Below are 57,150 nucleotides of genomic sequence, written 5' to 3'. Positions count from 1 at the left end.
CGCGCCCGAGGCCGAGCCCCAGGTCGCGACCTCGGACGCGACCGGCTTCGCCGTCGTCGGGGTCACCTGGTCCGGGGACGTCAGCGAGGACTCCCTGGTGGTCGAGGTGCGCACCAGCATCGACCCCGAGGCCCCGGCCGACGGAGACGCCGGCTGGGACGCGTGGCAGGCGGTGGAGGCCGAGCCGTCGCCCGACGGCACCCTGGACGGCACCGAACCGCTCGTCGTCGGCGACGTCGCCCGCGTCCAGGCGCGCGTCTCCGGCACCGAGCCGGTCCGCGACCTGAAGCTCACCGTCGTCGACCCGGGCACCTCCCCGGCCGACGACGACGTGCCCACCCCGCCGGAGGGCACGTCGCCCGGCGGGGCGTCCGTCGCCGCGGCGAGCGCGGTGACCACCCGCCCGTCGATCAACTCGCGCCGGGCGTGGGGCGCCGACGAGTCCATCATGACGTGGACGCCGCGACAGGGCTCGATCCGCGGGGCCGCCATCCACCACACCGCGGGCACGAACAACTACTCGCGGGACGACGTGCCGCGCATCATCCGCGGGATCTACGCCTACCACGCCCAGACGCGCGACTGGGGAGACATCGGGTACAACTTCCTGGTCGACAAGTTCGGCCGCGTGTGGGAAGGCCGCTCGGGCGGCGTCACCCGGCAGACCATCGGCGGGCACGCCATCGGCTACAACACCAACTCGACCGGTATCTCCGTGCTCGGCAACTACGAGACCACCACCGTCTCGAACTCCGCCGTGAGCGCCGTCGTCGGCCTCGCCGCCTGGAAGCTCTCGCTGCACGGCGTCCCCGCCAGCGGCACGACGACGATCAACGGCACACGGGAGCAGCGCATCTTCGGGCACCGCGACGTCGCGTCGACGGCGTGCCCCGGGCGCACCCTCTACGCGAAGATGAGCGAGATACGCCGCCGGGCGACCGCCGCGCAGGAGCGGGCGGCCGCCGAGCAGGCCCAGGGCAGCATCGCCGACGGCACCTTCGTCCAGAACCCCGGCGGCAAGGTCGCCCTCGTGGAGAACGGGCGCAAGCACCTCGCGTACTGCTCCGTCGTGCAGGACTACGGCGAACGGTGCGGCAGCGTGCGGAAGGTCAACAGCTCGACCTGGAGCGGACTCGTCAAGAGCAGCCGGCTGCAACGCACCGTCCGCAGCGACGGCCGTCTGTTCTGGGTCGGTCGCGGGACCAAGCGCGAGGTGTTCGACACCGCCTCGCTCCGCCGTGCCGGCAAGTCCTCGCCGAGCGTGTCGCTGCACCCGGACGCGCTGAGCAGGCTGCCCTACGGCAACCCGATCGTGCGCCCCGGCGTGATCGTCACGAACCGCAGCAACGGCAACGACCGGCTGATCATCAACGGGCGCAAGCACAGCGGGCGGGTCGGCAACTACCTGCAGCGGAACACCCCGCTCGGCAACCTCGACCGCGGCTACCTGGACAGCTCGAGCATGGCCCGGCTGCCACGCGTCACCAAGACGACCGGCGTCGTCGAGGGCAAGGGTGGCCGTTCGTACCTCCTGACCACGCGCGGCCTGGCCCGGACCGACGGGACCGGCGGCTTCCGGTCGTCGACGAAGAGCCAGGACTGGCGCAAGGCCCTCAAGGCCGAGGTCCCCCAGGCCGGGGGCTGGACCCGCGTCGTCGCCGTGCGGCAGAACGGCAAGGGCCAGATCTACATCCTGCGCGACGGCGTCCTGCGTCCCGTGTCGAAGGCCCGAGCCCGTCAGGTCAACGGCGGCAGCATGCCGAGGGTCCACGTGATCCTCAAGGTCACCCGGAAGCAGTTCCCGGTGGGCTCGCAGCTCTGACCGTCACAGTTCCTCTACGGCATCGGTCCCGGGAGACCGCAGCACCGACGCCGTAGGCATCTATGCTCACCTATCGTGAACCACACGCCTGCCCGCCACGTCGCTCCCCGGGACGAGCCGTCCCGCGGGCCGGCGCACGCCCGGACGCTGCGGCGGCACTCGCTGACGCGCGTCGTCGGGATGGTGGCGACCGCGGCCGTCGCCTTCGCGGGTGTCGGAGCCGCGACGGCCGCCGTCAAGCTCACCGGGAACATCCAGACCGTCGACGCCGACGCCGCGCTGGGGACCGACCGCCCCGAGGTCGTCGCGCCCGAGGACCCGTCCGCGGGAGCGCCGCTCAACATCTTGCTGCTCGGCTCCGACTCCCGCGGCGGTGCGAACGCGAAGGCCGCCGACGACGGCACCGAGGGCGCCCGGTCCGACACCACGATGATCATGCACATCTCGGCCGACCGCGCTCGCGTCGAGCTGATGTCCATCCCGCGCGACACGACGATCGACGTCCCCGCGTGCCCCACGTCGTCGGGCGGCGAGACGGCACCGTTGTACGGGACGAAGTTCAACGCGGCCTTCGCCCAGGGTGTGCTGACCGGCGGCGACGTCGAGTCGGGCGCGCTGTGCACGATGAAGACGATCGAGACCGTCTCCGACGTCCGCATGGACGGGTTCATCGTCGTGGACTTCGCCGGGTTCGAGAAGATGATCGAGGCGCTCGACGGGGTCGAGATGTGCATCCCGAACGACATCTCCTCCAAGAAGGCGGACAACCTCGTGCTCTCCGCGGGCATGCAGACGCTCGACGGCGAGACGGCGCTGAAGTACGCCCGTGCCCGCACCGGCGAGGGGCTGGGCGACGGCTCCGACATCGGCCGGATCGGCCGTCAGCAGGAGCTCATGGCGGCGCTCGCGCGGACCGTCCTCGGCCAGAACCTGCTCACCGACTCGCCGAAGCTCCTGCAGTTCCTCGGAGCCGTGACGGGCTCGCTGACGATGAGCAGCAACCTCGGTTCGATCCAGGGACTCGCCGGGCTGGCGTACAGCGCCCGTGGCCTGCGACCTGACACGATCGCCTTCATGACGGTCCCGTGGCAGTACGACCCGTCGAACCCCAACAACGTGGTGCTCACGGACGAGGCGACGACGGTGTTCGACAACCTCAGGCACGACCGTCCGCTGAGCGACGTGATCGCCGAGGAGAAGTCCTCGGACGACGGCGCCGACGGGGACGGCACGACGAGCGAGGGCGGCTCGGCGGGCGGCTCGGAGGACGACGCCGCGACCGAGGGCGGCGCGGAGGAAGACACGACGGAGGGGTCCACGGCCGACGCGTCCGACGAGGCGGCAGCCGACGGCGGCGAGGACGCCGCCACGGACACGGAGCCCGAGCCGAAGCCCACCGAGACCCGTGAGGCGGGCGCGGAGGCCTTCACCGGCGCCGACGTCACCTCGGTCTGCGGGTGATCGCATGACGGACGAGCGACGCATCCCCCCGAGCTTCACGCCCACCGGCGGCCACAGCTCCCGTCCCCAGCAGACCGGTGACGCCATCTCCGTCGGCGGCTCGGCGTCCGGCGGGCCGCGCGCCGGCGGTCGTGTCGGGCGCCGGGACGACGCCGTGCCCCTGGAGTCACGCGAGCCCCGCGTCCGGCGGCAGTCGTCCCGCGAGATCCCGGTGACGCCGAAGGCACCGCAGCGGCGGTCCGCGGCACCGGCCCGGCAGCCGCAGTCGTACGCCCCCGCCGTCGGCAGCTCACGGCCGAGGGTCTCGCGGGCGGCACAGCCGCCCGCTGCCCAGCCGCCCGCCGGAGCGTCGGGGACCCGCGTCATGCCGGCCGGGACGCGCCAGGCCTCACCCGCCGCACGGCCCGCCCCGGCACGGGGCGACGGCGGTGGACCCACCGGCCGCGGGCCGGCACGCCCGGACCAGAAGGGCCCGGGCGGGTTCCGCGTGCGCAAGGGACGGGTCGCCGGGCTCGCGTTCCTGCTCGTCCTGGTGCTGCTCCTGGCCTGGCCGATCGGGCTGATCGTCTGGGCCGACGGGCAGATCCAGCACACCGACGCCCTGTCGGACGCCGAGGGGACGCCGGGTACGACGTACCTGCTCGCCGGGTCCGACGCCCGCGGGTCCGGCGGGGTGAACGACGACACGTCCGGGGCGCGCACCGACACGATCATGGTGCTACACAAGCCCCGGAGCGGCCCGACCGCGCTCATCTCCATCCCGCGCGACACCTACGTCGAGATCCCCGGCGAGGGCATGAGCAAGGTGAACGCCGCCTACGCGTGGGGCGGCGCGCCCCTGCTGGTCCAGACCGTCGAGGGTCTCACCGGGCTCACGATGGACCACTACGCCGAGGTGGGTTTCGGCAGCCTCGAGGAGATCGTGGACGCCGTGGGTGGCGTCGAGCTGTGCCTCGACTACGACGTCGACGACCCGAAGTCGGAGCTCGTCTGGGAGGCGGGGTGCCACCAGGCCGACGGCGCGACCGCGCTCGCGTTCTCCCGCATGCGCTACTCGGACCCCCAGGGCGACATCGGGCGGGCCGAGCGCCAGCAGCAGGTGATCGCCGGCATCGCCGACACCGCCGTCCAGCCGAGCGTGCTGCTCAACCCGATCGACCAGGTGCAGCTCGTCGGCGCCGGGACGGACGCTCTGCTCGTGGACCAGAAGACCGGCCTGATCGACCTCGGCCGGCTGGCACTCGCCTTCAAGGGCGCGACCGGGCCGCAGGGCGTCACGGGCACGCCGCCCATCGCCGACCCCGGCTACAACCCGGGCAACGGCGTCGGCTCGACGGTCCTCCTCGCCGACGACGTCGACACCTTCTGGGCCGACCTCCGGGACGGCAACCTGGAGCCCGGCTCGACGGTCGGCGGCCTCTGACCCGAGCCGCCTCTCCCCGCCGAGGTAGTGCGACCCTCGCCGAGGTAGTAGCACTCTGCTCGAGGTAGTGCGCCGGCCGCCGAGGTAGTGCCGCTCGCCCCGAGGTAGTAGCGCGCGGCGCGAGGTAGTGCCCGACGGCGTGGAGTAGCGCCGGGCGGGAACGCTCAAGCCGGGTGTCGGGTCCCGTGCACGGTCGTCAGTCCCGAAGTGGAGGGCGCCCTGCGCCCGTGAACGCGACCGTGTACGGGGCCCGACACCCGGCGGAACCCCCACCGCGCCACTACCTCGACCCGCGAGGTACTACCTCGCGCAACCCGGTACTACCTCGCGCAACGCAGCGCTACCTCGCGCAACCCCGCACTACCTCGGCACGAGCGTTACTACCTCGCGGTGGTGCGGCGGGTCTCGCGCAGGCGCTCGCCCTTGGCGTGCGCGACGTCGCGGAGCTCGGCCTGGAACGCGACCATCCGCTCCCGCAGCGCCAGCGACTCCGGGTCGGTGCCCGCCCCGAGGATCTGCGCCGCGAGCAGACCCGCGTTGCGGGCGCCGCCGATCGACACCGTGGCGACCGGCACGCCCGCCGGCATCTGCACGATCGACAGCAGGGAGTCCATCCCGTCCAGGTGCTTGAGCGGCACGGGGACCCCGATCACCGGCAGGGGCGTGACGGCAGCCAGCATCCCCGGCAGGTGCGCCGCTCCCCCGGCACCGGCGACGATCACGCGCAGCCCGCGGTCGGCGGCCGCCCGGCCGTAGTCGATCATCTCGGTCGGCATCCGGTGCGCGGAGACGACGTCCACCTCGCACGGCACACCGAGCTCGTCCAGCGCCTCGGCCGCGGCCTGCATGACGGGCCAGTCGGAGTCCGACCCCATGACGATCCCGACGACGGGCTTGTTCTCGCTCATCAGCTCTCCTCGATCTCCTCGCCGCGCAGCAGGGCGGCGGCGCCACGCGCCCGACGGCGGACCTCGTCCAGGTCGTCACCGCTCACGTTGACGTGGCCCAGCTTGCGGCCCGGGCGGATGCCCTTGCCGTACAGGTTGACCCGTGCCTCCGGGAACCGCGCGCCGACCTGCGGCAGCGCGTCCGTGAGGTTGTCGAGGGCGGATCCGAGCACGTTCGCCATGACGGTCCACCGGGCGGTCGGGGTGGTGGCGCCGAGCGGCAGGTCGAGCACCGCTCGCAGATGCTGCTCGAACTGGCTGGTCGTGGCGCCGTCGATGGTCCAGTGCCCCGAGTTGTGCGGACGCATGGCGAGCTCGTTGACGAGCACCTCGCTGCGGCCGCCCTCTCCGGGGACCTCGAACATCTCCACGGCGAGCACACCGGTGACGTCGAGCCCTTCGGCCACCTGGACCGCCACCTGGCGAGCACGCTCGGCGAGCTCCGGGTCGAGCCCGGGGGCGGGGGCGACCACCTCGGCGCAGACGCCGTCGCGCTGGATCGACTCCACGACGGGCCACGTCCGCACCTCGCCGGACGGCCGCCGCGCGACGAGCACCGCCAGCTCGCGGGTGAAGGGCACCTTCTCCTCGACGAGGAGCTCGGGGCCGCCCGCGACGTGGGCGGCGACCCAGTCGTCGACCTCGGCGGCTGCGGTCACCACGCGCACACCCTTGCCGTCGTAGCCACCGCGGGCGGTCTTGACCACGGCCTCGCCGCCCGGGGCCTCCCCGAGGAAGGCCTCCAGCGCGGAACGCGCCGCCGGCGGTTCGGTGGGCAGCGCCGCCCAGCGCGGGCACGGCACTCCCAGGTCGGTGAGCCGACGTCGCATCACGATCTTGTCCTGCGCCTGCACCAGGGCACCAGGCCCCGGACGCACCGGCGTGCCGCCGTCGACCAGGTCGGCGAGCAGCGCGTTCGGGACGTGCTCGTGCTCGAAGGTCAGCACGTCCGCCGGCGGCCGCCCGTCCGCGGGAGCCACGAGTTCACGGATCGCTGCCTCGTCGGACGCGGCACCCACCGGGGCGTCGACGACCACCTGTGCCGCGGCCGTCGCGGGGTCCTCGACGAGCACCCGCAGGTGCACGCCGAGCTCCGCGGCGGGCGGGGCCATCATGCGAGCGAGCTGGCCGCCACCGACGACGGCGACCACGGGCGGGACGGGAGCACTGGCGGGGGATGTCACGGACGTCGAGGATACCGGCCGGCCGATAAGGTGGCCCGCATGTCTCGCGCCCCGGCCGCAGCCGCCCCCGGCCCGCAGCGGTGGCCCGCACGCGCGGTGCTCGAGCTGTGGGCGCGGCGCATCGAGCTGCTGCGGTTCGGCTCGGTGGGTGCGCTCGCCTTCGTCGTGGACCTGGCCGTGTTCAACCTGATGCTGCACGGGCCGGTCGACGTGCTCGCGCACAAGCCGATCACCGTGCGGATCATCGCGGCGGCCGTCGCGACCCTGGTGGCCTGGGTCGGCAACCGGTACTGGACGTTCGCCGACCGTCGGACCCGGCGACGCGGTCGTGAGCTGCTGGAGTTCGCCGCGGTGAACGTCGGCGGTCTCGCGATCTCGGCCGGCTGCCTCGCGGTGTCCCGCTACGTGCTGGGCCTGGACTCGGCGCTGGCGGACAACGTCGCGGCGAACGGCGTCGGCCTGGTGCTGAGCACGATCTTCCGGTACGTGATGTACCGCACGGTGGTCTTCCGGGGAACGGACTGACCCACCGTCCGCTGCGCTCCGGGTCAGCCCTCGTGTCGTTGCTCGGCCGACCCTGCACTCCGCGCCCGGCGCGCCCTCGTCCCTCGGCCCCACCGTCCGCTGCGCTCCGGGTCAGCCCTCGTGTCGTTGCTCGGCCGACCCTGCACTCCGCGCCCGGCGCGCCCTCGTCCCTCGGCCCCACCGTCCGCTGCGCTCCGGGTCAGCCTTCGTGGTGGTGGAGCCAGCCGCGGCGGCGTCCGCGCGACGAGATCGTCGTCCCGGGCGGGAGCACGACGCTCGGGTCGAGCGTGCGCGGCACGCCCGCGAGGAAGATGCGGAACACCGGCGGGCGGCGCTGCGCCAGCTCGAGTCGACCGCCGTCGGCGGCGACCAGGTCGCGGGCCAGCGCGAGCCCGAGGCCCGTGCTGCCGCCCGTCGTCGTGCCGCGCTCGAAGATCCGCGGGGCGATGTCGTCCGGCACGCCGGGGCCCTCGTCGGAGACCTCGAGCGCCACGGCACCCTTGGGGCCCGACGGCTTGGAGCGCACGGTCGTGGTGCCGGCGCCGTACTTCAGCGAGTTCTCCAGCAGCGTGGCGATCACCTGCGCGAGCGCCCCGGGGGTCGCCAGGACCCGGTGCTCGCCCGGGACGTCGACGACCAGCACGCGCCCGGCCGTCCGGAACGTCTCGGCCCACTCCTCCTCCTGCTGGCGGACGACGTCGATCACCGTCACCGCCTCGGTGGTGCCGCCCTGCGACCGCCGCGACGTGGAGAGCAGGTCGTCCACCACGGTGACCAGCCGCTCCACCTGCTCGAGGGAGACCCGGGCCTCCTCGACGACGTCGTCGTCGTCGCTGGTCAGCATGATCTCCTCCAGCCGCATCGTCAGGGCGGTCAGCGGCGTGCGCAGCTGGTGGGACGCGTCCTGCGCGAACTGCCGCTCCGACGCCAGGCGGCCGGCCAGCCGGTCGGCGCTGCGCGCGAGCTCGGCCGCCACGAGGTCGATCTCCTCGACTCCGGACGGCTCGAGGCTCGGACGCACCTGACCGGAGCCCAGCTGCTCGGCGGACGCCGCGAGGTACACGAGCGGCGCGGAGAGACGGTTCGCCTGCCACACCGCCATGGCCACGCCGGCCGCGATCGCCACGACGCCGGCGACCACCACCAGCGCGACGGTCTGCGCGGCCTTGATGTAGGCGCCCCACGCGGAGACCTCGATCGAGACCGACGCACGCTCGTCGGTGGTCTGCGCCGCCTTGAAGATCGTCGGTTCGCGCAGCTCGTCACCATACTCGAGCAGCTCGCCGTCGGGCAGGCTGACGGTCACACGCGCCGGGAGGTCGCCGGAGCGGCCCTCGGCCGCGCGCAGGAGCTGCTCCTCGCTGGGGCTCTCCCCCTGCGCCTGGACCCGATCGACGGTGCGGACGAACGCGTCGAGCCGGTCCGAGACGCGGCGCTCCTCGTTCGCGACGACGTACTGTGCCCCGAAGAAGCCCAGCGGCACGCCGAGCAGGACCACTGCGACGGCGACCGCGGAGATCGTCGCCAGCAGGACGCGACGGCGCACCGGACGTCAGGCCTGCTGACCGAGCTCGAACCGGAAGCCGAGGCCCCGGACCGTGGAGACGTAGCGCGGGGAGTTCGCGTCGTCGCCGAGCTTGCGGCGCAGCCAGGAGACGTGCATGTCGAGCGTCTTGGTCGACCCGACCGGGTCCGAGCCCCAGACGTCGCGCATCAGGGTGTCGCGCACGACGACGGAGCCCGCGTTGCCGACCAGCACCCGCAGCAGGTCGAACTCCTTGGTGGTCAGGTGCAGCTCCCGCTCGCCCTGGAAGGCGCGGTGCGCGGCGACGTCGACGCGCACGTCCTGGGCGCGCAGCTCCTCGTCCTCGGCCGTCTCGCCGTGGGTGCGGCGCAGCAGCGCCCGGACCCGCGCGAGCAGCTCGGCCAGCCGGAACGGCTTGGTCACGTAGTCGTCGGCGCCGGCGTCCAGACCCACCACGAGGTCGACCTCGTCGGCGCGGGCGGTGAGCACCAGGATCGGCGTGCTGAGCCCGCGACCGCGGATCTCACGAGCGACGTCGAGCCCGTCGATGTCCGGCAGGCCGAGGTCCAGGACGACGATGTCCGCGTCCCCGGCGTTGTCGATGGCTCCTTGACCAGTTCCTTGCACGACGACGTCGTAACCCTCACGCGTGAGAGCCCGCGCCAAAGGCTCGGCAATCGCCGGGTCGTCCTCGGCCAGCAGTACGTGGGTCATTCCCTCATGCTAGCGGCAATATGCCTGGTCCCGGCACGTCGCGACACGGCCGTCCGATCATCCTGAGGTGGCATGTCGACCGGCCGGCGAGTCCCACCACGGGCTGACGCGCAGGAGCCCTCGACCTGCCTAGGGTGGCGAGCATGGGCTGGTCAGCACGCGTGAGCACGTGGTTCGAGCGCCACCGCTTCATCGTGGACGCCACCGGCACGGCGTTCTTCGCGCTCTTCGTCGCCGGCACGGCCGCGGCATGGGACGGCTCCGGCACCCGGACCGTCCCCGTGACCCTGTGGTCCCTGGCCACCATCGCCCCGCTGGCCTGGCGGCGCACCCATCCGGTGGCGTCGGCGGTCGCCGTCTACGCCGTGGCCCTCGCGCACCTGCTCACCGGGCATCCCCTGCTGCTCCCCGGGGACATCGCCGTCCTCGCCGCGCTGTGGGCCGTCACCGTGTACGGCCCGGGCTGGGCGCACGTCACGGCGATCATCTCGACGATCGTGGGGTCGTTCCTCATCGGTCCGGTCGTGGCGCTGCAGGCGCAGAGCACGGCGCTCCTCTCCCAGCTCGTCGGCGTCAGCATGTTCTGCGCCGTGATCGGCCTCGCCGTCTGGGCGCTCGCGCTCGTGCGCCGCCAACGCCGCGTCACCCTCGACGCGTTGCGCGACCGTGCCGAGCGTCTCGAGCTCGAGCGCGACCAGCAGACCCAGATCGCCACCGCCGCGGAGCGCGCACGCATCGCGCGGGAGATGCACGACATCGTGGCGCACTCCCTGTCGATCATCGTGGCCCAGGCCGACGGCGGCCGGTACGCCGCGGCCAACGACCCCGGGGCCGCCGTGCGTTCCCTCGGCGTCATCTCCGAGACCGGCCGGGCGGCGCTCGCCGACATGCGCCGGCTGCTCGGGGTCCTGCGGGAGGACGACGGCGCGTCCGGCCCCTCGGCCGCCTGGCAGGAAGGCGGCGGGGTCACGGCCGGCCACGGCACGCGCCCCACGGCGCCCGGGCAGGCACGGCGCGCGGACGGCAGCGCCACCGGCGACGGCGCGGCCCGGGCGGGCGACGCCTCCGCCGCCCCGGTGCTGCCCGGGCGGGGGACGTCGTCGGGCACCGCGCCCCTCGCCCCGCAACCCGACGACGCCGACCTGACGACCCTCGTGGCGCAGGCGCGCGACGCCGGCACGCGCGTCTCGCTCGTGCGCGTCGGTGTCGCGCGACGCCTGCCGCCCGGAGCGGGACTGACGTTGCACCGCGTCACGCAGGAGGCGCTGAGCAACGTGCGCAAGCACGCGGGACCCGACCCGCGCGTCACCGTGGTGCTGCGCTGGGAGGCCGAGTCCGTCACGGTCGAGGTCTCCGACGACGGTCGGGGCGCGGCGGCCGGTGACGGCGAGGCCGGGTACGGGCTGCTCGGCATGCGCGAGCGCGCCGCGATGTTCGGCGGCTCGGTGACGGCCGGCCCGCGCCCCGGCGGCGGCTGGCGGGTACGGTTCACGATGCCCGTGCCCGCCGCGACACCGCCGACGACCTCCGCGTCCGCGGGACCGGCCGCGTCCCCCGCACCGCCGGAACGTCTCGGCACCCCTGACGACAAGGAGCCCGCATGAGCGACGTCGTGAAGGTCGCGCTCGTCGACGACCAGCAGCTCGTGCGCGCCGGCTTCCGGATGGTCATCGACTCCCAGCCCGACCTCACCGTGGCGGTCGAGGCCTCCGACGGCGCGCAGGCCCTGCGCCTCCTCGCCGACCACCCCGTCGACGTCGTCCTCATGGACGTGCGCATGCCCACCATGGACGGCCTCACGGCGACCGGGCGGCTGACCGCACGACCGGACGCACCACGCGTCGTCGTGCTGACGACCTTCGACCTCGACGAGTACGTCCTCGAGGCGATCCGGGCCGGGGCCTCCGGGTTCCTGCTCAAGGACGCCCCGCCCGAGGAGATGCTCGCCGCGATCCGCACGGTGCACCGCGGCGACGCCGTCATCGCGCCGTCGTCCACGCGCCGGCTGCTGGAGCACCTCGTCACCGCCCTGCCGACGACGACGGACGGTCCGGCGCACCAGGCGCTCGGCGAGCTCACCGAGCGCGAGCGCGAGGTGCTCGTCCTCATGGCGCGCGGACGGTCCAACACCGAGATCGCCGCCGAGCTGTTCGTGGCCGAGGCCACGGTCAAGACGCACGTGGGCCGGGTCCTGGCCAAGCTCGACGCCCGCGACCGCGTGCAGGCCGTGGTCACCGCCTACGAGACCGGGCTGGTGCGACCCGGTTCCTAGGCTCCGGGTTCGACTCCACCCTGGTGACGGTCCCACTACCCTGGGGCGGTGCTCCCCGACGCCTCCACCTCCCCCGGGACCACGCAGGACGCGGCCGAGGACCGGTGGCAGCGACGGCTCGCCGTCCCCGTGCTCGTCGCGGCGCTGGCGTCGGTCCCCGCCGTGTGGCTCACGCTCCTGGCAGAGCCGTACGCGACGGTCGGCACCGCCGTCAGCCTCCTGACCGGCGCGGTGCTCCTGGGCGAGACGGTCGTGCTGTTCGTCGTCTCGGACGACAAGCGCCGGTGGGTGCGCAGGAACAGGTGGCTGGTGATCGTGACGGCCGCGATCGTGGTCTCCGTGGTGCTCGCCGTCGGGCCCACGCAGCTTCTGCGCCTGGTGCGCGCCGTCGGGGCGCTGCGGGTCCTGCGCGCACGTCACATCGTCCGCGCGGGTCGGCGGCTGATGGGCAACGCCTCCTTGGACTCGCGCTGGGAACGCGTGGCGACGGGGACGGTGGTGGCCGTCGTCGCGGCATTCGTCGCCGTCGTGCTGGCAGACCCCACCTCACGCAGCCGCCTCCTGCTCGAAGACCTGATCGGCGCACCCGCCTCCGTGTGGGCCGTGGTCGTCGCTGGTGCGCTCCTGGCCGGTGCGGTGTTCGTGCTGACCAGGTACCGGCCGCGACGCGACGACCCGCGGGTCGAGCAGGAGACCTCGACCCGACCCTGAGTCCGCCGACCTGTCAGACTCCGGCGCGCGCATACCGCGACCACGTTCTGACAGGTCCGAGGACTACCAGCCGAGGTGACGGCGGGCGATCGCCACCACACGTCCCGGCTCGTGACGTGCCGCCATCGCCGGGAGCCGGATCCGGACCTGACCGACGGCGTCGAGCATCCCGAACTGGTCGTCCGTCGACGCGAGCCGCTGCTGCACGACGGCGGCCATCAGCCCCACGGCGGTCCGCCACGACCGCTGCCATGCCGCCGCGTCGACGGCGGCACGGGCGACCGTGTGCACGGGCAGCCCCTCCCGCGTGGTGACGTGCTCGTCGCACAACCGACGCGACTCGTGGACGACGAGCCAGCGGTAACGGTCAGGGGCCGATCCCCGGTCCACGACCAGATGGACGGGTTCACGGTGCCAGCCCTGCAGGCGGTGCAGCTCCAGGGCCGTCCACGCCCCGAGCACGCTGGTGGTGGGCGCCCCAAGGACCGCCGCCCATCTGCGCGCGGGTCGGGTGAGCGGTCCCCGGTGCGCCACCACGACGGTGCCGCTGAGAGCCCGCCAGCGCAGGGCGCGCAGATGGCACGCCACGTGGTCGTGCCGCACGCCAAGCCGGGAGAGCTGTGCACGACTCAGCACCATGTGCTGGCGCCGGAGCAGGTCCATCAGGCCCGGTACGGCCGTGTACACGCTCGTGGTTCCTGTCATGCCGCCGCACGGTGCCCCATCTCGGTGGGCCCGGCGTGGCGTCGGCCGACCGCTGTGGACGAGCGCCGGCGTCGGGCCCCTGGGGGTGCTCTTCCCCCCGCGAGCTGTCAGACCCACGACCCGGAACACCCGCGGCACGTTCTGACAGCTCAAGCGAACCCGGAGCTGTCAGACCCACGACGTCGTCAACCGGCGCGGCGTCCTGACAGGTCTCGGGGTCCCCCCTCAGGGAGCTCTCAGGGTCGGTGTCATACCTGGGTATGACCTGGACGCCGCCACGACCAGCCCGGGGACCGACGACGGCCCGCCGTCCGCTCCGTAGCGTCGGTGGTGTCATCGAGCTCCCGTCCGGGAGCCGCCGGAGCAAGACCCGTGGAGACACCTCGTGGACACCACCGTGTTCGTCCCCGTCACAGACACCGACACCCCCGACACCGGCCGGCTCGCCGTCCGGGCGCGCGGGCTGACCAAGACCTACGGCTCCGGCGAGGCGCAGGTGCGCGCCCTCGACGGCGTCGACGTCGACTTCGCCGAGGGACGGTTCACCGCCATCATGGGGCCCTCCGGGTCCGGCAAGTCCACGCTGATGCACCTGCTGGCCGGCCTCGACAGCGCGACGGCCGGGCAGGCGTTCTTGGGCAGCACAGAGATCACCGGCCTCGGCGACAAGGCGCTCACCCGCCTGCGCCGGGACCGGGTGGGCTTCGTGTTCCAGCAGTTCAACCTGCTGCCGATGTTCACGGCGCGTGACAACATCACGCTGCCGCTCGAGCTCGCCGGAGCAAAGGCAGACCGCGAGTGGTTCGACACGCTGGTGCGCACCCTCGGCCTCGATCAGCGGCTCGAGCACCGTCCGAGCGAGCTCTCGGGCGGTCAGCAGCAGCGCGTCGCCATCGCCCGCGCGCTCATCGCCCAGCCGGAGGTCGTCTTCGCCGACGAGCCGACCGGCAACCTGGACTCCCGCTCCGGCGCCGAGGTGCTCAGCTTCCTGCGCCGCTCCGTGCGCGAGCTGGGCCGCACCATCATCATGGTGACGCACGACCCGGCCGCCGCCGCCTACGCCGACCGCGTCGTCCTCATCGCCGACGGTCGCATCGCCGGCGAGATCACCGACCCCACGCCCGAGGCCGTCCTCGCCGGCCTCGACGCCCTGCGGTCGCTCGAGGGCCCCGTGGCCGACGACGCCGCGCAGGCGGGTGCCTGATGCTGCGGATCACCCTGGCCCAGATGCGCCGCAGCTCCGGCCGGCTCGCGGCCGCCGGCATCGCCATCGTCATCGGCACCGCGTTCGTCGCCGCGACGCTGCTGGCGGGCGACGTCGTCACCCGCACGACCTACGACTCGATCGCCGCCCGGTACGCCGACGCCGACCTGGTGGTCGGCGCCACGATCGAGGACCCGGTCACGGACGTCGCCGCCCTCGGCGAGGTCGACGGCGTGGACTCCGTGGCCCCGATGAGCGCCTCCTACGCCGAGCTGTCCGCCGGGGCGCGGTCCGTCTTCCAGACCATCATCCCCACCGCCGACGACCGGCTCATGCCGATGGTCGCGACGGTCGGGTCGATGCCGACGCAGGACGACGAGATCGCGCTCCCGCAGGACGTCGCCGAACGCCTCGGCGTCGAGACCGGCGAGCGCATCAACCTGAACCGCAGCGTGCCCGCCGAGGACGGCAGCTGGGAGCAGGTGACCGTCCGACCGGTCGTCGTCGGGATCCTCGACGACCCCTACGGCGCGTACTCGCAGACGGGTGGTGCCGCCGTCGTCGACGCCGACACCTTCGCGACCTGGCGCGCCGAGGAGAACGGTGGCGAGGTGGGAGCCGAGGAGGTCGCGGTCGCCGTCTCGCCCGGAGCCGACGTCGCCGCCGTCCAGGCGGCGCTGGCCACCGCGGTGGGTGGCACGACCGACCCCGAAGACGCCCGCTGGGTGGTGCCGACCGACGAACGGGCCGCCACCGTGGCAGCGAGCCTGACCGGCGGCCAGGACCTGGTGTTCCTCATCTTTGTGCTGACCTTCGCCGCGATCGCCCTCGTCGTGGCCGGTCTGGTCATCGCCAACACCTTCCAGGTGCTGGTCGCCCAGCGTGCCCGCACCCTGGCTCTGCTGCGGTGCGTCGGGGCGAACAAGGCGCAGGTGGGCCGCGGCGTGCTCACCGAGGCCGCGATCCTGGGTGCCGTCGCGTCGGTGGCCGGGGTGCTGCTCGGCACGGCGCTCGGGCAGGGTGCCCTCTGGGTCGCCGGCGCGATGGACCTCCCGGTGCCGCTGCCCGACAGCATCACGCTGACCTGGCAGGTCGTGGTGATCCCGGTGCTCGTCGGCACGCTCGTCACCGTGGGTGCGGCGCTCGTCCCCGCCCGGGTCGCGACGCGCGTCGCTCCGCTGGCGGCGCTGCGTCCCGCCGACGCGCCCTCCGCCTCGCGCCGGGCGGGCCGCGTGCGCCTCGTGCTGTCGATGCTGACCGCCGTGCTCGGCTTCGCGCTGCTCGGCCTGGGCGCGGCACTCGGCACGGTGGCGCAGGAGCCCACGTTCGGTGTCCTGGCCGGGATCGCCGGCGGTGCGCTGTCGTTCGTCGGTGTGGCGGTCGGTGCCGTCTTCTGGCTGCCGAAGGTCGCGGCGCTCGCCGGCCGGCTGGTCGGGGCCTCGGGCCCGACGGCGCGGCTCGCCAGCGCCAACACGTTGCGCAACCCGCGGCGCACGGCGACGACGAGCACCGCCCTGCTCATCGGTGTGACCCTCGTGGCGATGATGTCGACCGGCGCGGCCAGCGCCCGGACCTCGCTGACGTCGGCGCTCGACGAGCAGTTCCCGGTGGACGTCGAGGTGTCCAGCTCGACCTACGACGAGGAGGGCGCCCGGACGGCCCTGTCGGACGGCCTGCGTGCCGACGTCTCGAGCGTGGCCGACGTCGCGGCGATCACCGACCTGACCGACGTGTCGCTGGGCGTGCCGGACATCGTCGACCCAGACGGCGAGCCCGTGTCGGTGGACTTCACGGCGCTCGACCCGGGCGCCGCCCGGGAGGTGCTGAACGCGCCCGACCACATCGACGGCCTGGCGCCCGGCACCGCCCTGCTGGGCTATACCAACGCCGAGTCGCTGGAGCTCGCCGACGGCGACCGGCTGACGCTCACCGGTGCCGACGGCACCGCGACGTTCAGCGTCGCGGTGAACGAGGTGGAGCCCTACGTCAACTACCTCGCTGCCGACGACCTGCCCCAGGTGCAGGCAGGCACGGTGGTCACCGACATGTACGTGGCCCTCGCGGACTCGGCGGACGCCGCCGGCACCGTCGCGACCATCCAGGACGTCGTCTCGGACTCCGGCGAGTCGGCCCAGGTCACGGGGATCGCGGTGCAGCGCGCCATGTACGACGAGGTGATCGACACGGTGCTGGCGATCGTCCTCGGCCTGCTGGCCGTGGCCGTGGTCATCGCGCTGATCGGCGTGGCGAACACCCTGTCGCTCTCCGTGATCGAGCGGCGCAAGGAGTCCGCGACGCTGCGCGCGATCGGCCTGTCGAAGTCCCAGCTGCGCGGGATGCTGGCGATCGAGGGCCTGCTCATCGCGGGTGTCGGCGCGGTGCTCGGCATCGTGCTGGGGCTGGTGTACGGGTGGGGCGGATCAGCGGCTGCGCTGGGGATCATGGGTGACGTCACCCTCACGGTCCCCTGGCTCGACGTGACGCTGGTGCTGGTGGTCGCCCTGGCGGCCGGCCTGGTCGCCTCGGTGGCCCCGGCGCGCACGGCGCTCAAGGCCTCCCCCGTGGAGGCGCTCGCCGCGGACTGACCCGGCTCCGCGCCGAACCCGGCCGCCTGCGTCGTCCACACCCTGTGGACGACGCGGGCGGTCGTGTGCCCGAAGGCGGCACGCTGGTGCCATGTCCGTCCGCCTCACGCTGCACCCCGGCGAGGACGTCGAGCTGCCCGACGGCGCCCGGCTCGGCGACCTCCGCGTCCCGCTGGCCCGGCTGGTCCGCCGCCCCGAGCTGGGGCACGCGCCGCTGACCGCCGACACCACCCCCGTCGGCGACGACGCCGTCGTCGGGCACCGTCCCCTGCTGCCCGGGGCGACCCTCCGCGTCACCGGTCCGGGATCGTCGGCCCCGCCGTCCCCGGACGTCGCCGCGCTGCGCAGTCCCTGGCTCGTCACGCCCACCACCGGTACGGACGCCGGCGAGACGATACCCCTGGCACCCGGGTCTCCCGTCACCCTCGGCCGCGGTGGGAGGCGGGTGACCCTGCGCGTCGACTCCCGCGACCGCGTGCGGGTGCACCCTGACCGCCGTGCCCTGCGGCGCCTGCCCACGGGTCCGCCGCACAGCGCGCTGGTGCGCACGGACGCCGGCCGCGAGCGCCGTCGTCGGCTGGGACCCACGCGGCGTCGCTGGCGGGCCGGCGTGCTCCTCGAGGTGGCCAGCACCCGGTACGAGCTGCTCCGTTCCGGCGACGTCACCGCCTGGCTCGCCCCCGCGCCACCGGAGCGCTCCACCGCCCTGCCGCTCAACCCGGCGATGCTCCTCACCGGGCTGGTCCCCGTCCTCGGCTCGATCACGCTGGCGGTGATGCTCCGGCAGCCGCTGTACGCGCTGTTCTCGCTGGTCGCTGTGGTCGCACTCGTCCCGCAGGTGGTGGCCGCCGTCCGCCGTCGACGCGCACAGGACCAGCCCACGGCGCCCGGGGCGTCTCCGGTCGGCACGGCCCCGGGCCGCACCGCCGCCCGGGTCGCCGCCGTGCACCAGGCGTCGGACGTCGCCTGGCGCCGCGCGCTCGACGCTCTCGCCGCACGGGCCCGCGACGCCGATCACCGGGATCCTGCGCGAGCCGGCCGCACCCCCGCCGACCTGCTGCCGGACGGCGCTCTCGTGGTGCGCGGCGAGGTCGGCGCCGACCGCGCGGCCGCCCGCGCCGTCGTCGTCGATCTCGCCGCGGCCGGGGCCACGGTGCAGGTGACCGGGCAGGGGCACGAGGCCTGGGCGTGGTGCCGATGGCTCGCGGACGCCGACGGTCCCCGCGCGGGTGGGGATCCGGCCGGTGAGGCCCGGGTGCTGGTGGTCGACACCCCGGACCACGCGGCCCACCGTGCCGCGGACGAGGCGGCCCGACGGGGCGACCTCGTCGTGCTGTGCCTGCCGCACGGACCCGACGGCCGGGAGGTGCCCGCCCCGTCCTGGTGCCGGGCGTCGCTGCGGGTCGGGGCGGACGGCCGGGCCCACCGGACGGCTCTCGACGGCACCGACACCACCGGCCCCGGCGTCGGGGTCACGTCCGCCTGCGCCGAACGCACCGCCCGCCGCCTGGCCGGGCTGCGTGGCCTGCGGCGCTCGCCGGCCGACCTCGACACGGCGACGACCGCGGCACCGGCACTGCTCCCGCCGCCGGAGCCCGGCGGTGCGGACGTGACCGACCCCGGCCTGCCCGACGTCGTGCCGCTCGCCGGCCTGCTGGACGGCCTCGACCCCGCTCGGCGCTGGGCCGCGGCCACCGGGTGGCGGGTGCCGCTCGGTGTCGACGGCTCCGGCACCACGGTCACGCTGGACCTGGTCGCCGACGGGCCGCACCTGCTGGTCGCCGGGACCACGGGCGCCGGCAAGTCCGAGCTGCTGCAGTCGCTCGTGCTCGGGCTGGCGCTGAGCCGGTCCCCTGCCGACCTCGCACTGGCGCTGGTGGACTTCAAGGGCGGGGCCTCGTTCGGTCGCTGCGCCGACCTGCCCCACGTCGTCGGTCAGGTGACCGACCTGGAGCCGGGGCTCGCCGGCCGGGCTCTCGCGGGGCTGCGTGCGGAGCTGCACCGCCGGGAGCGCGTCCTGGCAGGATGCCGGGCAGCCTCGCTCGACGACGCGCCGCCCGGCACGCTGCCCCGCCTCGTGGTGGTCATCGACGAGTTCCGCGCGCTCGCCGACGACCTGCCGGACTTCCTGCCCGGGCTGCTGCGGATCGCCGCCCAGGGACGGTCCTTGGGGGTCCACCTCGTGCTCGCGACGCAGCGTCCCTCCGGGGCAGTCAGCACCGACGTCCGCGCGAACGTCTCGGCCAGGATCGCGCTGCGGGTCGTGGACGCGGCAGACTCGCACGACGTCGTGGACCATGCGGCGGCGGCCCGCATCCCCGTCGGCGCACCGGGGCGCGCGGTGCTCCGCATCGGCGCCGGCACGCCCGTCGCGCTCCAGTGCGCGCACGCGGGGACGTCGCCCGACGACGACGGCCCGGCCGTCCGTCGGGCGCCCACCTGGCGGCGGCCCGCCCCGGACGTCGGTGCGCACGACGGCGCGGTGTCCGCCGCCGCGCCGGGACCGCGCGACCGGACCGGTGACGAGCGGCCGACCAACCGTCGCGAGGATCCCGTGGACACCGCCGTGGAGGTCGCCCGCCGGGCCGCCGCACGGCTGGGCCACCGCCCCGGTCCCCCGCCCTGGCTGCCTGCGCTGCCGACCCGCGTCGCCGAGGCAGACCTGGACGGCGCGCCGGCGGTGGACGAGTCCCCCGAGGCGCTCCCGCTGGCGCTCGCGGACGACCCGGACGCCCAGCGGCGCCTCGTCGTGCACTGGCGGCCCACGGCCGGGCACCTCGCTGTCCTGGGACCCACCAGGTCCGGCCGCACCACGGCCCTGCTGTCCCTCGCCACCGCCGCGCTGACCCGCGGCTGGCACGTCCACGCGCTCGTCCCCCCGGCGTCGGGGCGGGCCTTCGCGGCCCTGGCGCACCATCCGGGCCTCGGGACCGTCACCGGACCCGACGACCCACGCCGCGCACGCCGGCTCCTCCGGCTGCTGGACCGACCGCCGGCCCTGGACGGCGGCGCGGCCCGCACCCTCGTCGTCGTGGACGGCGTGGAGGAGCTCCGCGCGGCGCTCGCGGGGCCGGGTGCCTGGGACCCGCTGGTCGGCGCGCTCGCCGCCGGGCACGCGGCCTTCGCCCTCACGGCCGACACGGCCTCGGTCGGTGGCGTCGCGGCACGCGTCGGCCCGCGACTGGTGCTGCTCGGCGCCGACCAGCACTCGGACGTGATGCTGGGAGCGCCGGGGGCGCTGGCCGGCAGCGGCGGGCCGGCGGGGCGCGCGGCCTGGCTCCCGGCGGGCGAGCCCCTGCTCTGCCAGGTGCTCGCGCCGCGTGCGGGCGGACCGGAAGTCCTCGACCACGAGCACCCCGGCGCACCGTCGCGCCAGCCGCCGGCCCGGGTCCGGGCGCTGCCGGCACGGCTGACGTGGGACGACCTCGGGCGGGCCGCCGCCGATCCGGGCGGGCCCCCGGCGGGCCCGCCGGGCGACGGGAACGTCCTGGTCGGAGTGGGGGGCGACGCCGCGGGACCGGTCGCGCTGGACGTCAGCGGCGGGGCGCTCGTCGTGGGTCCCCGCGGCGCGGGCCGGTCCACGGTGCTGCGGACCGTCGTCCGCCGGCTCGCGGCGGAGGGCCGGCTCGCCGCCGTCGTCTCACGGGACGCCGTGCTGCGTACCGAGGCCGGCGGGCACCGGGCGTCGCCGCCCTCCCCGGCAGCGTTCCGGCGGCTGGTCGAGGAGCTGACCTCGGCCGGCCACGGCTCCTCTCCGGACGACAGCGGTGGTGGCACTTCCTGCGTCGTCGTCGACGACCTCGACGCGCTCGCCCAGACCTGCCCCGTGGAGGTCGAACGCCTGGGCACGCTGGTCGAGGAGAGCGGGCTCGTGCTCGTGGCGTCGGCCACGACGCAGAACGCCCTGATGGCGCACCGGGGTCCGTTGGCCGAGCTGCGGGCGTTGCGCACCGGTGTCGTGCTCGCACCGGGTGGTCGGGAGGCCGACGAGGTTTTCGGCACGCCGCTCACCGACGTCGCCGACCCCGGACCTGCGCGGCCTGGACGCGGGGCGCTGCTGACGGCGGGCACCGCCGCCCCGCTGCAGGCCGCCGGGCCCTGAGCGCCCCGCCCGTCGGTGTCAGTCGGCGGTGTGCTCGAGCACCGAGCGCGTCATGAGGCCCAGGAGGGTGCCAGCGGCGAGGACCAGCAGTGCGATGCCGCCCGCGACCGCCGCCGGTGAGCCGCTGGTCAGCAGCGAGACGCCGAGGATGCCCTGGAAGATCTGCCAGCCGGCGACCGGGGACCGCCCTCGGCGTCGTCCGCGCCACAGTGCGCGGCCGCTGCCGACGAGGAGCGCGGCCAGACCGAGGAAGAACAGCACCACGAAGACGCTGACGCCGGTGCTGCCGGAACGGCCACCCACCAGCTCGACGACCACGGCCCCCGCGAAGATGACCATGGCCACCGCCTCGAGCCCGACGGCCACGAGGACCGCGACCAGCGCACCGCCGGGGCGGGTGCCCGGCGGCGGGAGCGGACCGGTCTCGGGGGGAGGAGCGGCAGGACCTGGCATGACACGCCAGGATACGGCCCGCGGGAAAGTTTGTGCAGTGTGATGAAACCCTCAGGGTTCACGGGACAGAAATCTGGCCGTAACCCCTTGTGCCGGCCTTCACGAGGTGTGATTCTGGACAGAGATTCCGCCCCCCCTGAACGATCCGAACCGGAGACGGCTGCCTTGCGGCATGCCCAGTTGGCCGTGCGCCGTCCGGAGCGGATCCACGACCATTGAGGAGATGACATGGACTGGCGCCACAAGGCAGCCTGCCTCGACGAGGACCCCGAGCTCTTCTTCCCCATCGGCAACACCGGCCCGGCCCTCATGCAGATCGAAGAGGCCAAGGCTGTCTGCCGTCGCTGCGACGTCGTCGACAACTGCCTCAAGTGGGCCATGGAGTCCGGGCAGGACGCCGGCGTCTGGGGCGGCATGAGCGAGGACGAGCGCCGCGCCCTCAAGCGTCGCACCGCCCGCGCCCGCCGCGCCGGCTGACGCCACCGCGCACACGCAGAAGGGCTCCCCCGCTCCTGGGCGGGGGAGCCCTTCTGCGTGTGCTCAGCGCTGCGCGTCGCCCCGCAGGTGAACCTGCAGGACGACCTGCGTCCCGCCGCCCTCGCGCGGGAGCCAGTCGATCGTGCCGCGCAGCTCGTTGACGACGAGCGTCTTGACGATCTGCGACCCGAGCCCGCTGCGGGACGCCCGACCGAGCTCGTCGATCCCGTCCCGCATCCCGACGCCGTCGTCCGCCACGACCACGCGCAGCGACGAGTCCTCGCGCTCGACGTCGATCGAGACCGTGCCGGACTCCTGGCCCGGGAAGCCGTGCTCGACGGCGTTGGTCACCAGCTCCGTGAGCACCAGGGCGAGCGGGGTGGCGTCCTGGGCCGGCACGAGCCCGAACGAGCCGCTCTGACGGGTGCTGATCTGGGCGCGTGTCGAGGCGACGTCGGCCGCGAGACGCAGCGCGCGCTTGAGCATGTCGTCGAGCTCGACGCTCTCGTCGAGCGTCTGGGACAGGGACTCGTGCACCAGCGAGATGGTGGCGACGCGCCGCATCGCCTCCTCGAGCGCCGCCCGCGCCTCCGGGACCTCCATGCGCCGGGCCTGCAGCCGCAGCAGCGCCGCCACCGTGGCCAGGTTGTTCTTGACGCGGTGGTGGATCTCACGGATCGTCGCGTCCTTGGTCATCAGCTCGCGCTCGCGCCGGCGCAGCTCGGAGACGTCGCGGCACAGCAGGACCGCGCCGATGCGCTGGCCGCGGTCGGTGAGCGGCAGGGCACGCAGCGACAGCGCGGCCCGGCCCGCCTCGATGTCCGTGCGCCACGGCGCCCGGCCCATGACCACCAGTGGCAGCGACTCGTCGACGGTGCTCTGCTGCTCGGCGATCCCGGCGGTCACCTCGACCAGGGACTGGCCGACCAGCGGACCGATGACGCCCAGCCGGTGGAAGCACGACAGCGCGTTGGGGCTGGCGTAGAGGACCTCACCCTCGGAGTTGAGCCTGATGAGTCCGTCGCCGACGCGCGGGGCGCCGCGCCGTGGCCCGGTCGCCGCGTTCGGCGAGGGGTACTCGCCGCGGCCGATCATGGCCAGCAGGTCGTCCGCGGACTCGATGTAGTTGAGCTCCAGACGGCTGGGTGTGCGCCCCGAACCGAGGTTGGTCTGCCGGGCGACCACGGCGATCGCGCGCCCGTCGTGCACCACGGGCACGGCCTCCTCGCGCACCGCGTAGGCGCCGAACCAGCGTGGCTCGCGGGAGCGCTGCGCACGGCCCTCGCTCATCGCGGCGGCGAGCTGCGGGCGCTGGCCCTCGGGGGCGAACGAGCCGACGACGTCGTCGTAGTGCACGGTGGCCCCGGTGCTGGGGCGGCACTGCGCGACGGCGACGAACCGGCCGTCGGCCGTGGGCAGCCACAGGACGAGGTCGGCGAAGGCGAGGTCGGAGACGATCTGCCAGTCACCGACCAGCAGGTGGAGCCACTCGAGGTCCCCCTCGGCCAGCTCGGCGTGCTCGGCGATCAGATCACTCATGGCGGACACGCCCACCAGCGTACGGGGCACTCCCCCGTGGGGAGCACGCCGGTAGGGTGGGCAGCGTGCACCTGACCGTGGAGCAGATCTACCCGGCGGACGTCTCTGCCGTGGCCGCCATGCTCAGCGACGCGGAGTTCGTGCGGTGGCGTGGCCGACGGCGGGACGCCGGCGCGGCCTCCCACGTCGACGTGAGCGGGGACCCGGCCTCCGGGTTCACGGTGTCCCTGCGGCGCACCCTTCCGACGGACCTCATCCCGGCCCAGGTCCGGCAGCTCGTCGGCGACCACCTCGAGGTGCGCCAGGCGGAGGCGTGGGAGCCGGTGCGCGACGGGCGCCACGTGGGCACCGTCGCGGTCGAGATCGCGGGCGCCCCGGTCCGGATGACCGGCTCGCTCCGGCTCGAGCCGACGGCCGACGGCAGCACCCGCCAGGTCTACGACGGCGAGGTGCGGGCGAACCTCCCCCTCTTCGCCGCGACCGTCGAGGAGGCCGCGGCGGGTGCCGTCCGGCGCACCCTCGAGGCCGAGGAGCGCGCCGGCCGGGAGTGGCTCGAAGGCTCCTGAGCCTGGCCGCCAGCGCGCGAGCACGCCCCCTGCACTCCCCCTGCACGCCGCGGAGGGTGATCACGGTTTGATCACGGGAGCGCTCCCACCACGGCCCTGACCTGCGACGACGCTCGAACGCGACATCACCGTCCGGCATCGATGACTCCGGGGGACTTGACGTAGCACGCTGGCGAGGGAAGCATCATCCCCGGTCGTGGAAGCGCTACCACGTCATGATGCGTCGGCGCTTCCTGAAGCGTCCTACGCATGATTCGAACCAGACAAGGGAGTCACCGTGCTCAGCAGCACCCGCCCCCGCCGGAGCCGTCGCGTCGCAGCGGCCACTGCCGGCATCGCGTCCCTCGCACTCCTCCTCGGCGCCTGCTCGGGCGACACCGAGGAGCCGGGCACCACCGACGGCGACGACGGCGAGATGACCGACGAGGAGATCACCCTCACGGTCGCCACGTTCAACAACTTCGGCTACACCGACGAGCTCCTCGCCCAGTACTCCGAGGAGCACCCCAACGTCACCATCGAGCACGTCACGGCCGCCGAGTCGGGTGACGCCCGCACGAACCTGACCACCAAGCTCGCCGCCGGCGGCGAGGGCCTGGCCGACATCGAGGCCATCGAGGTCGACTGGCTGCCGGAGCTCATGCAGTACCCCGACCTCTTCGCCGACCTCCCCACGATCGACGGCCGGTGGGTGGACTGGAAGGTCCAGCAGGCCACCACGCCGGACGGCAAGCTCATCGGGTACGGCACCGACATCGGCCCCGAGGCCATCTGCTACCGCTCCGACCTCCTCGAGGCGGCGGGGCTGCCCTCCGAGCGTGAAGAGGTCGCCGAGTGGATCGGTGGCGACGACGCCACCTGGGACACCTACTTCGCCGCCGGCAAGGAGTACGTCGACGAGACGGGCAACGCCTGGTTCGACTCCGCCCAGGCGACGTTCCAGGGCATGGTCAACCAGCTCGACGCGGCCTACGAGGACCCGGCCACCGGTGAGCCCAAGGACCTGGCGAGCAACACCGAGGTCAAGGGCCTCTACGACCAGGTTCTCGCTGCCGCGGCCGAGGACGAGCTGTCCGCCGGTCTCGAGCAGTGGGGCGACGACTGGGCCGCCGGCTTCCAGAACGACGCCTTCGCCACGATGCTCTGCCCGGCCTGGATGACCGGTCCGATCGAGCAGAACGCGGGCAACGTCGAGGGCTGGGACATCGCCGACGTCTTCCCCGGTGGCGGTGGCAACTGGGGCGGCTCGTTCCTCACCGTGCCGGCTTCCGGCGCCAACACCGAGGCCGCCACGGAGCTCGCCGACTGGCTGACCTCGCCCGAGGTCCAGACCCAGGCCTTCGAGGAGGCGGGCACCTTCCCGTCGCAGATCGAGGCGCAGGAGTCCGAGGCCGTCCAGACGTTCACGAACGACTTCATGAGCGGCGCCCCGGCCGGCGAGATCTTCTCCACGCGTGCCCAGGCCATCGACGGTGCGCCGTTCAAGGGCGCGAACTACTTCGCGATCCACGCCGAGGTCCAGAACGCGATCAACCGCGTCGACCTCAACGGCGAGGACCCGGAGACCTCGTGGGAGACGGCGGTCACGGACGCCGCGAACGTCATCCAGTGACCTCACCCACCTGGATGTGAGGCGCACACCGCCCCGCTCCACCCTGTGAGACACCGTGTCGGGCCGGTCGCCATCCCCGGCGACCGGCCCGACACGTGCCCAGCCCCGCCCCACGGAGAGACGTACAGGAACTGCTCATGGCCATCTTGTCCCCCAGCAAGCCCGCGCACGCGCGCGGCGAACCGGAACGTCCGCCGCGACGGGTCGGCCTCTCCCAGCGGCTCGGCCGGCTGGACGTGAAGGTCTCGCCCTACCTGTACATCTCGCCGTTCTTCCTGCTGTTCGCCGTGGTGGGCCTGTTCCCGCTCGTCTACACGGCCATCGTGTCGCTCTACGACTGGAACCTGCTGGGCGGGCAGGGCGACTTCGTCGGCATGGACAACTACGTCGCCGTCCTGCAGCAGCCGCTGTTCTGGAAGTCGGTCGGCAACACCTTCTCCATCTTCCTGTTCTCCTCGGTGCCGCAGGTGATCATGGCGATCGCGATCGCCGCGATCCTCGACCAGAACCTGCGCGCGGCCACCTTCTGGCGCATGGGCGTGCTGGTGCCGTTCGTCGTGGCACCGGTCGCCATCTCCATGATCTTCGGGCGTCTCTACGCCGACCAGTACGGGTTCATCAACGAGCTGCTCGGTCTCGTCGGCGTCGACCCCGTCGCCTGGCACGGTGACCGTCTCGCCAGCCACTTCGCCATCTCCACGATGGTCAACTACCGCTGGACCGGCTACAACACGCTGATCTTCCTCGCGGCCATGCAGGCCGTGCCGCGCGAGCTCTACGAGGCCGCGGTCATCGACGGCGCCGGACGGATCCGTCAGTTCTTCTCCGTGACGGTCCCCCAGATCCGCGCCACCGTCATCTTCGTCGTCATCACCTCGACCGTCGGCGGCATGCAGATCTTCGACGAGGTCCGCATGTACGACTCCCAGGGGCTCGGCGGACCGAACCGGGACTGGATGACCACGGTGGTCTACCTCTACGACGTCGCGTGGGGCAACCAGAAGAGCTTCGGTCGTGCCGCAGCGGTCGCCTGGCTGCTGTTCATCATCATCGTCATCGTCGGCATGGCCAACTTCATCATGACGCAGCGGATCGCCACCGGCGGTGCCCGCGGCCCCAAGGTGAGCCGCCGTCACACCAAGGCGCTGCTCGCCGAGGCCAGGGCCGCCTCGAACCGCAGCGGTGCACCGACACCGTCGGCGCCGCCCGGCGCCAACGCCGGTCCCCCGCCCGGCTCGCCGCCACCACCGCCGTCGATCCCGCCCACGCAGCCGTCCAACGGTTCGTCGAACCAGACCCCCGGGGAGGACGTCCGATGAGCTCCGTCGCCGTCACCGCGCAGACCGCCGGCACCCGTGCCGCCCGCGCCGCCGCCAAGCGCCGCGCCCGTGGCAAGGCGCCCCTCGGCGGGTCCGCCCGCCGAGCCGGCCGGGTCACCTACGTCCTGCTGGGCGCCGTCCTGCTGATCTCGATCTTCCCGCTGTACTACACGCTCCTGCTGGGCTCGTCCGACCCGACGTCCATCGCGCAGAACGCGGTCCCGCAGTGGCTCCCGGACGCCAGCCTGTTCACGCAGTTCCAGACGGTCATCACCGACTCCAACATCAACTTCTGGAAGGCCCTCTGGAACTCGACCCTCATCGGCGTGATCTCGTCGGCGTCGGTCGTGCTGTTCTCGACGCTGGCGGGGTACTCGTTCGCCAAGCTGAACTTCCGCGGCCGCGGCCCCCTGCTGGTCTTCGTCATCGCCACCATGGCCGTGCCGGTGCAGCTCGGCATCATCCCGCTGTACATCCTCATGAGCGAGATCGGCTGGTACGGCAAGGTGCAGGCCGTCATCCTGCCCGGCCTGGTCACCGCGTTCGGCGTGTTCTGGATGACCCAGTACCTCTCCGAGGCCCTGCCGTACGAGCTCATCGAGGCGGCCCGCGTGGACGGCGCGTCGATGATCCGCACCTTCTGGTCGGTCGCGATGCCCGCCGCGCTCCCGGCCGCCGCGATGCTCGGCCTGTTCCAGTTCGTGCAGCAGTGGACCAACTACTTCTGGCCGTCCATCATCCTCACCAACGAGAACCCGACGCTGCCGCTGGTCGTGCGCTCCCTGCAGGCCAACTACTTCGTCGACTACTCGCTGGTGATGGGTGGCATCTTCCTCGTCACGCTCCCCCTCCTGGTGCTGTTCTTCTTCGTCGGACGTCAGCTCGTGGCCGGGATCATGGCTGGCGCGGTGAAGGGCTGAGACGCAGACTTCGACCACAGGCTGTCCGGACGTCCCCGGGCGTCCGGACAGCCCGCTCCTCCGACAGGGAAGTACAGCTGAGATGACTCTGAGCATGCCGGGCACGGGCGCCCGGGCCGCCGCACCCGGGACGGCCGCGCCGTTCACGCCGTCGGCCCCGCTGGTGCGGGCGACGCCCAACAGCAGCGGGCGCGTCGAGTTCCCCGCCGGATTCCTCTGGGGCGCGGCCACCGCCGCCTACCAGGTCGAGGGCGCCGGTGCGGAGGACGGCCGCCTCGACTCCATCTGGGACGTCTTCTGCCGGATCCCGGGCGCCGTGCACCACGGCGACGACGGCATGGTCGCCTGCGACCACTACCACCGCTACCGCGAGGACGTGGAGCTCATGAAGAGCCTCCACCTCGACACCTACCGCTTCTCGACGTCCTGGGCGCGCGTGGTGCCGGACGGCCGGACGGTCAACCCTCGCGGTCTCGACTTCTACTCCCGGCTGGTCGACGAGCTCCTCGAGGCCGACATCATGCCGTGGCTCACGCTGTACCACTGGGACCTGCCGCAGGCGCTGGAGGAGCAGGGGGGCTGGCCCGCGCGGGACACCGCCTACCGGTTCGCCGACTACGCCGCCGTCATGGGCGACGCCCTCGGCGACCGCGTCCCCGTGTGGACCACGCTCAACGAGCCCTGGTGCTCGGCGTTCCTCGGGTACACGGCGGGCGTCCACGCGCCGGGCAAGAAGTCGCCCGAGCTCGGGCTCGCTGCCGCGCACCACCTCATGCTCGGCCACGGGCTCGCGGTCGAGACGCTGCGCGAGCGCGCCCCGCAGGCCTCGCTCGGCATCACGCTCAACTTCACGGTCTCCGACCCGGTCGACCCGGACAACCCGGCGGACGTCGACGCCGCGCGGCGCGACGACGGCATGTTCAACCGCATCTTCCTCGACCCGGTCCTGCGCGGCGCCTACCCCCAGGACATCCTGGTCGACGTCGCGCACCTGGGCCTCGCCGAGCTCATCGAGCCGGGCGACCTGGAGATCATCTCCACGCCGATCGACGTGCTGGGCGTCAACTACTACAACGGTGGCGCGGTCGCGGCGACGCCCGACCCGGAGTCCGCCACGGCGTCCGGCGTGCCGGACGGCACCGCGGGTCCCGACGGAGCGCGCGAGCACGACGCCACGGGTCCCGTGTGGGAGACGCGCTCGCCGAACCCGGTCCCCGACGGCGTCCACCCGCGCAGCCGCGGCCTGCCGATCACGGACATGGGCTGGGAGGTGCAGCCCGAGGGCCTCACCCGCCTGCTCGTCCGGATCCAGGAGGACTACACCGGACCGCGCGGCACGGCGCTCTTCGTCACCGAGAACGGCGCGGCCTACCCGGACGTCGTCGAGCAGGACGGCACCGTGGACGACCAGGACCGGCTCGCCTTCCTCGACGCGCACCTGCGCGCGCTGAAGGACGCGATCGACGCGGGCGCCGACGTCCGCGGCTACTTCGCCTGGTCGCTGATGGACAACTTCGAGTGGGCCCTCGGCTACGCCAAGCGGTTCGGCCTCACGCGGGTGGACTACGAGACGCAGGAGCGCACCGTGAAGTCATCGGGTCGCTGGTACGCGGACGTCGCCCGGGACAACGCCGTCCCGGCCCGCGGTTGAGCGAAAGGTAGTCTCCGATCGTGGTCACGAAGCACATCGTTCCGACGCTCGACGACGTCGCGCGCGCCGCGGGGGTGTCCCGGTCGACGGCGTCGCGCGCCATCAACGGGGGCGACCGCGTCTCCCCCGAGGCCCAGCAGGCCGTCGACGCCGCCATCCTCCGGCTGGGCTACGCGCCCAACCGGGCGGCACGATCGCTCGTGACCCGCCGGACGGACTCCATCGCGCTCGTCGTGCCGGAGCCGGACGCCCGCATCCTCACCGACCCGTTCCTCGCCGGCGTGGTGCGAGGCGTCAGCGAGGGTCTGGGTGGCACCGACCTGCAGCTCGTCCTGCTGCTCGCCCGCCCGGGCGAGCGGCCGGGACACATCGCGCGATACCTCAACAGCGGTCACGTCGACGGCGTCATCATCGCGTCGCACCACAAGGACGACCGCCTCGAGCCGGAGCTCCGTTCGGGCACCCTTCCCGGGGTGTTCGTGGGCCGTCCGTTCGACAGCGCAGGCCTGCACTACGTCGACGTCGACAACGCGGCGGGGGCACGCGTCGCGACCCAGCGGCTGGTCGACCGCGGCTGCCGCAGCATCGCGGCGATCACCGGTCCGCAGGACATGACGGCGTCCCTCGACCGCCACGAGGGCTGGCGCCGGACACTGAGCCGGGCGGGCCTGCCGACCGACGCGGTCGCGAACGGCGACTTCACGGTCGAGGGTGGTGCCGCGGCGATGGAACGTGTGCTCGCCGACCATCCCGACATCGATGGCGTCTTCGCCGCCTCCGACCTGATGGCCTCGGGCGCCCTCCAGGTGCTGCGCGACCACGGCAAGAAGGTGCCGGACGACGTCGCCGTCGTCGGCTTCGACGCCCTGGGAGCCGAGCGCACGACTCCCCGGCTCACCACGGTGCTGCAGCCGGTCGTGGAGATGGTGGCGGCGGCGACGTCGACGCTCCTCGACATGCTGGCCGGCGAGGACGTGCACCCGGAGCCCCGGATCTTCGTCCCCCGCCTCGTCGAGGGTGACTCCGCCTGAGGCGGAGGTGAAGCAGCGGGTGGGGCCGAGGAACGAGGCACCCGCCCGATGCGGAGCCGCAGCCTCAGGCGGCAACAGCACCGCCTGAGGCGGAGGTGAAGCAGCGGGTGGGCCGAGGAACGAGGCACCCGCCCGCTGCGGAGGTGGACGGACGTCAGACGGTCGGCGTGCGCTCACCGATCCAGGCGTCGACGACCCGCCACTGCTCGAACAGCCAGGCCTCGCGCGCCACGTCGTCCCGCGGTACGCCGGACGCCGGGTGGAGCCACCCGCCGAGCACGATGGACTTGTCCATCGGGAGCTCCCGCCAGATGTCGCCCACGGTGACGAGGCGCTCGAGGCCGGTGTGCGCCACGACCAGCACCGCGGCGTCCGGCGCACCGTCCAGCGCGGCCTGGAAGCCGCCGGCGTGGGGCGCCATGACGTTGCCCATGGCCTCGGCCTGTCGTGCCAGCTCCTCGTGCCCGCGCTCCCGCAGGGCCGCGATGCGCCCGGTGCGACGTCGGGCGGTGATGTTGCCGCCCTCCGGGAACAGCACCAACGCCTCGTCGCTCGTGAGCCCCGCCGCGATGCGCTCCACGGTCTCGCGCGCGCCGGCCTGACCCTCCCGGCGGCGCGACGACGGCGTGACGAAGGCGGACGGGAGCCGGTGCAGCAGCACGTCGATCGCCGGGTCCCACTGCAGGGTGTCCTTGAGCACGACGGCCGGCGCCCGGCCGGTGAGCCCGAGCAGCCGGTCGATCAGGATGAACGAGTCCCCCGGGCCGGCGTGGCGGCTGACCACGACGAGGGGCGCGTCGGGGATCTCGACGCCGGGTGCGGCGTCGACCACGATGCGCAGGCGCAGCGTCCACCGCACCTGCCAGAAGAACAGCGCGAGCATGCCGCGGGCGAGGCGGACGTGCGCACGCCGGTACCAGGGGCGGCCCGCGAGAAGCCCGCAGCCGGACGCGATCCACAGGCCCAGCATCGCCAGCAGCGCGAGGGCGTCCCACACCACGTAGAACGCGATCATCCAGAGCAGCCGCAGGGTGCGCAGCCGTCCCGGCAGCACCCACGTCAGCGCGGCGCCCACGACGAGCGCGAGCATCAGCGTGGTCGGCACCATGACGAGGGCCAGCACGACCACGAGCGGGGCGACCACGAGCCGGCGCACCCAGCGGGGCGGGGGCGCCATCATGCGCTGTCGGCGAGATAGCGGGCTGCCGCCCGGTACGACTGGTCGATGCGGCGACGCGTCGCGTCGAGGCGCCGGAACGACGTGAGCTTCTCGTCGCCCGGCACGGGACCGCCGGAGGGCAGCACGTGGACGACGACGCCGTCGGGCACGTCGTCCAGCTCGCGGAAGAACCGGTGCCGGCGGGAGATCTCGAACGTCACGCGGGCGACGTCGGCGGGCGTGGTCGGCGCGGTGAGCGGCTCCTCGATGCGCCCGACCTGGAGCACGTAGACCGTGGACGCACCCCGCCGCACCGCCTCCCCGAGCGGGATCGAGTCGACCACCCGCCGTCGACGAAGTTCTCACCGTCGATCTCGGCGGGCGGGAGCGCGCCGGGCACGGAGGCGGACGCGACGATGGCGTCGACGAGCGGTCCGCTGTCGAACCAGCGCTGCGCCGCCCGCTCGATGCTCGCCGCCGCGACCGCGAGCGGCACCTGGAGGTCCTCGAACGTGCGGTGCTCGCCCACGGTCTCGGCGACGAGCGCGCGGAGCTTCGCCGGGTCGAACACGTGGGTCCGGGAACGGGCGAGGTGCGCGACCTGCCGGTACCAGGGCTCGGAGTAGACGCTCGCGGCGGTGGGCGACGCCCAGGCCTCGAGGAGCCTGTCGACGACGGCCAGCGACGGGTCGGCGGCGACGGCCGCCCCGTTGATGGCCCCGATCGACGTGCCGACGAGCAGGTCGGGACGCACCCCGGCCTCGAAGAGGGCCTGGAGCATGCCGACGTGCACGGCGCCGCGCACCCCTCCGCCCCCGAGCACGAAAGCCACCGTCACGCCGACATCGTCGCACGCAACCCCCTCCACCGCTGTGGGTGCACGACACGCCGTCGGCCCGCAGGGCCAGACGGCGTGTCGTGCACCCACAGCGTGGGGGGGTGGGGGTCAGTCGCGGAGGTGGCCGTACCGGTGCTTCGTGCGGCTGACGGCCTGCTCGCGCAGGAACGTCAGCAGCTCGCGGCGACCGGACGCCAGGACGGGGCCGTCCAGCACGGTCACCTCGCCGAGCCGACCCACCGCCGCCTCGCGCAGCCCGGGGGCCGACCCGATCACCCGGATCCGCCCCGTCACGCGCCCGTCCGCGACGGCCGCGGCGAACTGCGCGTGGGAGACCGGCTCCTCGTGCGGCACGCCCCAGCCGGCGTCGGCCTCGGGGACGACGACGGCGCGCACCCCGGCACGCCGAGCCCCGGCCAGGACACGCTGCACCTCGGCCGGCAGCGCGTCGTCCCCGACGCGCACCGTCACCTGGTCGACCGGCCGGTAGCGGAAGGTGTTCTCCTCCACGCTCAGCCCGGTCTTGTCGTGCGGGACGCCGAACTCCTGCTCCCACGCGGCGTCGTCCGAGGCCTCGGCCCAGGTGAGCCAGCCCTGCGGGTCGTTGCCGCGCGAGGGCGGACCACCGGCCGCGGCCGCCGTGTCGCGCCAGGCGCCGAGCTGGGCCACGTAGTTGGGGCCGCCCGCCTTGGCGCCCGGTCCCACCACGGAGGCCTTCCAGCCGCCGAACGACTGCCGCTGCACGATCGCCCCGGTGATGTGCCGGTTGACGTAGGCGTTGCCGACCTCGACGCGGTCGAGCCAGGTGGCGATCTCGTCGGAGTCGAGCGAGTGGATCCCGCCGGTCAGGCCGAACGACACCTGGTTCTGGATCTCGAGGGCCTCGTCCAGCGTGGCGGCCCGCATGATGCCGAGCACCGGTCCGAACACCTCGGTGAGGTGGAAGAACGAGCCGCGCGTCACGCCGTCGCGCAGGCCGGGCGTCCACAGCCGGTCGGGGTCCAGCCCGGCGGCTGCCGCCTGCTCGTCGAGCCGGCGCGGCGCCACGAGCCACGTCTCGCCCGGCTCCAGGGTGGTGAGCGCCCGCTCGAGCTTGCCGGCGGCCGGCTCGGTGAGCGGACCCATCACGGTCGACAGCGACGTGGGCAGCCCGACGGCGAGGGACCGCACCGCGTCGACGAGCTGGCGGCGGAACCGCTCTCCGGTCACCGTCGACGGGTCACCGACGGAGCCCACGAGGATGACCAGGGAGGCCGCGGAGCACTTCTGGCCGGCGTGCCCGAAGGCGCTGCGCACCACGTCGGCCACCGCCAGGTCGAGGTCCGCCGACGGCGTCACGACCAGAGCGTTCTTGCCGGACGTCTCGGCGAGCACCGGACGCTCGGGCCGCCACCGCGCGAACAGCTCGGCGGTCTCGATGGACCCGGTCAGCACCACCCGTGCCACGTCGGGGTGGTTGACGAGATGCTTGCCGGCGTCGCCGTCGGGGACCCGCAGGTACTGCACGGCGTCGCGGGCGACGTCGGGGGCGAGGCCGATCTCGGGCGCCACGGCCTCCAGCGCCTCGTGGACGCACTCGACCGCGAGCTCGTAGCAGCGCGGCGTCGGCGGTGCCGGCTTGGCGAGCACCGTCGAGCCGGCCGCGAGCGCCGCCAGCACCCCGCCGATCGGGATCGCGACGGGGAAGTTCCACGGCGGCGTGACGAGCGTGACGCCGTCGGGCGCGAAGTCCGCGCCCTCGACGGTGTCGAGCGCCTCGGCGGCCGCGGCGTAGTAGTTGGCGAAGTCGATGGCCTCGGTGACCTCGGGGTCCGTCTCCGGGACGGTCTTGCCCGCCTCGTGGACGGCTGCGGCCACCAGGTCGCCGCGGCGGGCCTCGAGGCGGGTCGCCGCCTCGCGCAGCACGCGCGCACGACCGGCGGCGGGCACCGCGGACCAGGCCTCGCGGACCTCGACGGCGCGCGCGACGGCGGCGTCGATCACCGTGGTGTCCGTGATCTCGGGGGCCTGGACGGGGACGAACCCGCTGTCCGGCCCGACGATCCGCTGCGCCCACTCCCGGTGCGCCGCCACGGCCGGGTCGGTGTCGATCGCGTTGTGGAACGGCCCGTGCGTGGCGGGCGCGGGCTCCGCGTCGAAGCGCGACCGGCGGCGCGGTGCGACGTCGTCGGCCGTGTAGTCGACGCCGTGCGTCACGGAGGCGCGGAACGCGACCTCCTGCCGGTCCATCGGTGTGCCGGCCACCCCGGGCACGGACGACGGCGGGGCGAACGAGGCGTGCAGGAAGTTCTGCTCGGCGGCGTTCTCCTCGAGGCGGCGCACGAGGTAGGAGATGGCCACGTCGAAGTCCTCGTCGCGGACCACGGGGGTGTAGAGGACCACCTCGCCGTGCTCGTCCGGCGAGCCCTTGCTGATCTCCGCCCGCACCAGCCGGGCCTCGATCGGCGCCATGCCCTGCAGCATCTCGACGTCGAGGCCCTCGCTGACGCCGCGGCCGCGGGCCAGCAGCACGGCGAGCGCCACGTGGAACAGGTTGTGGGACGCGGCGCCGAGGCGCACGGCCGCCGTGCGCTCGGGCGTGAGGTGGCGGTCGAGGATGCGCACGTAGTTGGCGTCCACGTCGGGCTTGGTCGGGTAGGGCGCGGCGGCCCAGTCGTGCAGCTCCGCCTCGACGTGCTCCATCGCGAGGTTGGCACCCTTGACGAGCCGGACCTTGATCCGCGCGCCGCCGGCCGCCACCCGGCCCTGCGCCCACGCGGTCAGCTCGTCGAGCGCACCCATCGCGTCGGGCAGGTAGGCCTGCAGGACGATCCCGGCCTCGAGGTCGCGGAACTCGTCGCGGTCGAGCACATCGCGGAAGACGGCGGTGGTGAGGGCGAGGTCCTTGTACTCCTCCATGTCGAGGTTGAGGAACACCCCGTGGTCACGGGCGGCGCGGTACAGGGGCAGCAGCTGGGCGACCACGCGCTCGCGCGAGCCGTCGAGGTCCCAGGTGACGAGCTGGGCCGCGACGGAGGAGACCTTGACCGAGACGTAGTCGACGTCGTCCCGCCGGACCAGGTCGATGGTGCGCTGCAGGCGGGCCTGCGCCTCGTCGGCGCCGAGCACGGCCTCGCCGAGCAGGTTCACGTTGAGTGTGTAGCCCTCGTCACGGGTGCGGGCGAGGTGCTTGCCGAGCCCGCGTCCGGCGTCGGCGACGAGGTGTCCGACGAGCTGGCGGAGCCGGACGCGGGCGGCGGGGACGACGACGGCGGGCAGCACCGGGGCGACGGCGGCCCCGACCCGGAACAGGGTCCGGTCGACCGGGGACAGGAAGCTTGCGCTGCCCGCGTCCCGGCCGAGGCGTGCCAGGGCCTTCGCGGCCACCCGGACGTCCTGGGGCCGCGCGACGTCGTCGACGAACCCGACGGCCAGGTCGAGTCCGGCCGGGTCGGCGACCAGGTCGCCCAGGCGCTCGGCGGTGGCGCGGGTGCGGCGGTCGGCGCGGGTGGCGCCGCCGCCGGTGCCCTCGGCGGCCGCGATCCACGAGTGGGCGAGGGCCACGGCGTCCTCGACCAGGGCGGCGGCCCCGAGGCGGTCGGGCCGCTCGGCGCCCGGGGTGGTGGCGCCGCGCTCGTTCAGGTGGGTGCTCATCCCCCCAGGATGCTCCTGACGGCCGCTGCTCGTCTTGTACGGATCCCGCCGTGCCACGGCGCTCCTGCGACAAACTTGCCGTGCGGGCCCCGGCCGGGTAGACCGTCACCGTGCCTCCCCCCGAACCGCCGTCCGACGGACCGACCGGCCCCGGGCCACCGTGGCCCGCCGGGGACGCCGTCCTGGCCGCGATGGCACGGACCATGGTCGCCCTGATGGACGAGCTGAGCGACGTGATGTTCTGCGCCAAGGACGTCTCCGGCCGGTACGTGCTCGTCAACCGGACGTTCGTGCACCGCACCAACGAGCGCTCCCGCCGCCAGGTGGTCGGCCGGCGGGCGCGGGACCTGTTCGTCCCCGAGCTGGCGGAGCGCTACGAGGCCCAGGACGCCGAGGTCCTGCGCGGCGGCCGGCCCCTGCGGGGCGAGCTGGAGCTGATCCGGCGACTCGGTGGCACCCCCGGCTGGTACCTGACCTCCAAGCTCCCGGTGCACGACGACGCGGGGCGGCTCGTCGGGATCGTGTCGGTCTCGCGGGACCTGCGCTCCCGCGACGCCGACGACGTCACGATGGACGCGATGGCGCGGCTGCGGGCCGCCGTGGAGCAGCACCTGGACCGCTCCCCCGAGGTCGCGCTGACCGTCCGTGACCTGGCGGCGCTGGCCGGTTGCTCCCCGGCGGTGCTGGACCGGCGGGTCCGGCAGGTGTTCGGGCTGTCGCCCCGCCAGCTCGTGCTGCGCACCCGCGTGGACCGCGCGGCGGACCTGCTGACCGGCGGCGGCACCCCCATCGCCGAGATCGCGGCCGCCACGGGCTTCTACGACCAGGCGGCGTTCACCCGGGCGTTCGCGCGGCTGACCGGGGAGACCCCGGCCTCGTTCCGTCGTCGGGCGCGCCGTGGGTGAGGACCGGCGGCCGGTCCGGGCGCCAGGCGCGGGGAGGCGGCGTCGTCGCGCCCCCGCCGGTGGGGATACGGTGTGCCTGCGCTCCCCACGACCGGGGTCGCACCGACCCGCCGGGCCGGGCCCGAGCGCCCGGCACGTGCCTTGCAGGAGGTTCTGTTGACGCTGACGTCGACCCCCACGACCCTGGTGGCGGACGCCCCGACCCTGACGGCGGACGCCTCACCCCTGGCGACGGCGCACAGCCAGCTGACGAGGGTCGTCGCCCACCTGGGCTACGACGAGGGCCTCCACCAGATGCTCGCCACCCCCCGTCGCGAGACGCACGTCGCGGTGCCGCTGCGCCGCGACAGCGGCGAGACCGTGCTGTTCCACGGCTTCCGGGTGCAGCACAACGTCTCCCGAGGTCCTGGCAAGGGCGGGCTGCGTTACCACCCGTCGGTGGACATCGACGAGGTGCGTGCGCTGGCCATGTGGATGACGTGGAAGTGCGGGATCGTGGACCTGCCCTACGGCGGGGCGAAGGGCGGGATCGGCATCGATCCGCGGGAGTACTCCGCCGCCGAGCTCGAGCGGGTGACGCGCCGCTACACCTCCGAGATCATGCCCGTGATCGGCCCGGACACCGACATCATGGCGCCGGACATGGGCACCGACGCCCAGACGATGGCGTGGGTGATGGACACCTACTCCGTGAACCGCGGGTTCACCATCCCGGCCGTGGTGACGGGCAAGCCGCTCGCCGTCGGCGGCTCCCTGGGCCGCGGCACGGCCACGAGCGCCGGCATCGTGCACGTCACGGCCGCCGCGCTGAAGGAGGCCGACGTCCCGCTGAGCGAGGTCTCCGTGGCGATCCAGGGCTTCGGCAAGGTGGGCGGCCACGCCGCGACCATCTTCGCCGACCGTGGCGCGCGCGTCGTGGCGGTCAGCGACCAGTACGGCGGCGTGCGGGCCGCCGACGGCCTCGACGTGCCCCGCCTGCAGCAGCACGTGGAGGCCACCGGGTCGGTCGTGGGGTTCGACGACGCCGACCCGATCACGAACGCCGAGCTCCTGGCCCTGGACGTCGACGTGCTGGTCCCGGCGGCGCTCGAGGGCGTGCTCGACGAGTCCACGGCTCCCGCGGTGCGCGCCCGCTGGGTCGTCGAGGGCGCGAACGGCCCGACCACCGCACGGGGTGACCAGATCCTCGCGGACAACGGGGTCATCGTGGTGCCGGACGTCCTCGCGAACGCGGGCGGCGTCGTGGTCTCCTACTTCGAGTGGGTGCAGGCCAACCAGACCTACTGGTGGTCGGAGCAGGAGATCGCCGAGAAGCTGGCGCGCCGCATGTCGTCGGCGTACGCCGACGTCTCGGCGCTCGCCCGCCGCGACGGGATCTCGCTGCGGGACGCCGCCCTGGTCATCGGCGTGCAGCGCACGGCCGAGGCGCACGAGACGCGGGGGCTGTACCCCTGAGCCGCGACGAGGACGCGCTGGTCGCCCGGCTGCGGGCGGCCGGCTGCGTCTTCGCGGAGGACGAGGCCCGGCTCCTGCTCGAGCACGTCGGCCGCACCACCGGAGCCGCGCCCGCAGCGGCGGCAGCACCGGAGGCGGCACCGGAGGTGGCGGCGGCGGACGAGCTGGCGGTCCTCGTCGCGCGGCGCGTCGCCGGCGAGCCGCTCGAGCACCTGCTGGGCTGGGTGGAGCTCGCCGGGCACCGGTGGTCCGTCGGCCCGGGTGTGTTCGTCCCGCGCCGGCGCACCGAGCTGATGGTCCGCACCGCGCTGCAGGGGACGCCGCGCGCGGCCGACGTCGTGGTCGACCTGTGCTGCGGCTGCGGCGCCGTCGGCGGCGCGGTGGCGCTGGGTCTGCAGGGCGGGCCGGGGCCGCGCACCCGGCCCGGCCGGCCCGTCGAGCTGCACGCGAGCGACGTCGACGCGGCCGCCGTCGCCCACGCCCGGCGCAACCTCGCACCGCTCGGGGGCACCGTGCACCAGGGCGACCTGTTCGACCCGCTCCCCGCCCACCTGCGCGGAGGCGTCGACGTGCTGCTGTGCCACGCCCCGTACGTGCCCACCGCGGCGATCCCCGGGATGCCGCCCGAGGCGCGCGACCACGAGCCGGTCGCCGCGCTCGACGGCGGCACCGACGGGCTCGACGTCCTGCGCCGCGTGGTCGCCGCGGCGCCCGGCTGGCTGCGGCCGGGCGGACGGCTGCTGTTCGAGGTGGGCTCCGACCAGGTGGACGGTGCGCTCGCGCTCGTCGCGGCGGCCGCGCTCGTCGGGCACGTCGTCCGCGACGAGGACGACGACGGACCGGGCGGCACCGTGGTCGTGGCGACGGCGGCTGACGCTAGCGCGGCCGGCGGGCCAGCGTGACGACGATCGGGGCCGCCACGGCTGCGACCGCGGTGATCGTGGCGGCCACCGCGACGACGACGTCCGTCAGCGGGCCCTGCGTACGTGCGACGGCGATCCACGCGAGGCCCCATCCCGCGGCGAGCCCGACGGGGATCGTCACGGTGGGCCGCGAGCGGGCGAAGACGGAGATCGCGACGACCACGAGCGCGCCGGCGACGGCGAGGACGGCGCCCCAGACGCTCTCGCCGAGGCCGAGCTCCCCGACCTCGTCGGCGGCGAGCGTCGCGGCCACGTCGGCGATCGTCGCGATGCTGACCCAGCCCAGGTAGAGCCCGATGGTGACGTCGGTGGCGACGGTGTCGAGCGGCCGCCCCGCCGGGATCCGCACGATCCGGACGAGGATCACGCACAGCACGGCGAGCAGCGCGACGATGACGAGCACGCTGCCCCACAGCCAGCCGGCCTGGACGACGCCGATCCAGACGGCGTTGAGCAGCATCGACCCGAGCACCCACCAGCCGAGCGCGCGCATCCGCGGGTCGGCGGCGCGGCCCGGGAGGAGCTGGACGATCGCGAACAGCAGGAGCCCGGCGTAGATGACCGACCAGATGGAGAAGGCCGGCGAGCCGGGGGCGACGACGGTGGCTTCGGCGGAGAGCGCCCCGCCGGCCGCCTCGGAGACCGGCTGGCCGCCGGCCGCGCCGGATCCGACGGCGGCTGCGGCGATCGCCAGGAGCGACCCGAGCAGCACGACGACCTGACGCACCCGGTCGGCGGCGGTGGGCGGGGCTGAGGACGTGATGGCGGCGTTCTCGGTGCTCATGGCTCCAGCATGGCGAACATCAGCCTGCTGAGCATCTGGGCGGGCCCGCACGACGACCCGACGCCGAGGCGTCAGGCGAGGGGCTGCCGGTCCGCCCAGGCACCCAGCTCCACCCGCGGACCGGTGTAGAACGGCACCTCCTCGCGCACGTGGCGTCGCGCCTCGGTGGCACGCAGGTCCCGCATGAGGTCCACGATCCGGTGCAGCTCGTCCGCCTCGAACGCGAGCAGCCACTCGTAGTCGCTCAGGGCGAAGGTGCTCATCGTGTTCGCCCGCACGTCCTGGTACCCGGCGGCCGCGATGCCGTGGTCGCGCAGCATCGTGCGGCGCTCGTCGTCGGGCAGCAGGTACCACTCGTAGGAGCGGACGAACGGGTACACGCACAGGTAGTCCCGCGGCTGCTCCCCCGCGAGGAACGCCGGCACGTGCCCCTTGTTGAACTCGGCGGCGCGGTGCAGCGCCACGACCGACCACTCGGGCACGAGGTGCGCCCCGAGGCCCGAGGCCCGCAACCGCTGGTAGGCGCCCTGCACGGACTCCACGGTGGGGCCGTGCACCCAGACCATGAGGTCGGCGTCGGCACGCAGTCCCGCCACGTCGTACACCCCGCGCACGACGACGCCGCCGTCGGCCCGCTCGGCGTCACGGTCGTCCCGGGGCCGGCCGTCCCACAGCGCATCCTCGGCCGCGGCGACGAGCTCCTCGCGGACCGCGCCGTCGGCCGGCAGCGGCGCAGCGACGGAGAACACCGAGATCATCGCGTAGCGGACGGTCTCGTTGATGGCCCGCGCGTCGACGGCCTCGCCGGTGTCGCCGTGGATGTGCTGGTCGCTCACGCTGTTCTCCTTCGGTTCGTTCGTCAGGACGGCCGGTCAGCGCGAGACGTCACGCGAGCACAGGGCCGGGACACCGCTCGGTTCGCCGTCGCGCCGCAGGCAGCAGTCGACCTCGCAGACGGAGCGGAAGGCGGGCAGGTCGCCCACGGTGGCCTCCTCGACGTCCTCCCCGCGGGCCAGCGCGGCGCGCTCGAGGAGGAGGTCGACCAGGCCGGCCACGAACGGCTCGCGGGTGCCGACCGTCCCCGCGCGCACGGCGTTCATGCCCAGCTCGGTCGCGGTGGCCATCGCCTCGGTGTCGAGGTCGTAGGCGACCTCCATGTGGTCGGAGACGAACCCGATGGGGGACATCACGACGTCGCGCAGGCCCTCGGCGGCACGCTCGGTCAGCAGGTCGTTGACGTCGGGCTCCAGCCACGGCTGGGTGGGCGGACCGGAGCGTGAGCAGTAGGCCAGCTCCCACTCGACGGCGTGGCCCCGCTGCTCCGCGACGCGCCCGGCGATCACGCCGGCGACGTCGAGGTGCTGCTGGGCGTACGTGGCGCCGGAGATCCGGGACGCCGCCTCCATCGTGTCGGGGATGGAGTGCGTGACGAACACGAGCTTCGCCTCGGCCGGGGCGCCGCCCTGGGCCTCCAGCGCGGCATAGGCGTCCAGCACCGCGTCCACGTTCGCCTGCACGAACCCGGGGTGGTTGAAGTAGGAGCGGATCTTGTCGAACTGCACGCCCGTAGAGCCGGTGTGGTCGAGCTGGCCGCGCCGCTCCAGCGTGACGGCGAGGTCCTCTCGGTACTGCCGGCATCCGGAGTACGACGAGTACGCCGAGGTCACGAGCGCGACGGCGCGCTCGGCCCCGAGCCGCTCGAGCTCGTCGACCGCGTCCGCGGTGTACGGCTCCCAGTTGCGGTTGCCCCACACGACGGGGATCTCGATGCCGCGGCGGGCGAGCTCGGCCTCGAGCGCCGCCTTCAGCGCGAGGTTCTGCTCGTTGATGGGGCTCTTGCCGCCGAACCCGTAGTAGTGCTCGCCGACCTCCTCGAGCCGCGCGTCGGGGATCCCCTTGCCGGCCGTCACGTTGCGGAGGAACGGGACGACGTCCTCCGGCTTGTTCGGGCCACCGAAGGAGTACAGCAGCAGGGCGTCGTAGGGGCCGGGATCGGCCGACCGGGGGGTCATCGGCATGACCCTCATCCTCGCACCGGTCGGGCCCGGCGGTGACCCCGGGCACGGACGAACGGACGTGACATTGAACGCACACGGCGTCATCTTCCTGGCCGGCGGTCGCCCGGGGCGCTGGTTCCCGCCGCGCGGCATCGCCATCGGGCCGCAGGTCACGGCCGCGGGTAGGCTCGTGAGCCCGGCCGGACCGTAGCGGAGGAGGCGTCGTGGCCAGCACCCGCACCGCGACCTCCTCCGGCCCCGACCGCACCGCTCCGGCGCGGGTCCCCACCGCTGTGGCGCACGTCCGCACGACGGCGCAGGCGGACGAGCTCGCCGCCCGCCTCCACCACCCCGACCGGAGCTGGCCGGTCGTGGTCGTGTCCACCCCCCGGGACCGCGGCAGCCCCTACGTCGACCCCGCCCGGGTGCTGGACGAGCTGCACGGCCTCGCCGAGGTCGTCGTCATCCACACCGGTGAACCCTCCTGGGCCTTCTCCCACGGCATGCCCCAGGGCACCCAGGTGTACGGCGGGGCGTCACGGGTCTACCCGGTGGGCGTGGAGTGGGTCCACGACCTGTCACGCTCGCCGCTGTGGTTCGCCTACGACGACGCCGAGGGAACCCGGGTCCACGACCGGCTCGTCCAGGACGCCCTCACGGCGGCGGCCGACGCGGGCCTCACCGGCACCCCCACCGCGGCCGCACGGCCGGCGACGACGACGGCCACCGTGCTCGGCGTGGTCGGCACCCGTGCGCTGGTGCAGACCCCCGACGGCACCACCGCGCAGGTCGCCCAGGAGCTGACGCTGCCGATCGTCCCCGTCGACCGGCTCCTGGCGCCGGGCATGCGGGTCCGGGGCACGCTCGACGCCGGCTCGCGGCGCCTCGACGTGCGCGCCATGCTGCCGGACTCCGCCGCACAGCTCGCCCGCGTCCACGACAGCTACCCCGACGGCGCCGTCGTCCCGGCACAGGTGCACCAGGTCACGGCCGACACCGTGCTGCTGGCCCTCACGCCCGCGGTGACGGTGCGGGTCGCCCGCGACCAGGCCACCCGGGGCGACGACGACCTGCGCGACCTCTTCTCCGTCGGCGAGGCCGTCGCCGCGCGGATGCTCCCCGGGCACCCCGTCCCCGGGCCCGGGGGCGGCACGTGGCGGCCCGACCTGCGGCTCGACGACGTGGACGATGCCGACGCCACCCTGGCGGCCCTCAGCCTGCTCGACGGCGGTCCACCCTGGCTCCCCGCCCCCTCCCCCGTCGACGACGACGAGACGTCCGGTGCCTCCGCCGGGACGCCGCCCGAGGCCACGCGGGCTCCGGGGCCGCCGCCCGCTCCCTGGCCGGTCCCCGGCCCCGGGCGTCGGCCCGCCGTCCCGCCGCCCGGTGCCCGACCGGGGCCGGACGGCCGTACCGAGGCCGGCACGCCGTCGTCGGAAGCCGCCGATCCCCCGACGGGAAGCACCGCCGCGGCACCCGGACCGCCCAAGAAGGCCCTGGTGAACCAGCTCGAGCTGTCCGTCCACGAGCACCGTTCCCGGGCGGACCGTGCCGAACGGGACGCCTCCGAGCTGCGCGCCACCGTCCACGCTCTCGAGCTGGAGGTGATCGGGCTGCGCGACCTCGCGCGGGAGCAGCGCGACCGCCTCGACCGGCTGCACGACGACGTCGAGCGGTACAAGGCCAAGATCCGCAGCGCCCGCAAGGACCGGGCGCGCACCCCGGCGCCCGGCACCGTGCGGCGGCTGTTCACCGACCCCGAGGCCCAGCTGCGGTTCGACGTCCTGCGCGTCTGGGCCGAGATCATCGGCGCGGACGAGAAGGACCGGTACCCCCTGCCACCCTTCACCGTCGGGCCGCGGTTCTGCGACTCGCTCGCCGACGTCGGGCGCGGGCTGGAGGACCGGGTCCACCGCGCCGTCGTCCTCGTCCTCACCGGGCGAGCGCCCGACGTGCCGGGGTTCGAGCTGCACCGGCTCCGGCGCGGCGACGGCGGCGGCAGCCCCTACCTGGTGCGCGAGACCGACGGCGCCCAGGCGATGCGCCTCTCCCTCCAGGCGAGCGCGCCGCAGGCCCGGCGCCTGCACTACTGGGTGCTGCCGGGCGGCGACGTCGAGCTGTCCCGCGTCGTCCTGCACGACGACTCCGCGCCCTGACCGGGGGCCCGCCCGCCCCTTACCGCGCGAGCGTGAGGCTCGTGACCGACGCCGCGACCTCGCTGAGCCGCGCGGCCGTCCGTGACATCAGGTCGTCGAGGCCGATCGGCCCGGGGGCGATCGAGAACGCCGCGGCGATCCCCGCCGCACGGGCCTGCTCGGCCGGGAGCAGCACCTGGCCGGCCACCACCACGACCGGGGGTCGGGCCGCGGACGCCGCGGCGAGGCGCGCGACGCCGTCGGCCACCTTGCCCCGCACCGACTGGGAGTCGAACGACCCCTCCCCGGTGATCACCAGCGCGGCGTCCTCGAGCGCCGCCGGCAGACCGACGGCCTCGGCGACGAGCGACGCCCCCGGCTCGAGCTCCGCGCCGAGCAGCGCCACGAGCGCCGCGGGGACACCTCCGGCGGCACCGGCTCCCGGCAGCTCGTGGACGCGGACGCCGGTCTCGCGCTCGAGGAGGTCCGCCCACCGGGCCAGCGCCGCGTCGAGGAAGGCCACGTCGCCCGGGCCGGCGCCCTTCTGCGGGGCGAACACGGCGGCCGACCCCAGCTCACCGACGAGCGGGTTGGTCACGTCGACCGCCAGGCGCCAGCGCACCGCACGGGCGCGAGGGTGCAGGCCCGACAGGTCGAGGGAGGCCACCTGCGCCAGGCCCTCGCCGCCGTCGGGGACGGGGTCGCCGTCCGCGTCGAGCAGCCGGGCACCCAGGCCGGCCAGGACGCCCGCGCCGCCGTCCGTCGAGGCGGAGCCTCCCAGGCAGACCAGCACCTCCTCGACGCCGGCGTCGAGCACGGCCGCCGCGAGCTCGCCGGTGCCGCGCGTGCCGGCGTGCAGCGGCTGGAGCGGGACGTCGCCGACGGCCGGCAGGCCACTCGCCTCGGCCAGCTCGACGACGCCGGTGCGGCCGTCGGGCGAGACCGCGCACCGTGCGGTCCGCGGGCGGCCCACGGCATCGACCGTCTCGACGTGCCGGACGGGGGTCGACCACGTGGTGAGCAGGGCGTCGAGGGTGCCTTCCCCGCCGTCGGCCATGGCCAGGCTCGTCACCCGGGCCCCGGGACAGGCGGCGAGGACGCCGGCTCGCAGCGCCGCGGCGACGTCGGTGGCGCCGAGGCTGCCCTTGAAGGAGTCGGGCACGACCACGACGTGGGGCGCGTCGGGCGTGTCGGTGCGGGTCACGGCGTGCTGGGCGGCGGGCTCGGCAGTCGTCGGCGAGGTCACGGGGCGAGGATAACCGGCGCGATCAATCCTGCGGTGTCCAGTCCGCGATGCCGACCTGTGCGCCGCGCAGCTTGTCGAGCAGGCGCGTCAGCTCCGCCTGCTCCTCGATGTCCAGGGCGCCGCCGACGTACTGCTCCATCGCCCGGACGTGCCGCCGTCCGACGGCTCGCTGCACCCGGCGTCCGGTCTCGGTCAGCGCGACGAGGGTGCCGCGGGCGTCGTCGTCCGGGACGGAGCGCAGCACCAGCTCACGGTCCTCGAGCCGTTCGACGAGCCGGGAGAGCGACGACTGCGCCATGAGGACGCTCTCGTTGAGGTCGCGCAGCCGCATCGTGCAGCTCGCCGCCCGGGACAGGGTGAACAGCACGTCGTACTCGCGCATGGACACCTCGCTCCACACGGAGTCGGCCTGGAACCGGCGCATGAGGGTGACCTGGGTGCGGAACAGCGCCTCCCAGGTCCGCGCGGCGTCACGTGCCGAGCCGGACAAGGTGGTGTCGGGTGTCGTCATGGGTTCTCCTGTCCCGGCGTCGTCGCCGCGAGCGTCTGGCCGTCGTGGCCTATCGTCCCAGCCGGCGCTCGCGCCGGGAGAAGTCGCGCAGCGCCCGCAGGAAGTCCACGCGCCGGAAGTCCGGCCAGTAGGCCTCGACGAACGACAGCTCGGAGTGGGCGCTCTGCCACATGAGGAAGCCGCCCACCCGGAGCTCGCCGGAGGTCCGGATCACCAGCTCGGGGTCCGGCTGACCCTTGGTGTACAGGTGGGCCGCGATGTCCTCGACGTCCAGGCGCTCGGCCAGCTCGGCCAGCGTGGTCCCGTTGGCCTCCTCGGCGCGCAGGTAGGACCGCACCGCGTCGGCGATCTCGTGGCGACCCCCGTAGCCGACGGCGACGTTGACGTGCAGACCGACGACGTCGGCCGTCTCGGTCGCGGCGGCGCGCAGGGCGCTCGCGAGGCGCTCCGGCAGCAGGTCGAGCCGTCCCATCACGCGCAGGCGCCAGCGTCCCGAGCCGGCGAGGTCACGGACGGCGTCCTCGATGATGTCGAGCAGGTTGGCGAGCTCGCCCTTCGGGCGCGCGAGGTTGTCCGTGGAGAGCATCCAGAGGGTCACGACCTCGATGCCCAGCTCCTCCGCCCAGCCGAGGAACTCGGTGATCTTGTCGGCGCCACGCCGGTGCCCCGTGGCCGCCGTCTCGCCGAAGGACTTCGCCCAGCGCCGGTTGCCGTCGAGGATGACCCCGACATGGCGTGGCATCTGCTCGCGGTCCAGGGACCCGGCGAGCCGACGCTCGTACAGGCTGTACAGCGGGTGGGGCAGGCGCACGCTGGTCCTTCGCGGGGTGGGGGGCGGACGAATCGGGACAACGGTACCGCTCCGGGCCGTCCGCACGGGACGTCCGGCGGGCCGGGCGAGCAGGCCCCGCGATCCCGTCGCACGATCTTCACAGGACCCCGGCGAGCGGGGTGTCGGACGACGCCTACGCTGGCGTAACCTACGGAACCGTAGGTTGATCGGTCGAACAGCAGCAAGGAGACATCCAGTGGCAGGAGGAGCCGAGCGTCGTGGTCGGGTCGACGCCCCGGAGCACGGCGAGACGATCGCCGCCGCGAAGGGCGTGGCACAGGACGCGAAGGACGCCGTGCGGCGTCTCAAGCCCAGGCTGCGCGGGTGGATCCACGCGGCCACGACCCCCCTCGCGCTGGCTGCGAGCATCGTCCTCGTCGTGCTGGCCGAACCGGTCGCCGGGAAGGTCGCCGCGGCGGTCTTCGGGCTCAGCGCCTTCATGCTCTTCGCCACCAGCGCCGTCTACCACACCGGCACCTGGTCGCCGCGCGTCGAGGCGGCCCTGCGTCGCCTGGACCACGCGAACATCTTCATCATCATCGCCGGCACCTACACACCGCTGGCCGTCATGCTGCTGGACCCGCGCTCCGCGACGATCCTGCTCACCGTCGTGTGGATCGGCGCCGCCGCCGGCGTGCTCACCCGGCTGCTGTGGATGGGTGCGCCACGGTGGCTCTACGTGCCCATCTACCTGGCCCTCGGGTGGGTGGCCGTCGGCTACCTGGGCCAGTTCGGTGCCACCGGCGGCCCCGCGGTGGTCTGGCTCGTGGCCGGAGGTGGGCTCGCCTACACCCTCGGCGCCGTCGTGTACGGCACCAAGTTCCCCGACCCCTCGCCCCGCTGGTTCGGCTTCCACGAGATCTTCCACGCGCTGACCGTGGTCGGGTTCACCTGCCACACCGTGGCGATCTACCTCGCCGCCGTGTGACGCCGGGCGTCCCCCCGGCCGCCGCCGTCCGCCGCCCGCCGGCCGCCGAACGTCGAGGTTCGGACCGGTTTGGCGCCGCATTCCGGGCCGAACCTCGACGTTCGGCGAGGATCAGCGGGGCACGACGGCGTAGCGCCGGTTCTCCAGCGACGGGTTCGCCCGGCGCACCGCAGCGAGCTCCGCGGGGTCCAGGTCCACCGTGCGGTACTGCGGGCGCTCGTCCAGCTCCAGGCCGACGACGCCGTCCGGCCCCACGAGCACGGACCTGCCCGTCACGCCCTTGCCGGCCATGCCGACACCGATCGCCACGACGGTGTTCTCGATCGCCCGCGCCGCGAGCAGCGTGCGCCAGTGCTCCGCCTTGAGGGGGCCCGCGACCCAGGCGGCGGGGACCACCAGGACGTCCGCCCCGGCGTCGACCACCCGGCGCGCCGACTCGGGGAACCGCAGGTCGTAGCAGGTGATCACGCCGAAGGTCAGCTCGCCCACCCGGAGCGTCAACGGCTCGGCGTCGGCCGGCCCCGGCTCGAGGCGGTCCGACTCGCGCGTGCCGAACGCGTCGTAGAGGTGGACCTTGCGGTAGACGCCCGCGAGCGCCCCCGAGGCGTCCACGGCGACGACGGCGTTCACCCCGCGACGCTCCCCGCCGGCCGGTCCCGGCTCGGCACCCGGGAGCGTCGTGCCGGCGAGCACCGCCGTCCCGTGCTCCGCGGCGAGCGCGCGCAGCATGGACACGAACGGCCCGTCCAGCGGCTCGGCGTGCTCGATGCCGACGCCGTGCCGGTGGTACCCCGAGGCGTACTCGGGCAGGACGAGCAGGTCTGCCTGCACCGCGGCCGCGGCGGAGAACGCGTCCCCGACCATGTACCGGTTCGCCTCGTGGTCGTCCGACACCTCGACCTGGGCGACGGTGACGCGCGTCATGCCGGGTGCCGACCCGGCCCGTCCGGGGCGCCGCCGTCCGGCGACGCGTCCGACGGCGAGACCGGCGTGCCGGCCGCGTCGGGCGAGCTCGCCGACGTGCCGCGGTCGTCGCCCGCGGCCCGGAACCCGATCGAGCGTCGCTCCGGCACCTCGATGCCGTGCGCCCGGGCGTAGGCGTTCGCCTTGCGCATGTGGCGGCTCAGGGAGAAGAACAGCAGCACGGCGGCGACGGCGACGGCGAACGTCGCGAGGAACCCCGTCAGCCCCGGGGTGACCTCCCAGCTCTCCAGCGGCGGGGTGGTCGGGCTGGGTGACGGGCCGACGTCGGCGAGCAGGCCGGCGAGCAGCGCGGCGGACATCAGGACTCCTCCCGGACGCCGGCGAACAGGTCGTCCTCCGGTGTCTCCACGGGCACCCGGGAGTCGGCGAGCTCGAACTCCTCGGTGGGCCACACGTCGACCTCGAGGTCGCGCGGCACCGCGAAGAAGAAGCCGTCGGGATCGATCTGCGAGGCGTGCGCGACCAGCGCCGCGTCCCGCTGGGCGAAGTGGTCGGAGACGTCGATCCGGGTGGTGACCTCCCGCTCGGGGATCTCCCGGGCGGTGCGCGACTCGATCCAGTCGCCGAACGGCGACTCCAGGCCGGCGCCCGTCATGGCCTCGTGCGCCGCGCGGATGCGCTCCATCGAGAAGCCGTGGTTGTAGTAGAGCTTGCGCGGCGCCCACGGCTCCGCACCGCCGTCCACGGCGTAGCGGCCGGCGTCGCCCGCCGCGTGGTAGGCCTCGAACGCGACCTCGTGGCAGCGGATGTGGTCCGGGTGCGGGTACCCACCGGTCGGGTCGTACGTCGTCATGACGTGCGGGCGGAACTGGCGGACGAGCTCGACGAGCGGCGCGGCGGCCTCCTCCAGCGGGACCAGCGCGAAGCAGCCCTCCGGCAGCGGGGGCAGAGGGTCGCCCTCCGGGAGGCCCGAGTCGACGAACCCCAGCCACTGCTGGCGCACGCCGAGCGCTGCCGCGGCCGCGGCCATCTCGAGGCGTCGCACGGCGCGCTTGTCCTCGATCGTGTCGAACGAGAGCCCCTCGGGGGGCACGAAGGACGGGTTGAGCACGTCGCCGCGCTCCCCGCCGGTGCAGGTGACGACGAGGACCTCGACACCCTCGGCCGCGTACTTCGCCGTCGTCGCGGCGCCCTTGCTCGCCTCGTCGTCCGGGTGCGCGTGCACCGCCATGAGCCGCAGTGGTTCGCCGGTCAAGGGTCCTCCTGGGATGGGTTCGGGACGTCCGCCTCGTGGAGGACAATGGTGTCATGACCTCCGAGCAGTCCCCCACCGTCCCGCCCGGCCGCTACGGAGACTCGCCGACCACCCCGGCGACGGCGCGCCGAGGTCCGGGACGCGGCGCCAAGGTCGCCATCGGCGTGGCCCTGGCCGCCGCCGTCGGCGCCACGGCCTGGTTCTCGTTCGCGCGGACCGCCGCGGACCCGGTGACCGCCGAGATGGTGGGGTTCGAGGTCGTCGACGCCGAGCACCTGGACGTCACCTTCCAGGTGCACATGCCTCCCGGCACGACGGCGGTCTGCACCGTCGACGCCCTGTCCACCAGCTACGCGCAGGTGGGCACGCTCGAGGTTCCGGTGGGCCCCGTGCAGGACCGGACCTCGGCCTACACGGTGACCGTCGGCACCTCCGAGGAGGCGACCGCCGCCGACGTCACGGCCTGCGCCCCCACCGGCGGCTGAGCGCGCCATACGGTGCACGTCCGCGCCCGCGTCGGCTATCCTGAGGGATTCACACGCAGTCCTGCGCCGTCCGGCGCGCGTGCCGACGCCCGCCGGGCGCACCGGCGCGCGTCACCCGGGGCAGGCGACGAGCACCACGAAAGGAGAGCCCTCGTGACCGAGAACGTCACCTGGCTCACCCAGGAGGCTCACGACCGGTTGCAGTCGGAGCTGGAGCGCCTTTCCGGACCGGCCCGCACCGAGATCGCCGAGCGCATCGCTGCCGCACGCGACGAGGGCGACCTCAAGGAGAACGGCGGCTACCACGCGGCCCGCGAGGAGCAGGGGAAGAACGAGGCCCGCATCCGCGAGCTGACCGAGAAGCTGCGTCACGTGCAGGTCGGGAAGCCCGCCGACGACGGCACGGTGGAGGCCGGCATGGTCGTCGTCGCCGAGGTGGCGGGCGACGAGATGACGTTCCTCATGGGCTCCCGCGAGATCGCCGGGACCACCGACCTCGACGTCTACTCCCCGACGTCGCCGCTGGGCGCGGCCATCGACGGCAAGAAGGTGGGCGAGTCCACCAGCTACACCGCGCCGAACGGGCGCGAGATCCCGGTGGAGATCCGCTCCGCCAAGCCGTTCTCCGGCTGACCTGCACGATGCCGGGGCGTCCATCGTCGGACGCCCCGGCATCGTGCGGCTGTGGTCAATGTCGCACCCTGAAATCATCTGGGCGGGGTGGGATTATCCCTCGATCGTGTCTATGGTTGTTCGCGGTATGACAATCTCTGACGGCACATCGACCACACCGACCAACCCGGCGACCGCGGACGCGGCAGCCGGGGACGGCGCCACGCCGTTGACGATCCGCCCGCCCACCGTCGACGACGGTGGCGCCATGTGGCGGGTGGCCCGGGACTCCGGCTCGCTGGACCTGAACTCGTCGTACAGCTATCTGCTGCTGGCGGACCACTTCTCCGCCACGTGCCGGATCGCCCTGCTGGGTGACGACGTCGTCGGCTTCGTCACCGGGTACCGCCTGCCGGCCGACCCGAGCCGCTACTTCCTGTGGCAGGTCGCGGTCGACGAACGCGCCCGCGGTCGTCGGCTCGCCGGGCGGCTCATCGACGCCGTCATCGACGAGCAGCCGGAGATCACCTCCCTCGTGACCACGGTCACCGAGGACAACGCCGCCTCCCGCCGCGTCTTCCGGCGCTGGTCCGAGGACCGCGACGCCACGCTCACCGAGGTGTCCGGCTTCGAGGCGCACCACTTCCCCGACGGCCACGAGGCAGAACCGCTGCTCGTGATCGAGGGTTTCCGCAACTGACACGACACCGGGTTGCGCCGGTCCCGCGCGCAGGTGACGACGCAGCCCCCGTTCCACTCGAAGCACCCGCGCGCACCACCTCAGAGGAGTGTCCTCCGTGACGACCCTGACCCCCCAGTCCGACGCGTCGACCGGCGATGACCCGACGGGCTTCACCGCCCTCGAGTCCGAGGTCCGCAGCTACTCCCGCGCCTGGCCCGTGGTGTTCGACCGTGCGGTCGGCGCCACCGTGTACGCCGAGGACGGCACCGAGTACCTCGACTTCTTCGCGGGAGCAGGCTCGCTCAACTACGGGCACAACAACCCGATCCTGAAGAAGGTCCTCCTGGACTTCCTCGCGGACGACCGCATGGTGCACACGCTCGACATGTTCACCACGGCGCGTCGCGAGTTCCTGCAGACCTTCCGCACCACCATCCTCGAGCCCCGCGGCCTCGACCACAAGGTCGTCTTCCCCGGCCCCGGCGGCGCGAACTCCGTCGAGGCGGCGCTCAAGCTCGCCCGCAAGGTGACGGGCCGCGAGTCCGTCATCAACTTCACCAACGCGTTCCACGGCATGACGCTCGGCGCCCTGTCGGTGACCGGCAACTCGATGAAGCGCGGCGGCGCCGGCATCCCGCTGGTGCACGCCACCCCGATGCCGTACGACGACTACTTCAACGGTGACGTCGACGACTTCCAGTACTTCCAGCGGATGCTCGAGGACGGCGGGTCCGGCCTCAACGAGCCCGCCGCCGTCATCGTCGAGACGGTCCAGGGCGAGGGCGGCATCAACGCCGCGCGCGCCGAGTGGCTCCGTGGCCTCGCCGAGCTGTGCAAGGCCCACGGCATCCTGCTGATCCTCGACGACATCCAGATGGGCTGCGGCCGCACCGGCGGGTTCTTCTCCTTCGAGGAGGCCGGCATCGTCCCGGACATCATCTGCCTGTCGAAGTCGATCTCCGGCTACGGCATGCCCATGGCCCTCACCCTCGTGCGTCCCGAGCTGGACGTGTGGGAGCCGGGCGAGCACAACGGCACGTTCCGCGGGTTCGCCCCGGCGTTCGCCACGGCCTCCGAGGCGATCCGGACCTACTGGTCCGACGACACCCTCGAGAAGGAGATCAAGGCCAAGGGCCTGATCGTCGAGAGCCACTTCAACTCGGTCGTCTCGCGCCACCCCGACCACGAGCTGATGGCCAAGGGCCGCGGCCTGGCCCGCGGCCTCCAGCTGCCCGACGGCGAGCTGGCCGGCCGGGTGACGCAGTACGCGTTCGAGCACGGTCTGCTGGTCGAGACCTCGGGTCCCGACGGCGAGGTCGTCAAGCTGCTGCCGCCGCTGACCATCACCGAGGACGAGCTGCGTCGCGGCCTGGCCATCCTGGACGAGGCGTTCGACACCGTCCTGGGCTCCTGATCACGCCGCTCGACCGACCCGACCTTCACGCCTGTTACGACCGAGGAGACACATGATCGTCCGCACGCTCGACGAGATCACCGACACCGAGGCCGACGTCAAGAGCGAGAACTGGCGCTCCAAGCGCATCATCCTCGCCAAGGAGGGCGTCGGGTTCTCGGTGCACGAGACCACGCTGTACGCCGGGACCGAGAGCTTCTTCTGGTACGCCAACCACGTCGAGGCCGTCTTCATCACCTCGGGCGAGGGTGAGATCGAGGACCTCGCCACCGGCGAGGTGCACGAGCTCAAGCCCGGCACGCTCTACCTGCTGAACGACGCCGACAAGCACATGGTGCGCCCCCGCACCGAGATCAAGTGCGTGTGCGTGTTCAACCCGCCGGTGACCGGCCGCGAGGTGCACGACGAGAACGGCGTGTACCCGCTCGTCACGGAGCCCGAGGCGGAGACGACCGCCACGGTCTGAGCTCTCACCGCGCGGGGCGACGCGAGAAGGCCCCCGCGCACGGTCGCGTTCACGGGCGCTGCGCGCCCTGCACTTCGCGTTTGACGACCGTGCGCGGGGGCCTTCTCGCGTCTTCAGAGGGTTCCGGCCGCCGTCCTGACGGGGCCGGCCGCTCGCCCTCAGCCGATGCGGTAGCCGTCGTTGCGCAGCCGGTCCAGGACCGCCGCCCGGTGCTCGTAGCCCTTGGTCTCGAGCTGCAGCGTCACGAGCACCTCGGAGATCTCCAGGGTGGTGTCGGTGCGGCGGTGGTCCACGCGCACGATGTTGCCCTCGGCGGCGGCGATCGTCTCCAGCAGGGTCGCCAGGGCGCCCGGCTTGTCGTCCAGCCGCACCGAGAGCTGCAGGTACCGGCCCGCCGCGACGAGGCCGTGCTGCACCACGCGCTGCAGCAGCAACGGGTCGATGTTGCCCCCGGTCAGCACGGGCACCACGGTCCCGGGGTACGCATGCGGCGTCGCCATCACCGCCGCGACCGACGCGGCCGCCGACGGCTCCACGACGAGCTTGCCGCGCTCGGCCACCATCAGCAGCGCGCGCGACATCTGGTCCTCGGTGACGGTGCGCACCTCGACGCCGAGGCGGGTCAGCACCTCGAAGGGCACGTCCCCCGGCGTGCCGACGGCGATGCCGTCAGCCATGGTGGCCCCCAGGTCACCGGCGAGCGGGCGCCCCGCGGCCAGCGAGGCCGGGTAGGCCGCCGCCGAGGCCGCCTGCACGCCGACCACCCTGACGTGCGGCGCCAGCTCCGCCAGCACCGTGGCGATGCCGGCCACGAGCCCGCCGCCACCGAGCGGCACGACGACCGTGCCGACGTCGGGCACCTGCTCCAGGATCTCCAGCGCGACGGTGCCCTGGCCGGCGACCACGTCCACGTGGTCGAACGGGTGGATGAGCACCTTGCCCGTGCGGGCGGCCTCGGCACGAGCCGCGCCCAACGCCTCGTCCACGCTGGCACCGAGCTGGCGCACCTCGGCGCCGTAGCCCCGCGTCGCCTCCAGCTTGGGCACCGAGGCTCCCAGCGGCATGTAGACGACGGCGGGGATGCCGAGCTGTTCCGCGGCGAGCGCCACGCCCTGGGCGTGGTTGCCGGCGGACGCCGCGACGACGCCGCGCTGCTTCTCCTCCGGCGTCAGGCCCGCGAGCCGCGTGTACGCGCCCCGGATCTTGAACGAGCCGGCCCGCTGCAGGTTCTCGCACTTGAGGACGACGTCGGCGCCCGCGATCTGCGTCAGCGCCCGGAACGGGTGCACCGGCGTGCGGGTCACCACGGGGGCGAGCAGCTCTGCGGCCGCTCGGACGTCGGCCAGCGTCACACGATGGATGGGGTGCGGTGTCGTCACGTCCTGCTCTCTCCTGCCGGTCCGGCGTCGTCAGCCGGTACGGCAGGGTCAGCACCCGGGGTGGTGGGCGCTGCACCGGCGTCGCCCTGCGACGCGCCGGACCGGCTTGGCCACAGGAGCGTACCTGGCAGGTCGGCGAGCGAGGGACGGCGGCGCAGGAGTGGCAGGTGGTCGGCGGTCCCGAGCTCGGGGAACTTGTCGTGCCCGTGCAGGTACTGCATGACGGTGTTGAGGACGGCGGCGAGCGGCACCGCGAACAACGCGCCGATGAGCCCTGCGGCCAGGCTGCCTGCCGCGACGACCAGCACCACGGCCACCGGGTGCAGGGAGACCGCGTGCCCCATGAGGAACGGTTGGAGGATGTGGCTCTCGGCCTGCTGGACCAGCAGCACGATGCCGAGCATGATGGCCGCGGCGACCCACCCCTCGGCGACCAGGACGACGGCGCAGGCGATCGCGCCCGTCACGATCGCCCCCAGGATCGGCACGAACGACCCGATGAACACGAGGATGCCGATCGGGATCGCCAGCGCCGGGACGAAGAAGGCCGAGCCGATGCCGATGCCGAGGGCGTCGACCAGTGCCACCAGGATCTGCGTGCGCACGTAGGACGACAGCGTCACCATGCCGCGCCGGCCGGCCTGGTGGACCTTCTCCCGGGCCGCCATCGGCAGCACGTTGACGACCCAGGTCCAGATGCTGCGGCCGTCCTGCAGGAAGAAGATGGTGCAGAAGAGCGCGATGATGATGCCGACCAGGACGTGGCCCACCGTCGTCGCCGCGCCGAGGGCGCCGGTGATCAGGGAGGAGCTCTGCTCCGCGACCAGGTCCTGCGCCTGGTTGCCCAGGTCGCTCAACGTCGCCGTGTCGAGGCCCAGCGGGCCCTCGGACAACCAGGTGAGGAACTCCTCGAAGCCTGCCACGGCCTGGTCCCACAGGTCCTGGAAGCCGTTGACGATCGACTGGCCCGCGACGACCACGAGCCCGGTCACGAACGCGATGAGTCCCAGGATGGACAGTGCCGTCGCGAGCCCGCGGGGCACGCCCCACCGCTCGAGCGTGAGCCGCAGGGGACGCAGCAGGATGCTGATCAGCAGAGCCACGGCGACCGGGACGACGATCGTCTTGAGCTGGGAGAGCAGCCAGACCAGCCCCGCGACCCCGGCGGCGATGATGAGCAGGCGCCACGACCACGCCGCGGCCCCGCGCACGCTCGCCGGGACCATGTCACGGCCGCTGGCAGAGGCCTCCTCCGGGTTCACCACGGGCCCACACTAGGTGGCCCGTGGCGGCATCGCCTGACGGTCCCTCCGGCAGGTCGGAGGTTCGCCGACGGCGAAGCGGTCAGTCGGGTTCGAGCTTGCGCCGCTGCGGGTACAGCGTCTCGCCGCGCTCCAGCATCGCGACGAACCTGGCGGCGTTGCGCACGCGCGTCTCGTCCTTCTTCACCGTCGCCAGGCGGTGGAGGATGGCGTACCGGTTCTGCGACGTGAGGATCTCCCACATGGCGGTCGCACGGGGACTCCCGGCGAGCGCCGCGGACAGGGCGGGCGGCACCTCGATCGTGGCCGGTCCCGCGTAGGCGGCGTCCCAGCGGCCGTCCTGCTGCGCCCGGTCGATCTCCGCCTGGCCGCGGGGGCGCATGCGCCCCTCGGCGATCAGCCGGGCGACGATCTCCCGGTTACGCACGGACCAGATGCTGCGGCGCCGGCGCGGGCAGTACCGCTGCAGGCTCGTGGCCTGATCCCGGCTCTTCGCCTGCGCGTCGATCCAGCCGCTGCACAACGCCTCCTCCAGCGCCGCGGCGCGGGTGAGGGTGGTCGGCGCGTCCTGGCCCTT

51 protein-coding genes (2 of these 51 running past the window's edge) are annotated in these 57,150 nt (G+C 73.9%); 28 read left to right on the top strand and 23 right to left on the bottom strand.

Annotated features, from left to right (window positions below):
* From BCL65_RS10525 to BCL65_RS10515, 3 genes are all read left to right on the top strand, one after another.
* On the top strand, window positions 1-1,822 hold the 3' portion of the coding sequence (locus tag BCL65_RS10525; RefSeq protein WP_106267767.1) for an N-acetylmuramoyl-L-alanine amidase. 323 nt of this gene lie to the left of the window's left edge; the window shows 1,822 of its 2,145 coding nt (coding positions 324-2,145); its start codon lies off the left edge, out of view; the stop codon is at window positions 1,820-1,822.
* 75 nt (window positions 1,823-1,897) lie between these two features.
* Entirely contained in the window at window positions 1,898-3,283 is a 1,386-nt protein-coding gene (locus BCL65_RS10520; RefSeq protein WP_243400987.1) for an LCP family protein, read from the top strand.
* A gap of 4 nt (window positions 3,284-3,287) precedes the next feature.
* Window positions 3,288-4,706 carry an LCP family protein gene (locus BCL65_RS10515; RefSeq protein WP_106267765.1) on the top strand — a complete coding sequence of 473 codons (1,419 nt, stop codon included), beginning with the start codon at window positions 3,288-3,290 and terminating at the stop codon, window positions 4,704-4,706.
* Window positions 4,707-5,086: 380 nt separating this feature from the next.
* On the opposite strand, the gene purE is transcribed toward BCL65_RS10515, so the two are convergent.
* Window positions 5,087-5,614, bottom strand: coding sequence for a 5-(carboxyamino)imidazole ribonucleotide mutase (gene purE, locus BCL65_RS10510; RefSeq protein WP_106267763.1), 528 nt, complete (start codon window positions 5,612-5,614; stop codon window positions 5,087-5,089).
* A complete protein-coding gene (locus BCL65_RS10505) occupies window positions 5,614-6,837 on the bottom strand; it encodes a 5-(carboxyamino)imidazole ribonucleotide synthase (RefSeq protein WP_106267761.1) in 1,224 nt (407 codons plus the stop codon). The genes purE and BCL65_RS10505 overlap by 1 nt, the downstream gene beginning before the upstream one ends.
* 39 nt (window positions 6,838-6,876) lie before the next feature.
* On the opposite strand from BCL65_RS10505, the gene BCL65_RS10500 reads away from it, so the two are divergent.
* Window positions 6,877-7,362 carry a GtrA family protein gene (locus BCL65_RS10500; protein WP_106267759.1) on the top strand — a complete coding sequence of 162 codons (486 nt, stop codon included), beginning with the start codon at window positions 6,877-6,879 and terminating at the stop codon, window positions 7,360-7,362.
* A 199-nt stretch (window positions 7,363-7,561) separates the two neighbouring features.
* Here the strand turns inward: BCL65_RS10500 and BCL65_RS10495 are convergent, their stop codons facing one another.
* Together BCL65_RS10495 and BCL65_RS10490 are read right to left on the bottom strand one after the other, a co-directional pair.
* Entirely contained in the window at window positions 7,562-8,908 is a 1,347-nt protein-coding gene (locus BCL65_RS10495) for a sensor histidine kinase (protein ID WP_106267757.1), read from the bottom strand.
* A gap of 6 nt (window positions 8,909-8,914) precedes the next feature.
* A complete protein-coding gene (locus BCL65_RS10490; protein WP_106267755.1) occupies window positions 8,915-9,601 on the bottom strand; it encodes a response regulator transcription factor in 687 nt (228 codons plus the stop codon).
* Window positions 9,602-9,744: 143 nt separating this feature from the next.
* On the opposite strand from BCL65_RS10490, the gene BCL65_RS10485 reads away from it, so the two are divergent.
* From BCL65_RS10485 to BCL65_RS10475, 3 genes are read left to right on the top strand one after another with little or no spacing between them, the layout of a single operon-like run.
* Window positions 9,745-11,205, top strand: a complete 1,461-nt coding sequence (locus BCL65_RS10485) for a sensor histidine kinase (protein WP_106267753.1) — start codon at window positions 9,745-9,747, stop codon at window positions 11,203-11,205.
* Window positions 11,202-11,873 (top strand): response regulator, encoded by a 672-nt coding sequence (locus BCL65_RS10480; RefSeq protein WP_106267751.1) that lies wholly within the window; start codon window positions 11,202-11,204, stop codon window positions 11,871-11,873. Before BCL65_RS10485 ends, BCL65_RS10480 begins: the two co-directional genes overlap by 4 nt.
* Window positions 11,874-11,921: 48 nt before the next feature.
* Entirely contained in the window at window positions 11,922-12,584 is a 663-nt protein-coding gene (locus BCL65_RS10475; protein WP_106267749.1) for a hypothetical protein, read from the top strand.
* Between the two features lie 63 nt (window positions 12,585-12,647).
* On the opposite strand, the gene BCL65_RS10470 is transcribed toward BCL65_RS10475, so the two are convergent.
* A complete protein-coding gene (locus BCL65_RS10470; protein WP_125206523.1) occupies window positions 12,648-13,289 on the bottom strand; it encodes a hypothetical protein in 642 nt (213 codons plus the stop codon).
* Window positions 13,290-13,674: 385 nt separating this feature from the next.
* Here BCL65_RS10470 and BCL65_RS10465 point away from each other — a divergent pair, with 385 nt between their 5' ends.
* From BCL65_RS10465 to BCL65_RS10455, 3 genes are all read left to right on the top strand, one after another.
* Window positions 13,675-14,493 (top strand): ABC transporter ATP-binding protein, encoded by an 819-nt coding sequence (locus tag BCL65_RS10465; protein ID WP_106267745.1) that lies wholly within the window; start codon window positions 13,675-13,677, stop codon window positions 14,491-14,493.
* On the top strand, window positions 14,493-17,078 hold the full coding sequence (locus BCL65_RS10460; protein ID WP_106267743.1) for an ABC transporter permease: 2,586 nt from the start codon (window positions 14,493-14,495) through the stop codon (window positions 17,076-17,078). The genes BCL65_RS10465 and BCL65_RS10460 overlap by 1 nt, the downstream gene beginning before the upstream one ends.
* A 91-nt stretch (window positions 17,079-17,169) precedes the next feature.
* Window positions 17,170-21,180, top strand: a complete 4,011-nt coding sequence (locus tag BCL65_RS10455) for an FtsK/SpoIIIE domain-containing protein (RefSeq protein WP_106267741.1) — start codon at window positions 17,170-17,172, stop codon at window positions 21,178-21,180.
* 18 nt (window positions 21,181-21,198) lie between these two features.
* Here the strand turns inward: BCL65_RS10455 and BCL65_RS10450 are convergent, their stop codons facing one another.
* On the bottom strand, window positions 21,199-21,633 hold the full coding sequence (locus tag BCL65_RS10450) for a hypothetical protein (protein ID WP_125206524.1): 435 nt from the start codon (window positions 21,631-21,633) through the stop codon (window positions 21,199-21,201).
* A 228-nt stretch (window positions 21,634-21,861) separates the two neighbouring features.
* Here BCL65_RS10450 and BCL65_RS10445 point away from each other — a divergent pair, with 228 nt between their 5' ends.
* The gene (locus tag BCL65_RS10445) at window positions 21,862-22,110 is read left to right on the top strand and encodes a WhiB family transcriptional regulator (protein ID WP_106267737.1); all 249 of its coding nucleotides are present in this window, start codon (window positions 21,862-21,864) and stop codon (window positions 22,108-22,110) included.
* A gap of 63 nt (window positions 22,111-22,173) precedes the next feature.
* On the opposite strand, the gene BCL65_RS10440 is transcribed toward BCL65_RS10445, so the two are convergent.
* Window positions 22,174-23,649 (bottom strand): sensor histidine kinase, encoded by a 1,476-nt coding sequence (locus BCL65_RS10440; RefSeq protein ID WP_106267735.1) that lies wholly within the window; start codon window positions 23,647-23,649, stop codon window positions 22,174-22,176.
* Window positions 23,650-23,714: 65 nt separating this feature from the next.
* Here BCL65_RS10440 and BCL65_RS10435 point away from each other — a divergent pair, with 65 nt between their 5' ends.
* The 6 genes from BCL65_RS10435 (at window position 23,715) to BCL65_RS10410 (ending at window position 30,748) form a co-directional block, all read left to right on the top strand.
* Window positions 23,715-24,215, top strand: coding sequence for a DUF2505 domain-containing protein (locus BCL65_RS10435; RefSeq protein WP_106267857.1), 501 nt, complete (start codon window positions 23,715-23,717; stop codon window positions 24,213-24,215).
* Between the two features lie 277 nt (window positions 24,216-24,492).
* Window positions 24,493-25,827 (top strand): ABC transporter substrate-binding protein, encoded by a 1,335-nt coding sequence (locus tag BCL65_RS10430; protein WP_106267733.1) that lies wholly within the window; start codon window positions 24,493-24,495, stop codon window positions 25,825-25,827.
* A gap of 137 nt (window positions 25,828-25,964) precedes the next feature.
* A complete protein-coding gene (locus BCL65_RS10425; protein WP_106267731.1) occupies window positions 25,965-27,146 on the top strand; it encodes a carbohydrate ABC transporter permease in 1,182 nt (393 codons plus the stop codon).
* Window positions 27,143-28,066, top strand: a complete 924-nt coding sequence (locus BCL65_RS10420; RefSeq protein WP_106267729.1) for a carbohydrate ABC transporter permease — start codon at window positions 27,143-27,145, stop codon at window positions 28,064-28,066. Before BCL65_RS10425 ends, BCL65_RS10420 begins: the two co-directional genes overlap by 4 nt.
* 82 nt (window positions 28,067-28,148) lie before the next feature.
* A complete protein-coding gene (locus tag BCL65_RS10415) occupies window positions 28,149-29,717 on the top strand; it encodes a glycoside hydrolase family 1 protein (RefSeq protein ID WP_106267727.1) in 1,569 nt (522 codons plus the stop codon).
* A gap of 17 nt (window positions 29,718-29,734) precedes the next feature.
* A complete protein-coding gene (locus tag BCL65_RS10410) occupies window positions 29,735-30,748 on the top strand; it encodes a LacI family DNA-binding transcriptional regulator (protein ID WP_374108549.1) in 1,014 nt (337 codons plus the stop codon).
* A gap of 154 nt (window positions 30,749-30,902) precedes the next feature.
* On the opposite strand, the gene BCL65_RS10405 is transcribed toward BCL65_RS10410, so the two are convergent.
* From BCL65_RS10405 to BCL65_RS10395, 4 genes are all read right to left on the bottom strand, one after another.
* Window positions 30,903-31,928 (bottom strand): 1-acyl-sn-glycerol-3-phosphate acyltransferase, encoded by a 1,026-nt coding sequence (locus BCL65_RS10405; protein ID WP_207767700.1) that lies wholly within the window; start codon window positions 31,926-31,928, stop codon window positions 30,903-30,905.
* Window positions 31,925-32,128: a hypothetical protein gene (locus BCL65_RS18325; RefSeq protein ID WP_243400988.1), complete on the bottom strand. Its 204-nt coding sequence runs from the start codon at window positions 32,126-32,128 to the stop codon at window positions 31,925-31,927. The genes BCL65_RS10405 and BCL65_RS18325 overlap by 4 nt, the downstream gene beginning before the upstream one ends.
* On the bottom strand, window positions 32,125-32,745 hold the full coding sequence (locus BCL65_RS10400; RefSeq protein ID WP_243400989.1) for a patatin-like phospholipase family protein: 621 nt from the start codon (window positions 32,743-32,745) through the stop codon (window positions 32,125-32,127). The genes BCL65_RS18325 and BCL65_RS10400 overlap by 4 nt, the downstream gene beginning before the upstream one ends.
* Window positions 32,746-32,853: 108 nt before the next feature.
* Complete coding sequence (locus BCL65_RS10395) at window positions 32,854-36,378, bottom strand: bifunctional proline dehydrogenase/L-glutamate gamma-semialdehyde dehydrogenase (protein WP_106267721.1); 3,525 nt, start codon at window positions 36,376-36,378, stop codon at window positions 32,854-32,856.
* Window positions 36,379-36,488: 110 nt separating this feature from the next.
* Between BCL65_RS10395 and BCL65_RS10390 the strand changes: the two genes are divergently transcribed.
* The 3 genes from BCL65_RS10390 (at window position 36,489) to BCL65_RS10380 (ending at window position 39,640) form a co-directional block, all read left to right on the top strand.
* Entirely contained in the window at window positions 36,489-37,283 is a 795-nt protein-coding gene (locus tag BCL65_RS10390) for a helix-turn-helix domain-containing protein (protein ID WP_243400990.1), read from the top strand.
* Window positions 37,284-37,445: 162 nt separating this feature from the next.
* On the top strand, window positions 37,446-38,738 hold the full coding sequence (locus tag BCL65_RS10385; protein ID WP_243401004.1) for a Glu/Leu/Phe/Val family dehydrogenase: 1,293 nt from the start codon (window positions 37,446-37,448) through the stop codon (window positions 38,736-38,738).
* A complete protein-coding gene (locus BCL65_RS10380; protein WP_106267853.1) occupies window positions 38,735-39,640 on the top strand; it encodes a putative protein N(5)-glutamine methyltransferase in 906 nt (301 codons plus the stop codon). Before BCL65_RS10385 ends, BCL65_RS10380 begins: the two co-directional genes overlap by 4 nt.
* Here the strand turns inward: BCL65_RS10380 and BCL65_RS10375 are convergent.
* From BCL65_RS10375 to BCL65_RS10365, 3 genes are all read right to left on the bottom strand, one after another.
* The gene (locus BCL65_RS10375) at window positions 39,615-40,445 is read right to left on the bottom strand and encodes a tryptophan-rich sensory protein (RefSeq protein ID WP_106267717.1); all 831 of its coding nucleotides are present in this window, start codon (window positions 40,443-40,445) and stop codon (window positions 39,615-39,617) included. The genes BCL65_RS10380 and BCL65_RS10375 overlap by 26 nt on opposite strands.
* 71 nt (window positions 40,446-40,516) lie before the next feature.
* Window positions 40,517-41,281 (bottom strand): hydrogen peroxide-dependent heme synthase, encoded by a 765-nt coding sequence (gene hemQ / locus BCL65_RS10370; RefSeq protein ID WP_106267715.1) that lies wholly within the window; start codon window positions 41,279-41,281, stop codon window positions 40,517-40,519.
* A 36-nt stretch (window positions 41,282-41,317) separates the two neighbouring features.
* Entirely contained in the window at window positions 41,318-42,463 is a 1,146-nt protein-coding gene (locus BCL65_RS10365) for a ferrochelatase (RefSeq protein ID WP_106267713.1), read from the bottom strand.
* 58 nt (window positions 42,464-42,521) lie between these two features.
* On the opposite strand from BCL65_RS10365, the gene BCL65_RS18320 reads away from it, so the two are divergent.
* Window positions 42,522-42,653: a hypothetical protein gene (locus BCL65_RS18320; RefSeq protein WP_258176955.1), complete on the top strand. Its 132-nt coding sequence runs from the start codon at window positions 42,522-42,524 to the stop codon at window positions 42,651-42,653.
* 13 nt (window positions 42,654-42,666) lie between these two features.
* Window positions 42,667-44,598: a hypothetical protein gene (locus tag BCL65_RS10360; RefSeq protein WP_106267711.1), complete on the top strand. Its 1,932-nt coding sequence runs from the start codon at window positions 42,667-42,669 to the stop codon at window positions 44,596-44,598.
* Window positions 44,599-44,617: 19 nt separating this feature from the next.
* On the opposite strand, the gene BCL65_RS10355 is transcribed toward BCL65_RS10360, so the two are convergent.
* Genes BCL65_RS10355 through BCL65_RS10345 form a run of 3 tightly spaced genes read right to left on the bottom strand, consistent with a single transcriptional unit; the run spans window position 44,618 to window position 47,145 of the window.
* Window positions 44,618-45,823 carry a glycerate kinase gene (locus tag BCL65_RS10355; RefSeq protein WP_243400991.1) on the bottom strand — a complete coding sequence of 402 codons (1,206 nt, stop codon included), beginning with the start codon at window positions 45,821-45,823 and terminating at the stop codon, window positions 44,618-44,620.
* A 22-nt stretch (window positions 45,824-45,845) separates the two neighbouring features.
* Complete coding sequence (locus BCL65_RS10350) at window positions 45,846-46,334, bottom strand: MarR family winged helix-turn-helix transcriptional regulator (protein WP_106267709.1); 489 nt, start codon at window positions 46,332-46,334, stop codon at window positions 45,846-45,848.
* Window positions 46,335-46,383: 49 nt separating this feature from the next.
* Window positions 46,384-47,145 carry an isoprenyl transferase gene (locus BCL65_RS10345; protein WP_106267707.1) on the bottom strand — a complete coding sequence of 254 codons (762 nt, stop codon included), beginning with the start codon at window positions 47,143-47,145 and terminating at the stop codon, window positions 46,384-46,386.
* A 217-nt stretch (window positions 47,146-47,362) separates the two neighbouring features.
* Between BCL65_RS10345 and trhA the strand changes: the two genes are divergently transcribed.
* A complete protein-coding gene (gene trhA, locus BCL65_RS10340; RefSeq protein WP_207767701.1) occupies window positions 47,363-48,094 on the top strand; it encodes a PAQR family membrane homeostasis protein TrhA in 732 nt (243 codons plus the stop codon).
* 111 nt (window positions 48,095-48,205) lie between these two features.
* Here the strand turns inward: trhA and BCL65_RS10335 are convergent, their stop codons facing one another.
* Genes BCL65_RS10335 through mca form a run of 3 tightly spaced genes read right to left on the bottom strand, consistent with a single transcriptional unit; the run spans window position 48,206 to window position 50,249 of the window.
* Window positions 48,206-49,018 carry a carbon-nitrogen hydrolase family protein gene (locus tag BCL65_RS10335; protein WP_106267705.1) on the bottom strand — a complete coding sequence of 271 codons (813 nt, stop codon included), beginning with the start codon at window positions 49,016-49,018 and terminating at the stop codon, window positions 48,206-48,208.
* Window positions 49,015-49,377, bottom strand: coding sequence for a hypothetical protein (locus tag BCL65_RS10330; protein WP_106267703.1), 363 nt, complete (start codon window positions 49,375-49,377; stop codon window positions 49,015-49,017). Before BCL65_RS10330 ends, BCL65_RS10335 begins: the two co-directional genes overlap by 4 nt.
* Window positions 49,377-50,249 (bottom strand): mycothiol conjugate amidase Mca, encoded by an 873-nt coding sequence (gene mca / locus BCL65_RS10325; protein WP_106267701.1) that lies wholly within the window; start codon window positions 50,247-50,249, stop codon window positions 49,377-49,379. The genes BCL65_RS10330 and mca overlap by 1 nt, the downstream gene beginning before the upstream one ends.
* Before the next feature lie 77 nt (window positions 50,250-50,326).
* Between mca and BCL65_RS10320 the strand changes: the two genes are divergently transcribed.
* From BCL65_RS10320 to BCL65_RS10300, 5 genes are all read left to right on the top strand, one after another.
* Window positions 50,327-50,758 carry a DUF4307 domain-containing protein gene (locus tag BCL65_RS10320; RefSeq protein WP_106267699.1) on the top strand — a complete coding sequence of 144 codons (432 nt, stop codon included), beginning with the start codon at window positions 50,327-50,329 and terminating at the stop codon, window positions 50,756-50,758.
* A 153-nt stretch (window positions 50,759-50,911) separates the two neighbouring features.
* A complete protein-coding gene (greA, locus tag BCL65_RS10315) occupies window positions 50,912-51,391 on the top strand; it encodes a transcription elongation factor GreA (protein ID WP_106267697.1) in 480 nt (159 codons plus the stop codon).
* A 127-nt stretch (window positions 51,392-51,518) separates the two neighbouring features.
* Window positions 51,519-52,070, top strand: coding sequence for a diaminobutyrate acetyltransferase (gene ectA, locus BCL65_RS10310; protein WP_106267695.1), 552 nt, complete (start codon window positions 51,519-51,521; stop codon window positions 52,068-52,070).
* 97 nt (window positions 52,071-52,167) lie between these two features.
* Complete coding sequence (ectB, locus tag BCL65_RS10305) at window positions 52,168-53,466, top strand: diaminobutyrate--2-oxoglutarate transaminase (RefSeq protein WP_374956679.1); 1,299 nt, start codon at window positions 52,168-52,170, stop codon at window positions 53,464-53,466.
* 52 nt (window positions 53,467-53,518) lie between these two features.
* On the top strand, window positions 53,519-53,932 hold the full coding sequence (locus tag BCL65_RS10300; protein ID WP_106267693.1) for an ectoine synthase: 414 nt from the start codon (window positions 53,519-53,521) through the stop codon (window positions 53,930-53,932).
* A gap of 158 nt (window positions 53,933-54,090) precedes the next feature.
* Here the strand turns inward: BCL65_RS10300 and ilvA are convergent, their stop codons facing one another.
* The 3 genes from ilvA to BCL65_RS10285 all read right to left on the bottom strand — a co-directional run.
* Window positions 54,091-55,311, bottom strand: a complete 1,221-nt coding sequence (gene ilvA / locus BCL65_RS10295) for a threonine ammonia-lyase (protein ID WP_106267691.1) — start codon at window positions 55,309-55,311, stop codon at window positions 54,091-54,093.
* Complete coding sequence (locus tag BCL65_RS10290; RefSeq protein WP_308221179.1) at window positions 55,308-56,576, bottom strand: AI-2E family transporter; 1,269 nt, start codon at window positions 56,574-56,576, stop codon at window positions 55,308-55,310. The genes ilvA and BCL65_RS10290 overlap by 4 nt, the downstream gene beginning before the upstream one ends.
* Before the next feature lie 79 nt (window positions 56,577-56,655).
* A protein-coding gene (locus tag BCL65_RS10285; protein WP_106267686.1) for a YdeI/OmpD-associated family protein crosses the window boundary here: on the bottom strand, window positions 56,656-57,150 show its 3' portion. 117 nt of this gene lie beyond the right edge of the window; 495 of the gene's 612 nt are visible here — the last part of the coding sequence; the start codon falls outside the window, past its right edge; the stop codon is at window positions 56,656-56,658.

Source organism: Isoptericola halotolerans, from assembly GCF_003003075.1.
Taxonomy (GTDB): domain Bacteria; phylum Actinomycetota; class Actinomycetes; order Actinomycetales; family Cellulomonadaceae; genus Isoptericola; species Isoptericola halotolerans_A.
This window is presented reverse-complemented; position numbering and strand designations above follow the sequence as displayed.

Bases quoted from the DNA above. Each gene is read 5' to 3' on its own strand.
- BCL65_RS10515 (WP_106267765.1), top strand. From the start codon at position 3,288: ATGACGGACGAGCGACGCATCCCCCCGAGCTTCACGCCCACCGGCGGC.
- purE (WP_106267763.1), bottom strand. From the start codon at position 5,614: ATGAGCGAGAACAAGCCCGTCGTCGGGATCGTCATGGGGTCGGACTCC.
- BCL65_RS10500 (WP_106267759.1), top strand. From the start codon at position 6,877: ATGTCTCGCGCCCCGGCCGCAGCCGCCCCCGGCCCGCAGCGGTGGCCC.
- BCL65_RS10490 (WP_106267755.1), bottom strand. From the start codon at position 9,601: ATGACCCACGTACTGCTGGCCGAGGACGACCCGGCGATTGCCGAGCCT.
- BCL65_RS10485 (WP_106267753.1), top strand. From the start codon at position 9,745: ATGGGCTGGTCAGCACGCGTGAGCACGTGGTTCGAGCGCCACCGCTTC.
- BCL65_RS10480 (WP_106267751.1), top strand. From the start codon at position 11,202: ATGAGCGACGTCGTGAAGGTCGCGCTCGTCGACGACCAGCAGCTCGTG.
- BCL65_RS10470 (WP_125206523.1), bottom strand. From the start codon at position 13,289: ATGACAGGAACCACGAGCGTGTACACGGCCGTACCGGGCCTGATGGAC.
- BCL65_RS10460 (WP_106267743.1), top strand. From the start codon at position 14,493: ATGCTGCGGATCACCCTGGCCCAGATGCGCCGCAGCTCCGGCCGGCTC.
- BCL65_RS10455 (WP_106267741.1), top strand. From the start codon at position 17,170: ATGTCCGTCCGCCTCACGCTGCACCCCGGCGAGGACGTCGAGCTGCCC.
- BCL65_RS10450 (WP_125206524.1), bottom strand. From the start codon at position 21,633: ATGCCAGGTCCTGCCGCTCCTCCCCCCGAGACCGGTCCGCTCCCGCCG.
- BCL65_RS10445 (WP_106267737.1), top strand. From the start codon at position 21,862: ATGGACTGGCGCCACAAGGCAGCCTGCCTCGACGAGGACCCCGAGCTC.
- BCL65_RS10440 (WP_106267735.1), bottom strand. From the start codon at position 23,649: ATGAGTGATCTGATCGCCGAGCACGCCGAGCTGGCCGAGGGGGACCTC.
- BCL65_RS10425 (WP_106267731.1), top strand. From the start codon at position 25,965: ATGGCCATCTTGTCCCCCAGCAAGCCCGCGCACGCGCGCGGCGAACCG.
- BCL65_RS10420 (WP_106267729.1), top strand. From the start codon at position 27,143: ATGAGCTCCGTCGCCGTCACCGCGCAGACCGCCGGCACCCGTGCCGCC.
- BCL65_RS10415 (WP_106267727.1), top strand. From the start codon at position 28,149: ATGACTCTGAGCATGCCGGGCACGGGCGCCCGGGCCGCCGCACCCGGG.
- BCL65_RS10405 (WP_207767700.1), bottom strand. From the start codon at position 31,928: ATGATGGCGCCCCCGCCCCGCTGGGTGCGCCGGCTCGTGGTCGCCCCG.
- BCL65_RS10395 (WP_106267721.1), bottom strand. From the start codon at position 36,378: ATGAGCACCCACCTGAACGAGCGCGGCGCCACCACCCCGGGCGCCGAG.
- BCL65_RS10375 (WP_106267717.1), bottom strand. From the start codon at position 40,445: ATGAGCACCGAGAACGCCGCCATCACGTCCTCAGCCCCGCCCACCGCC.
- BCL65_RS10365 (WP_106267713.1), bottom strand. From the start codon at position 42,463: ATGCCGATGACCCCCCGGTCGGCCGATCCCGGCCCCTACGACGCCCTG.
- BCL65_RS10350 (WP_106267709.1), bottom strand. From the start codon at position 46,334: ATGACGACACCCGACACCACCTTGTCCGGCTCGGCACGTGACGCCGCG.
- BCL65_RS10335 (WP_106267705.1), bottom strand. From the start codon at position 49,018: ATGACGCGCGTCACCGTCGCCCAGGTCGAGGTGTCGGACGACCACGAG.
- BCL65_RS10330 (WP_106267703.1), bottom strand. From the start codon at position 49,377: ATGTCCGCCGCGCTGCTCGCCGGCCTGCTCGCCGACGTCGGCCCGTCA.
- mca (WP_106267701.1), bottom strand. From the start codon at position 50,249: ATGGCGGTGCACGCGCACCCGGACGACGAGGCGAGCAAGGGCGCCGCG.
- BCL65_RS10320 (WP_106267699.1), top strand. From the start codon at position 50,327: ATGACCTCCGAGCAGTCCCCCACCGTCCCGCCCGGCCGCTACGGAGAC.
- ectA (WP_106267695.1), top strand. From the start codon at position 51,519: ATGACAATCTCTGACGGCACATCGACCACACCGACCAACCCGGCGACC.
- BCL65_RS10300 (WP_106267693.1), top strand. From the start codon at position 53,519: ATGATCGTCCGCACGCTCGACGAGATCACCGACACCGAGGCCGACGTC.